Origin of the sequence: Corallococcus sp. AB032C (assembly GCF_003668935.1) — a bacterium.
Classification (GTDB): Bacteria; Myxococcota; Myxococcia; order Myxococcales; family Myxococcaceae; genus Corallococcus; species Corallococcus exiguus.
Genome location: NZ_RAWP01000015.1, coordinates 1 through 57,167 on the forward strand (window position 1 = coordinate 1; position 57,167 = coordinate 57,167).

General features: G+C 68.8%; 49 protein-coding genes and 2 tRNA genes (1 of these 51 running past the window's edge). 16 read left to right on the forward strand and 35 right to left on the reverse strand.

The window, feature by feature from the left end; translation table 11 throughout:
• The first annotated feature begins 56 nt into the window (after positions 1-56).
• Positions 57-1,628 (forward strand): von Willebrand factor type A domain-containing protein, encoded by a 1,572-nt coding sequence (locus tag D7X99_RS09020; RefSeq protein ID WP_233613238.1) that lies wholly within the window; start codon positions 57-59, stop codon positions 1,626-1,628.
• Between the two features lie 101 nt (positions 1,629-1,729).
• Here D7X99_RS09020 and D7X99_RS09025 read toward each other — a convergent pair whose 3' ends face one another.
• Complete coding sequence (locus tag D7X99_RS09025; protein ID WP_121777420.1) at positions 1,730-2,332, reverse strand: hypothetical protein; 603 nt, start codon at positions 2,330-2,332, stop codon at positions 1,730-1,732.
• A gap of 215 nt (positions 2,333-2,547) precedes the next feature.
• Between D7X99_RS09025 and D7X99_RS09030 the strand changes: the two genes are divergently transcribed.
• On the forward strand, positions 2,548-3,150 hold the full coding sequence (locus tag D7X99_RS09030; protein ID WP_121777421.1) for an expansin EXLX1 family cellulose-binding protein: 603 nt from the start codon (positions 2,548-2,550) through the stop codon (positions 3,148-3,150).
• Positions 3,151-3,192: 42 nt separating this feature from the next.
• On the opposite strand, the gene D7X99_RS09035 is transcribed toward D7X99_RS09030, so the two are convergent.
• From D7X99_RS09035 to D7X99_RS09055, 5 genes are all read right to left on the reverse strand, one after another.
• Positions 3,193-3,792: a hypothetical protein gene (locus D7X99_RS09035; RefSeq protein WP_121777422.1), complete on the reverse strand. Its 600-nt coding sequence runs from the start codon at positions 3,790-3,792 to the stop codon at positions 3,193-3,195.
• Between the two features lie 121 nt (positions 3,793-3,913).
• A complete protein-coding gene (locus D7X99_RS09040) occupies positions 3,914-4,510 on the reverse strand; it encodes a hypothetical protein (protein WP_121777423.1) in 597 nt (198 codons plus the stop codon).
• 69 nt (positions 4,511-4,579) lie between these two features.
• Positions 4,580-10,123 carry a DNA repair ATPase gene (locus D7X99_RS09045; protein WP_121777424.1) on the reverse strand — a complete coding sequence of 1,848 codons (5,544 nt, stop codon included), beginning with the start codon at positions 10,121-10,123 and terminating at the stop codon, positions 4,580-4,582.
• Positions 10,124-10,162: 39 nt separating this feature from the next.
• Complete coding sequence (locus tag D7X99_RS09050) at positions 10,163-12,325, reverse strand: hypothetical protein (RefSeq protein ID WP_121755118.1); 2,163 nt, start codon at positions 12,323-12,325, stop codon at positions 10,163-10,165.
• 117 nt (positions 12,326-12,442) lie between these two features.
• Positions 12,443-13,255 carry a hypothetical protein gene (locus tag D7X99_RS09055; RefSeq protein ID WP_120579889.1) on the reverse strand — a complete coding sequence of 271 codons (813 nt, stop codon included), beginning with the start codon at positions 13,253-13,255 and terminating at the stop codon, positions 12,443-12,445.
• A gap of 221 nt (positions 13,256-13,476) precedes the next feature.
• Here D7X99_RS09055 and D7X99_RS09060 point away from each other — a divergent pair, with 221 nt between their 5' ends.
• The 4 genes from D7X99_RS09060 (at position 13,477) to D7X99_RS09075 (ending at position 16,753) form a co-directional block, all read left to right on the forward strand.
• Positions 13,477-14,535 carry a DNA topoisomerase IB gene (locus D7X99_RS09060; RefSeq protein WP_121777425.1) on the forward strand — a complete coding sequence of 353 codons (1,059 nt, stop codon included), beginning with the start codon at positions 13,477-13,479 and terminating at the stop codon, positions 14,533-14,535.
• Positions 14,536-14,614: 79 nt separating this feature from the next.
• A complete protein-coding gene (locus D7X99_RS09065) occupies positions 14,615-15,346 on the forward strand; it encodes a 2OG-Fe(II) oxygenase (RefSeq protein ID WP_121777426.1) in 732 nt (243 codons plus the stop codon).
• A 114-nt stretch (positions 15,347-15,460) separates the two neighbouring features.
• Positions 15,461-15,655, forward strand: a complete 195-nt coding sequence (locus D7X99_RS09070; RefSeq protein WP_120579886.1) for a hypothetical protein — start codon at positions 15,461-15,463, stop codon at positions 15,653-15,655.
• Between the two features lie 33 nt (positions 15,656-15,688).
• Complete coding sequence (locus D7X99_RS09075; protein WP_121777427.1) at positions 15,689-16,753, forward strand: patatin-like phospholipase family protein; 1,065 nt, start codon at positions 15,689-15,691, stop codon at positions 16,751-16,753.
• Between the two features lie 13 nt (positions 16,754-16,766).
• Here the strand turns inward: D7X99_RS09075 and D7X99_RS09080 are convergent, their stop codons facing one another.
• Together D7X99_RS09080 and D7X99_RS09085 are read right to left on the reverse strand one after the other, a co-directional pair.
• Positions 16,767-17,978 (reverse strand): alpha/beta hydrolase, encoded by a 1,212-nt coding sequence (locus D7X99_RS09080; RefSeq protein WP_121777428.1) that lies wholly within the window; start codon positions 17,976-17,978, stop codon positions 16,767-16,769.
• Positions 17,979-18,038: 60 nt separating this feature from the next.
• A complete protein-coding gene (locus D7X99_RS09085; protein ID WP_121777429.1) occupies positions 18,039-18,674 on the reverse strand; it encodes a pyridoxamine 5'-phosphate oxidase family protein in 636 nt (211 codons plus the stop codon).
• Between the two features lie 94 nt (positions 18,675-18,768).
• On the opposite strand from D7X99_RS09085, the gene D7X99_RS09090 reads away from it, so the two are divergent.
• The gene (locus D7X99_RS09090) at positions 18,769-19,710 is read left to right on the forward strand and encodes a LysR family transcriptional regulator (protein WP_121777430.1); all 942 of its coding nucleotides are present in this window, start codon (positions 18,769-18,771) and stop codon (positions 19,708-19,710) included.
• A gap of 44 nt (positions 19,711-19,754) precedes the next feature.
• Here D7X99_RS09090 and D7X99_RS09095 read toward each other — a convergent pair.
• The 4 genes from D7X99_RS09095 to murJ form a co-directional block, all read right to left on the reverse strand.
• Positions 19,755-19,828: transfer RNA gene (locus D7X99_RS09095), tRNA-Met, on the reverse strand.
• A 79-nt stretch (positions 19,829-19,907) separates the two neighbouring features.
• Positions 19,908-19,981 (reverse strand) — tRNA-Met (locus D7X99_RS09100).
• A 103-nt stretch (positions 19,982-20,084) separates the two neighbouring features.
• Positions 20,085-22,091 (reverse strand): S1 RNA-binding domain-containing protein, encoded by a 2,007-nt coding sequence (locus D7X99_RS09105; RefSeq protein WP_121755125.1) that lies wholly within the window; start codon positions 22,089-22,091, stop codon positions 20,085-20,087.
• Positions 22,092-22,318: 227 nt separating this feature from the next.
• Positions 22,319-24,088: a murein biosynthesis integral membrane protein MurJ gene (gene murJ / locus D7X99_RS09110; RefSeq protein WP_255429281.1), complete on the reverse strand. Its 1,770-nt coding sequence runs from the start codon at positions 24,086-24,088 to the stop codon at positions 22,319-22,321.
• 69 nt (positions 24,089-24,157) lie between these two features.
• On the opposite strand from murJ, the gene D7X99_RS09115 reads away from it, so the two are divergent.
• The 5 genes from D7X99_RS09115 to D7X99_RS09135 all read left to right on the forward strand — a co-directional run bounded on the left by D7X99_RS09115 (position 24,158) and on the right by D7X99_RS09135 (position 29,500).
• Complete coding sequence (locus D7X99_RS09115; RefSeq protein WP_121777432.1) at positions 24,158-24,646, forward strand: ferritin family protein; 489 nt, start codon at positions 24,158-24,160, stop codon at positions 24,644-24,646.
• Between the two features lie 63 nt (positions 24,647-24,709).
• Complete coding sequence (encA, locus tag D7X99_RS09120) at positions 24,710-25,582, forward strand: encapsulin nanocompartment shell protein EncA (RefSeq protein ID WP_120576723.1); 873 nt, start codon at positions 24,710-24,712, stop codon at positions 25,580-25,582.
• A gap of 24 nt (positions 25,583-25,606) precedes the next feature.
• On the forward strand, positions 25,607-27,031 hold the full coding sequence (locus tag D7X99_RS09125; protein ID WP_121777433.1) for a sigma-54 dependent transcriptional regulator: 1,425 nt from the start codon (positions 25,607-25,609) through the stop codon (positions 27,029-27,031).
• A gap of 75 nt (positions 27,032-27,106) precedes the next feature.
• Positions 27,107-28,138: a M23 family metallopeptidase gene (locus D7X99_RS09130; protein ID WP_121777434.1), complete on the forward strand. Its 1,032-nt coding sequence runs from the start codon at positions 27,107-27,109 to the stop codon at positions 28,136-28,138.
• A gap of 78 nt (positions 28,139-28,216) precedes the next feature.
• Complete coding sequence (locus tag D7X99_RS09135) at positions 28,217-29,500, forward strand: hypothetical protein (RefSeq protein WP_120599688.1); 1,284 nt, start codon at positions 28,217-28,219, stop codon at positions 29,498-29,500.
• A gap of 30 nt (positions 29,501-29,530) precedes the next feature.
• Here the strand turns inward: D7X99_RS09135 and rsmI are convergent, their stop codons facing one another.
• The 18 genes from rsmI to D7X99_RS09225 all read right to left on the reverse strand — a co-directional run bounded on the left by rsmI (position 29,531) and on the right by D7X99_RS09225 (position 46,284).
• Positions 29,531-30,364, reverse strand: a complete 834-nt coding sequence (rsmI, locus tag D7X99_RS09140; protein ID WP_120599689.1) for a 16S rRNA (cytidine(1402)-2'-O)-methyltransferase — start codon at positions 30,362-30,364, stop codon at positions 29,531-29,533.
• A 13-nt stretch (positions 30,365-30,377) separates the two neighbouring features.
• The gene (locus tag D7X99_RS09145; RefSeq protein WP_121751667.1) at positions 30,378-30,743 is read right to left on the reverse strand and encodes a YraN family protein; all 366 of its coding nucleotides are present in this window, start codon (positions 30,741-30,743) and stop codon (positions 30,378-30,380) included.
• Between the two features lie 36 nt (positions 30,744-30,779).
• A complete protein-coding gene (locus tag D7X99_RS43535) occupies positions 30,780-32,690 on the reverse strand; it encodes an ATP-binding protein (protein ID WP_233613222.1) in 1,911 nt (636 codons plus the stop codon).
• A gap of 101 nt (positions 32,691-32,791) precedes the next feature.
• On the reverse strand, positions 32,792-33,190 hold the full coding sequence (gene rplS, locus D7X99_RS09155; protein WP_120576717.1) for a 50S ribosomal protein L19: 399 nt from the start codon (positions 33,188-33,190) through the stop codon (positions 32,792-32,794).
• A gap of 119 nt (positions 33,191-33,309) precedes the next feature.
• A complete protein-coding gene (trmD, locus tag D7X99_RS09160; protein ID WP_120596347.1) occupies positions 33,310-34,047 on the reverse strand; it encodes a tRNA (guanosine(37)-N1)-methyltransferase TrmD in 738 nt (245 codons plus the stop codon).
• Positions 34,044-34,595: a ribosome maturation factor RimM gene (rimM, locus tag D7X99_RS09165; protein ID WP_120596348.1), complete on the reverse strand. Its 552-nt coding sequence runs from the start codon at positions 34,593-34,595 to the stop codon at positions 34,044-34,046. The genes trmD and rimM overlap by 4 nt, the downstream gene beginning before the upstream one ends.
• A complete protein-coding gene (locus D7X99_RS09170; RefSeq protein WP_121777435.1) occupies positions 34,592-34,876 on the reverse strand; it encodes a KH domain-containing protein in 285 nt (94 codons plus the stop codon). The genes rimM and D7X99_RS09170 overlap by 4 nt, the downstream gene beginning before the upstream one ends.
• Before the next feature lie 23 nt (positions 34,877-34,899).
• Positions 34,900-35,160 (reverse strand): 30S ribosomal protein S16, encoded by a 261-nt coding sequence (gene rpsP / locus D7X99_RS09175; RefSeq protein WP_014397299.1) that lies wholly within the window; start codon positions 35,158-35,160, stop codon positions 34,900-34,902.
• Positions 35,161-35,264: 104 nt separating this feature from the next.
• A complete protein-coding gene (rlmN, locus tag D7X99_RS09180; protein WP_120576713.1) occupies positions 35,265-36,395 on the reverse strand; it encodes a 23S rRNA (adenine(2503)-C(2))-methyltransferase RlmN in 1,131 nt (376 codons plus the stop codon).
• An 88-nt stretch (positions 36,396-36,483) separates the two neighbouring features.
• A complete protein-coding gene (locus tag D7X99_RS09185) occupies positions 36,484-37,299 on the reverse strand; it encodes a siderophore-interacting protein (RefSeq protein WP_121777436.1) in 816 nt (271 codons plus the stop codon).
• Between the two features lie 150 nt (positions 37,300-37,449).
• Complete coding sequence (ndk, locus tag D7X99_RS09190) at positions 37,450-37,875, reverse strand: nucleoside-diphosphate kinase (RefSeq protein ID WP_121777437.1); 426 nt, start codon at positions 37,873-37,875, stop codon at positions 37,450-37,452.
• Positions 37,876-37,917: 42 nt separating this feature from the next.
• Positions 37,918-38,814 (reverse strand): succinate--CoA ligase subunit alpha, encoded by an 897-nt coding sequence (gene sucD, locus D7X99_RS09195; RefSeq protein WP_121777438.1) that lies wholly within the window; start codon positions 38,812-38,814, stop codon positions 37,918-37,920.
• Between the two features lie 32 nt (positions 38,815-38,846).
• Complete coding sequence (gene sucC, locus D7X99_RS09200; protein WP_121777439.1) at positions 38,847-40,007, reverse strand: ADP-forming succinate--CoA ligase subunit beta; 1,161 nt, start codon at positions 40,005-40,007, stop codon at positions 38,847-38,849.
• Positions 40,008-40,274: 267 nt separating this feature from the next.
• On the reverse strand, positions 40,275-41,081 hold the full coding sequence (gene sdhB, locus D7X99_RS09205) for a succinate dehydrogenase iron-sulfur subunit (RefSeq protein WP_120576708.1): 807 nt from the start codon (positions 41,079-41,081) through the stop codon (positions 40,275-40,277).
• Between the two features lie 95 nt (positions 41,082-41,176).
• Positions 41,177-43,054 carry a succinate dehydrogenase flavoprotein subunit gene (gene sdhA, locus D7X99_RS09210; RefSeq protein ID WP_121777440.1) on the reverse strand — a complete coding sequence of 626 codons (1,878 nt, stop codon included), beginning with the start codon at positions 43,052-43,054 and terminating at the stop codon, positions 41,177-41,179.
• Positions 43,055-43,283: 229 nt separating this feature from the next.
• Complete coding sequence (gene mdh, locus D7X99_RS09215) at positions 43,284-44,225, reverse strand: malate dehydrogenase (RefSeq protein WP_121777441.1); 942 nt, start codon at positions 44,223-44,225, stop codon at positions 43,284-43,286.
• Between the two features lie 30 nt (positions 44,226-44,255).
• On the reverse strand, positions 44,256-45,551 hold the full coding sequence (gene icd / locus D7X99_RS09220; RefSeq protein WP_121777442.1) for an NADP-dependent isocitrate dehydrogenase: 1,296 nt from the start codon (positions 45,549-45,551) through the stop codon (positions 44,256-44,258).
• A gap of 181 nt (positions 45,552-45,732) precedes the next feature.
• Positions 45,733-46,284, reverse strand: coding sequence for an ATP-binding protein (locus tag D7X99_RS09225; RefSeq protein ID WP_121777443.1), 552 nt, complete (start codon positions 46,282-46,284; stop codon positions 45,733-45,735).
• Between the two features lie 402 nt (positions 46,285-46,686).
• On the opposite strand from D7X99_RS09225, the gene D7X99_RS09230 reads away from it, so the two are divergent.
• Together D7X99_RS09230 and D7X99_RS42730 are read left to right on the forward strand one after the other, a co-directional pair.
• Positions 46,687-48,834, forward strand: coding sequence for a hypothetical protein (locus D7X99_RS09230; RefSeq protein WP_169824608.1), 2,148 nt, complete (start codon positions 46,687-46,689; stop codon positions 48,832-48,834).
• An 11-nt stretch (positions 48,835-48,845) separates the two neighbouring features.
• Positions 48,846-49,589 (forward strand): hypothetical protein, encoded by a 744-nt coding sequence (locus D7X99_RS42730; RefSeq protein WP_158626964.1) that lies wholly within the window; start codon positions 48,846-48,848, stop codon positions 49,587-49,589.
• A 7-nt stretch (positions 49,590-49,596) separates the two neighbouring features.
• Here the strand turns inward: D7X99_RS42730 and D7X99_RS09240 are convergent, their stop codons facing one another.
• Positions 49,597-51,237, reverse strand: coding sequence for a bifunctional 3-(3-hydroxy-phenyl)propionate/3-hydroxycinnamic acid hydroxylase (locus tag D7X99_RS09240; RefSeq protein WP_121777445.1), 1,641 nt, complete (start codon positions 51,235-51,237; stop codon positions 49,597-49,599).
• A gap of 456 nt (positions 51,238-51,693) precedes the next feature.
• Here D7X99_RS09240 and D7X99_RS09245 point away from each other — a divergent pair, with 456 nt between their 5' ends.
• A complete protein-coding gene (locus tag D7X99_RS09245; protein WP_126932977.1) occupies positions 51,694-52,488 on the forward strand; it encodes a class I SAM-dependent methyltransferase in 795 nt (264 codons plus the stop codon).
• Positions 52,489-52,595: 107 nt separating this feature from the next.
• Entirely contained in the window at positions 52,596-52,796 is a 201-nt protein-coding gene (locus tag D7X99_RS09250; RefSeq protein WP_120576700.1) for a hypothetical protein, read from the forward strand.
• Positions 52,797-52,865: 69 nt separating this feature from the next.
• Here the strand turns inward: D7X99_RS09250 and D7X99_RS09255 are convergent, their stop codons facing one another.
• The 4 genes from D7X99_RS09255 to D7X99_RS09270 all read right to left on the reverse strand — a co-directional run.
• On the reverse strand, positions 52,866-54,191 hold the full coding sequence (locus D7X99_RS09255) for a cytochrome P450 (protein WP_121777446.1): 1,326 nt from the start codon (positions 54,189-54,191) through the stop codon (positions 52,866-52,868).
• Positions 54,192-54,296: 105 nt separating this feature from the next.
• Entirely contained in the window at positions 54,297-55,760 is a 1,464-nt protein-coding gene (gene menE / locus D7X99_RS09260; RefSeq protein WP_121777447.1) for an o-succinylbenzoate--CoA ligase, read from the reverse strand.
• Between the two features lie 63 nt (positions 55,761-55,823).
• Positions 55,824-56,978, reverse strand: a complete 1,155-nt coding sequence (gene menC / locus D7X99_RS09265; RefSeq protein WP_121777448.1) for an o-succinylbenzoate synthase — start codon at positions 56,976-56,978, stop codon at positions 55,824-55,826.
• A 9-nt stretch (positions 56,979-56,987) separates the two neighbouring features.
• Positions 56,988-57,167, reverse strand: the final stretch of a protein-coding gene (locus tag D7X99_RS09270) for a 1,4-dihydroxy-2-naphthoate polyprenyltransferase (protein WP_121777449.1). It continues 741 nt past the right edge of the window; the window shows 180 of its 921 coding nt (coding positions 742-921); the start codon falls outside the window, past its right edge; it ends in the stop codon at positions 56,988-56,990.

Genomic DNA, 57,167 nt, shown 5'->3' on the forward strand with positions numbered 1-57,167 from the left:
CTTCCACCCCCGCCCCGGCCGCCAAGAAGCGCGCTGACGCACCCTCGCCCGCGCCGATGATGGCCGAGGAGCGTGAGTCTTCCGATGCCCTGGCCGCGGCGGAGCCGGCCATGCGGCGCGCGGCGCCGGCGAAGGACGCCAAGGCCGCCACCGTGGCCATGGGCGCGCCGGCAGGCGTCCTGATGCCTGCCCCGCCGCCGATCCAGCAGCCCATGGAGAAGGGCAAGATGCAGCCGGTGGACGGCGACAAGGGCGTCGCCGAGGGCGGCAACGTCTTCGAGACCTACAAGGCCAACGCCTTCACCGAGACGGCGAAGGACAACCTGTCCACCTTCGCGGCGGACGTGGACACGGCCTCCTACTCCATGGCGCGGCGCTACCTGCAGCAGGGCCAGCTGCCCCCCACCCACGCGGTGCGCGTGGAGGAGTTCGTCAACTACTTCAAGTACCGCTACACGCCGCCGGAAGAAGGCGCCTTCACGGTGCACCTGGAGGGCGCGCCCTCGCCCTTCAACGCGCGCCGCCAGTTCCTGCGCGTGGGCGTGCAGGGCAAGGTCGTCTCCCGTTCGCAGCGCAAGCCCGCGCACCTGGTGTTCCTGGTGGACACCAGCGGCTCCATGGCGTCGTCGGACAAGCTGCCGCTGGCCATCGAGTCCATCAAGGTCGCGGTGAAGAACCTCAATGAGAACGACACCGTGGCGCTCGTCACCTACGCGGGCTCCACGCGGGACGTGCTGGCCCCCACGCCCGCCACGGACGTGAAGAAGATCCACGCGGCGCTGGACACGCTGGTCGCGGGCGGCGGCACGGCCATGGGCTCCGGCATGGAGACGGCCTACAAGCACGCGGTGAAGAAGGCCGCGGGTGGCGTGGTGTCCCGCGTGGTGGTGCTCACGGACGGCGACGCCAACATCGGCCCCAACCTCACCCCCAAGGCCATGCTGGCCAGCATCGAGAAGTACGTGGCCGAGGGCGTCACGCTCACCACGGTGGGCTTCGGCATGGGCAACTACCACGACAACCTGATGGAGCAGCTGGCCGACAAGGGCAACGGCAACAGCTTCTACGTGGACAGCATGAAGGAGGCGCGCAAGGTCTTCGAGACGCAGCTGACCGGCACGCTGGAGGTCATCGCGAAGGACGTGAAGTTCCAGGTGGAGTTCAACCCGAAGGCCGTCAGCCGCTACCGCCTGATGGGCTACGAGAACCGCGACATCGCGGACAAGGACTTCCGCGACGACAAGGTGGACGCGGGCGAGATTGGCGCGGGCCACACCGTGACGGCGCTCTACGAAGTGGAGCTCACGGGCGAGGCGCAGGACGTGGCCACCGTGCGCATCCGCGCCAAGGCGCCCAACGGCACGGAGGCCAAGGAGCAGGCCTTCCCGCTCACCCGCGCCAACCTGAAGCCGTCCATGGAGGCCGCGTCCAGTGACTTCCGCTTCGCCGTCGCCGTGGCCGCCACCGCGGACATCCTCCGCGCCGCGCCCGCCGCCGAGGGCTGGAGCCTGGCCACCACGCAGAAGCTGGCGGAGGGCGCCGTGGCGGGTGACGCCGACCGCACCGAGTTCGTCCGTCTCATCGGCCAGGCCCGCGCGCTGACGACCGCGTCGGCCAGCGGCCACTGAGGGCAGTACCCAGCACGACACACCGGGGAACGCGCAGCAAGGGGGGCTCTGCCCGCCACCGGGGATGCACCGGTGGCGGGCAGGGCTTTTTCAGAGGTGCTTCAGATGGTGCTGATGACTGGCGCCGTGGTGCTGGTGAAGAAGTCGGTGAAGGTCCCGTACCAGTAGGTCCCCGACCGGCCGTTGATCTTGCATGCCTTGGTGCCGGAGACGCTCAGGTTGGTCCCGGTGCTGTTCAGGCCGGCGCTGCCGGTCAGGATGCTGCCCGTCATGTAGTCGCAGTAGATGTCCCCATTGCGCGTGGTGGAGAGCGTCGTGGGGTCCACGGCGCGCACGGCCATGATGGTGGCCGCCGAGCCGCTCCAGCCGTTCTTCATCGTGAAGCCCACCGCGAGCCCCAGGCTGGAGCCGGAGAGGGACACGGTGCCCGGCGCGTTCAGCGGGACGGTCTCGAGCACCACCGACGCGCCCGTCGTCAGGGTGCAGCTGGCGCCACCCGTGCGGGTGAGCACGATGTTGTACTGCGGCGGCGAGGTGGTGATCTGCACCGTGGTCGCTTCGTAGTCACAGCCCTGCGAGGTCGCCGTCGTCAACCGCGCGCTCTGCTGCGCGAGCTCCGCGCCGTCCTCCTGCTCCGGACCGCCACAGGCGGAGAGCACGAGAGCGGACCCAAGGCACACCACGGACGTCAACTTGTTCATCATGGGAATTCCTTTCCTTTTTTGGGGAGGGGGAAGGCCCGGAGGCTAACAAGCCCGTCTGACAGAACCAATACTCGGAGTCTCGTCTGCCGTTGACGCGGAGCGCCGCGTGTATAATGCGCGGTATGAACAGACCCGCTTCGTTGCAAAATGCGTTGGTGTTGGCCCTGACCTCGCTTGCCTGTGGGGCATGCGGCGACTCCGCCTCGGGCGGGGGCGTGTCCCTGGGCGCCGAGCAGAAAGGGATTGCGACCTTCTACGACGCCAACGGGGGCGGCAACTGCAGCTACGACCCGGGCGGCGACCTGATGGTGGCCGCGATGAACCAGGCGCAGTACGACAACAGCGCCGCCTGCGGCCAGTGCGTGGACATCGTGGGGCCCAAGGGCAACGTGCGCGTGCGCATCGTGGACCAGTGCCCGGATTGCGATAAGGGCCACCTGGACCTGTCCCGCAAGGCCTTCGACAAGATCGCGGAGGCGAAGGACGGCCGGGTGGACATCACCTGGACGCCGGTGTCCTGCGACGTGTCCGGGCCGGTGGAGTACCACTTCAAGGACGGCAGCAACCCCTGGTGGACGGCCATCCAGGTGCGCAACCACCGGCTGCCCATCCAGAAGCTGGAGTGGAAGCGCGACGGCGATTGGAAGGCGCTGAAGCGCGAGAGCTACAACTACTTCGTCACCGACTCGGGCGTGGGCGAGGGCCGCTTCCAGCTGCGCGTCACCGCCCAGGACGGCCAGCAGCTCGTCGACTCCGTGGAGAAGGTGCTGGACGACGGCAGCGTGGACGGGGCGGAGCAGTTCGCGCCCCAGAAGTAGGCGCACGCGCCCCGCCGCCCCGTCCGTCACTGCGTCAGCGCATCAGAACGTGAAGATGGACGGGGACGTGGTGCTGGTGAAGAAGTCCGCGTAGCTGGCCACGTAGTTGTTCCCCGAGCCCGTCTGGCCGGAGATGGTGCCGTTCTTCGTCCCGGACACGGTGAGCGTCGTCCCGTTGGAGGCGATGGACAGGCTGCCCGAGTAGATGGAGCCCGAGCCCAGGAAGATGGACAGCCCCGTGGAGCGGACGATGGACAGCGTGTCCGGCGCCACGTGCTTGAGGCCCAGGGACTGGGGTGAGCTGCCGCTGACGCTGGTCTTGTACGTGTAGCTCACGGCCACGCCCAGGTCGTTGGCCGCCAGCGACAGCGTGGGCGAGGTGCCGGTGGAGGAGCCCACCACCACGCTGCCCGCGCCGAAGGCACAGGTGGCATCCGCCGCGCGCGTGACGGTGACGTCATAGATGGGAGGAACGGTTCCCGTCCGCGCCGCGGACGACACCGTGAACGTGCAGCCCTGGGACGTCCCCGTCACCAGCGCGGACTCCTGGGTGGCGAGGCCGTCCTCCCCCTCCACGCCAGCGCCACACGCGGTGAGGCCCGCGACGGCGCAAAGTGAAACAACAGACTTGATGTTCAGCATGGGAGTGCACTCCAGGGTTGGGGTGGTTGCAGCGCCATCCCCTATAAAATCAAACGTCAGACATTTAAAACATTTCACTCACAATGCCTGCCATCCAAACCCTGGGGTGCGAAGTCACCCATCAGAACGCGACGATGGACGGTGCCGTCTCGCTGGTGAAGAAGTCCGGGAAGGTGGCCACGTAGTTATCACCGGAGCCCGTCTCTCCGACGATCGGGGCGTTCTTGGTGCCGCTGACGGTCAGCGTCATGCCGTCCGGTTCAATGGACAGGTCTCCGGCGTAGATGAACTTCCCCAGCGCGTTGAAGTACAGGCCCGTGGACCGGGTGATGGCCAGCGTTTCCGGTGCCACGTGCTTGATGCCCAGCTGCTGGGGTGAGGGCCCACCCGTCCGGTACGTGTAGCTCACGGCCACGCCCAGGTCGTTGGCCGCCAGGGACACCGTGGACGGCGTGCCGTTGGAGAACCCCACCACCACGCTGCCCGCGCTCCAGGGGCAGGTGGAACTCGCTTCACGTGTGAGCGTGATGTCGAAGATGTAGGGGAACGGACCGGGCTGCCGCGGCGCGGACGACACCGTGAAGGTGCAGCCCTGGGAGGTCCCCGTCACCAGGGCGGACTCCCGGGTGGAGAACTCGCCCTGCCCTTCCGCTCCTCCGCCACACGCCGTGACCGCGACGACCGCACACAGGGAAACGACAGACTTGAGGTGATGCATGGCACTGCCCTCCAGGGGTTGGAACCGCGCCAACCCCTTTAAAGGCAAATGCCAGACATGCAAACCGGATTAACGCCGCAGCATGCCGCGCAGCAACTCCAGGGCCTCGGTGACCCCTTGCCAGACCTGGAGCGCCTTGATGCCCTCGCCTTCGCCCTGCACGTTGCGGCGGGCCGCGCGCTCCAGGGGCAGCAGCGCCCCCTCCACCAGCTCGATCTGCCGGCTCAGCTCCGCCGGAGACGGACCGTTCGCGGCGCGCTGGAGTGACTCCGCCTGTGAAGGCAGGGCCACCGACACCGGCCGGTCCGCCAGGGCGGTGATCGCCTTGGAGAGCTGCGCCATGTACGGGCCGAAGTCCGGCGCGGCCGCCTGGGGCATGGGCGCGTTGCGCAGCGTGGGCGCTTCCGCTTGGGTGGCCACGCGCTCCGTGAGGGCCTTGAGCAGCTGCGCCAGGTGCTTGAGGTACGGGGCCAGGTCCGTGGCCGGAGCCTGGGCCACGGGAGCGGCCTGGGGCATGGCCGGGAGGGACACCTGCACCGGGGCGGGTGGCTTCGCGGCGGCCTCGCGGCTGACGCGGGCTACCTCCAGCACGGCCTCGCGCAGGGCCTCCAGGTGCGGGGCCACGGGCGTGTCCTCGCTGGGGGCGTTCGCCTGCGCGGCGGCCTGCACCACCGCGTCGCGAACGGAGCCCAGTTGTTCCTCGATGGCGCCCAGCTGTCCGGTGACGCGCGCCACGGGGTCGTCTTCCTTGCCCCCCATGCGCTTCACGCGGGCGAAGCCCTGCTTGATCTCCTCCCAGCGCTTCGCCTTCTCCGGCGTCAGACGCCCACGCATCTCCTGGAGCTTGAGCAGGTTCTGCTCCGCCGCGGTGGTGAGTGTCTGGGATTCGCCCTGGTAGTGGTCGTCGATGCGGCGCTCCAGCTCGTCGTCCGTCATCGCGGAGACGACCTTCTCCGCCATCTTGCCCATGTTGCGGTAGCTGCCCTGCAGCTTGAACGGCGGCTCCGTGCGGAAGCGCTCGTCCTGGGCGGCGGACGCGATGTACTGGAGGTTCACCTTGAGCAGCACCTGCTGCACGCGGAACAGCCGCTGGAAGACGGCGACAATCTCCTGCAGCTCCGCCGCCGCGTAGCCGTGCTTCAGCTCGCCGGAGGGGACGTCCTCGCCCTTGGCCATCCGGATGAGGCGGTGCACGTCCTGCGGGTCGCGCGTGGCCAGCGGCGCGAGCACCGGGTTGGAGGTGAGCGCGTTCTCCAGGTAGCTGAGCGCGAACAGGTCCTCCTTGCCGTCCAGGATGTCACCCAGGTTGTAGGTGTCCGCGCGGTTCGCGAGCATGTCCGGGATGCGGAAGCGCTCGCCCGTCTCCGTGTACGGGTTGCCCGCCATCACCACGCAGAACTTCTTGCCGCGCAGATCATACGTGCGCGTCTGGCCATTCCAGACACCCTCCACGCGGCGCTGGCCGTCGCACAGGGAGATGAACTTCTGGAGCAGCTCCGGGTCCGTGTGCTGGATATCGTCGAGGTAGAGCATCACGTTGTTGCCCATCTCGAAGGACAGGTTGATGCGCTCCACCTCCTGCCGCGCGGTGGCGTTGGGCGCCTCCGACGGATCCAACGACTTCACGGAGTGGCCCAGCGCCGGCCCGTTCACCTTCACGAAGGTGAGGCCCAGGCGGCTGGCCACGTACTCCATCAGCGTCGTCTTGCCGTAGCCCGGCGGCGACATGAGCAGCAGCATGCCCATGCGGTCCGTGCGCTTGCCCTCGCCCGCCGCGCCCAGCTGCTTGGCCAGGTTCGCGCCGATGAGCGGCAGGTACACCTCGTCGATGAGCCGGTTGCGCACGAAGCTCGTGAGCACCTTGGGCGTCAGCTCCTCCAGCCGCAGCTTGCGCCGCTCGCGGTCCAGCAGGTCGCGCAGGTACGCGCGGTAGGCCACGTACGCGGGCACGCGCACCTGGCGGAACTCGCCCAGCCGAGACAGGAACTCGTCCAGGCGCAGGGACAGCTTGCGGTCCTGGACGCGCGAGTGGCTGCCCAACAGGCCCGTGGCCTCCGTGGCGGTGATGGCGCCCGCCGTCTCGCGGTCCAGCTTGCGCTCGGTGAGGAGCACCACCGCCGTCTCCAGAGCGACGTGGGCCGCGTCGCCCGGACCACCCTCACGACGGGCCAGGAACGCATCCACCCAGGCGCGAGCGATGCGCAGGCGCTCCGGCAGGTTCTTCTCCAGGCCGCGCAGGTCGTCGTCGAACGCGGTGCGCGAACCGTGGCGGTCCAGGTGCGCGAGGAAGGCATCCTTCAGCGCCAGGGCCTCGCGGCTGGTGGTGAAGCGGGGGCGGTCCACCGCCAGCTCCTCCACGAGGTAGCGACCCGCCTGCCGGCCCGCCGCGGGCGACGCCGCGAGGCCGTGGCCCTGGAGGAACGCGAGCACGCGCTCGCCCAGCTCGTCACCCAGCGCCACCAGGTCCGAGCCGATGTCGAACGCCTGCCGCAGCCGCGCGAGGCTGCGCGCGCGCCGGTGGAAGACGCCCCGGAGCGTGTCGTCCGGGTCGAACGCCCAGTACAGCGCGGCCCAGGCGCGAGGCACCGGGGCGAAGCGCAGGAGGCCCGCGCCCTGGTGCAGCGCGAGCAGCTTCTCCAGGAGCGCCGTCGCGTCCGAGTCGTGCACGCCGCGCTCGTAGCCCTCGTCGAAGCGGTCCGCCGCGTACGCGCGCACGCGCTCCATCAGCTGCCCCTGCGCGCCGGCCTCGTACAGCGCCGTGAGCGTGAGGCCGCCCTTCCCCTCCTCCGCGTCCATCAGCAGGCCCGCGGCCAGGTACTCCGCGCGGTACACGTCGCGCGTCTCGGAGACCAGGTGCTGATCCCAGAGCTCGCGGTACTTCAGCAGCTCCGGGTCCTCCAGCTTCTGGGTGTAGTCGGAGCCAGTGAGCTGGAGGTACAGCGCGCCGTCGCGAGGGACGAGCGTCAGCTCCAGCGGCTGGGTGTTGACGTGGAAGCGGTAGGGCCCCAGCTTGATGAGGCCTTCGCCGCCCTCGAACAGGTCCTGCTTGTCGCGCAGGGCGCGCAGGGCGTCCTGCTTCGCGGACTTCACCCGCGACAGCACTTCGTCCGCGCGCACGCTGTCCTGGAGCGCCAGCAGCTGTTCAGCCAGCTGCCGCAGCTTGAGGATCATCGCGTCGGACGCGAAGTAGGCGTTGAGCTCGTCGTCCGCCTTGAACGACTTCGCCCGGCGCTGCACGCCCTGGAGGATGCGCTCCGCCGCGCCGAAGAGGCCCGAGGCCCGGCGCTGACGCTCGTCCACCAGCGACTGCTTGCGCGCGCCGAAGGCCTCCAGCAGCTCCTCGCGCTTCTGGGTGATCTGCCCCAGGAACTCGTCGAACTCGCCGAAGCGGCCCTCCAGCTCCTCCAGCAGCACGGTGAGCTTGGAGAGCGCCTCGTCGCACTTCTCAGGCGAGTCCGCCTGCGACAGCGCGTTCTCGATGCTCTGCCCCAGCAGCTTGAACTGAGCGCCGAACTCCGCGCGCTTCTCCTTGCCGGACAGCTCCTTGCGCTTCGCCTGGAGCCCCGCGCGAACGCGGTTCAAGCGGCTGAACAGCTCGGAGATGCCCTCGAGGATCTTGGCCCGGGCCAGCGGGTCGCCCACCTGGAGCCCGCCCACCACCTCACCCAGCACCTCCAGGCCCTGGGCGGTGCGATCCACGTCCTCGGCCAGCGGGGCCAGCTCGGCCGTCGTCGTCAGAGGCTCCAGCCGCTCCAGCAGCCCGTCCAGCCGCGAGGCCAGGGGCTGGAGCGCTTCACCCTTCTGGAGGAAGTCCACGCACGCGGTGCTCACCGCGTCGGACGCGGCCACCACCGCCTGCTCCAGGGCGTCCACGCGCCCCAGGTCCATGTAGCGGACGTCCTTCAAGGTGATGAGGTGCCCGCGGTGCCGGCGCAGGTCCGCCAGCGCGCGCATGAAGCCCTCGGCATCCGTGAGCCCCTCCGGCTGCGCGTTGAGCAGCAGCGTCTCCTGCGTCTGCAGCGCCTGCGCGAGCGACTCCTCCGCGCGCTTGCGCATCGCGAGGACCTTCTCGAACTCATCAATGATGAGCTCGGAGGTGCGGCGCAGCAGCTCGATGGGCGCCTGGAGCCCCACTTCCGCGTGGGAGAGCCAGTAGTAGGCGTCCAGGGCGCGCGTGGCCGCGGAGACCAGGTCCTCGTAGGTGCGGCGCGTGGGCTTGTCCGTCTTCGCCACGCGCGGCAGCGTCAGGGCGTCACTGATGCCGCGCACCAGCTCCGCGTTGCCCACCTTGCCCAGGTAGCCCGGCGCGGGGGGCACCTTCGCCGCGTGCTCGTCGGAGACGAACGGCGTCTGCCACACCTGCATGGGGTGCACGCGCGTGGGCTCCTGCGACGTGGCGCGGAACACCACCAGCCCACCGTCCGCGAAGAGGCTCATTCCGTTCGCCTGCAGCGGCGTCTGCACCTCCTTGCGCACCAGGTTGTACGGGAAGAGCACATACGCGCCCTCGTCCCGGCGGTGGAAGACGTAGAGCACGTCCTCACCGTTGGGCGAGCGCACCGCCTGGTGGAACTCCATCCCCTCCGACGCGCCGTCGAAGACCTTGTAGTCGCCCGTCTGGAGGTAGTAGCCGCCCGGGAAGACGATGCCCTGGTCCTCCGGCAGCCGCACACAGGACTGGCCAATGGCGTCGATGCGCACCACGTGCTGGGTGCGCGAGTTGAAGACGAGGTAGCGGTACGCCTTCTCCCGGAACGGCAGGATGCGCAGGAGGATGAGCCCGCCCACCTGCGTCCAGGCGAACTCCGCGTCGTCCAGCGACTGGTCCGGGTCGTCCACCGGCTCGCTGTAGATGCCCAGGCCGGTGGCGGTGTTGTCCTCCACCTTCACGGTGAGGTCGCCCTTCACCGTCTCCACGAAGACCTGATCCAACACGTTGACGTGCGGGTGCTGGCCCAGCACGTACTGCTCGCGCGTGGCCACCGTCCACTCGAAGTCGTGTGACGGCGGGTAGACGTGGTCGCGCTCACCCTGGTTGTCCACGTAGGTGGCGTGACCCTCCACGTCCACGTTGAAGCGGAAGACCTTGAGGTCGCGCGCGGACAGGCCCGTCTGGAACACCGCGAGCAGGCGCGAGTCCCGCCGCCGCAGCTGCAGCAGCTTCGCGTCCTTGTAGTACTTGTACAGCTCGCCGAAGTCCTTCACGAACCGGGGGTCCGCGAGGAAGCCGCCGGCCTCCGTGGGAGGCACGGCGGACAAGTCGAAGCCCTCGGCCGTCTTCTCGAAGCGGTGCAGCGAGAAGACGTCCGAGATGTTCGTCTCCTTCTTCAGGCCGATGAAGACGTTGTAGCCGAAGAGGAGGTACTTCCCGACGCTGACGATGTCGCGGGGGACGCAGTTGTTCTCCGTGCGTACCCGCTCGTTGCCAATGACGGTGAGCTCCGTGCCACCGAACAGCGCCTTGCGCCGCCCGTTGAGGTCGTTCGCCTGGGTCGCCAGCGCGTCCGCCTGGGAGACGAGGCGCGCACGGATGACCTCGTAGCTGCCGCCCTCCAGCGTCGCCTCGCCCCCGGGCACCTGGGTGCCCGGGGTCTTGGTGCTGTCAGTTGCCATGGATGTTCACCGGAAAGGGATTGCGATTGGCGGGAGGCTTCAGCCCTGCTGCTTCTGCGCGAGGGCCGCGGCTTCCGACTGCACCAGCGCCTTGATGCCAGCGGCGGTGGACTCCGTGGGGCTCACCGACATGCGGTTGAGCAGCGCCGCGACGGCCAGGTTCTGCGCGTCGTTGCTGAGGCCCGGCTTGGAGAGGATCTCCTTCAGGTCCGCCGGCAGGTCCTTCTCACCGTTGAGGTAGCCACCGAGCGTCTTCTTCAGGGCCTCGCCGTGGTCCAGCGCGCCGTCCACCGAGCTGCCGAAGGACACGGCCTTGATGAAGTTCTCGAAGAACTTCCCGTCGCCACCGACGATCTGGAACTTCGCGTTGCTGAACGCCTGGCCGAGCACGCTGGCCTGGGCCTGCGCGATGTCCTTGCGCACGTTGATGGCGGCCAGCTCCACGTCGCGCTCCTTGTTGAGGCGCAGGCGGTACTCCTCGTGCTCGCGGCCCACGCCGTCCAGGGCCTTCATCGCGGTGGCCTTCTCCGACAGGCCCCGGGCCTCGGCCATCAGCTTCTCCTGGATGGCGGCGGCCTCGGCGAGCAGCTTCTCGCGCGTGGCGAACGCCTCGGCCTCGCCGCGCTTGTGGATGGCGCCCGCTTCCGCCTCCTGCACGCGGGCGTTCGCCAGGCCCTTCTGCTCCGCGCCAGCGGCCTCGGCGAGCAGCTTCTCGCGCACCGCGGACGCCTGCGCCTGGCCCTGCTTCTCGATGACGGAGGCCTCGGCCTCCTTCACGCGCACCTGCGCCATGCCCAGCTTCTCCGTGGCGACCGCGTCCGCCTCACGCACGCGCACGCTGGCCAGGCCCGCCGCGGCGGACTCGGCCTGGATGCCCTCGGCCATCCGCATCTTCGCCTTGGCCTGCTTGTCCGCGGCCTCCAGGTCGGCCTCGGCCAGGGTCAGCTTCTCCTTGGCGAGGAACACGGAGATCTTCGCGCTCGCCTCCGCGGCGGTGACGTCCTTCACGGACGCCTCTTCGGCGTGCGCCTGGGCGGTGATGATGATGGCGTCCTTGGTGCGCCTGGCATCCGACGTCACGCGCAGGTCCTTGATGTTCTCCTCTTCCTGGGCGACGGTCTTCTCCACCGCGATGCGGGCGCGGACGACGTCGGCGATGGCCTTCTTCTCCGTCTCCAGCGCCTTCTCCTTCGCGATGCGCTGCAGCTCCGTCTCACGCTCGCGGTTGATGGCCTCCAGGGCGCGGTCCTTCTCCACGCGCTCGGTCTCCACGCCCACCACGCGCTCGCGGTTCTTCTGGGCCACCTGCACCTGGCGCTGCTTGTTCTCCTCGTTGATGGCGATCTCTTCTTCCGCCTTGATGCGCGCCAGCTGCGCCTTGGCGAACTCCTCGCTCTTCACGCGGTCGGCCTCGGCCGTCTCACGCGCCTGGATGATGTCGATCTCGCGGCGCTGCTTGGCGGCCGCCTCCTCGCGCTGACGCTCGAGGGCGAAGATGGCCTCGTCGGCTTCCACGTTGCGCTTGGTCACGGCCATGCGCTCGGACTGGCGCAGCTCGTTGGTGAAGACGTTCTGCTCGGTGGTGAGCTGGGTGATCTTCCGGATGCCCTGGGCGTCCAGGATGTTGTCCTTGTCGAGCATCTCCACCGGGGTCTGCTCGAGGAAGTCGATGGCGCAGTCCTCCAGCATGTAGCCGTTCAAGTCGCGGCCGATGGTCTCGACGACCTTGTCCTTGATCTCGTCGCGCTTGGTGTAGAGCTGCTCGAAGTTGAAGGACTTGCCCACCGTCTTGAGGGCCTCGGAGAACTTGGCCTCGAAGAGGTTCTCCAGCGTCTCCTGGTCGGAGGCGCGAGCGCAGCCGATGGACTGGGCCACCTTGAGCACGTCCTCACGCGTCTTGTTCACGCGCACGAAGAAGGTGACCTTGATGTCCGCGCGGATGTTGTCCTGGCAGATGAGGCCTTCCTTGCCGCGGCGGTCGATTTCAACCGTCTTCAGCGAGATGTCCATCACCTCCGCGCGGTGCACGATGGGCAGCACCACGGAGCCGGTGAAGGTGACCGTGGGCTCGGTCTTCAACGTGTTGACGATGAGCACCTTGCCCTGATCCACCTGGCGGTAGAACTTGGCCACGCTGGCGAAGATGCCGAAGCAGATGACGATTGCGACGCCGCTGATTGCCGCGATGCTGATGAGGTCCATGGCCTATCCTGAGAAGTCCGTTGGGCGGGCCTTGTTCCAAGCACTCGGGGTCCCCCGCGAAAGCCACCCGGTACCGATTGTCGCGCCCGTCCGGAGGAGCCCGGAGGACGCCAATATTCATCGCTGGGCGCGGGCTCGCGCGATGGCCGCTGCCTTCAGCGGATCCCGCAGCTGCTCCATTTCCTGGGGGAGGAGCCAGTCCACCGGCTCCACCTCGTACACGCCCCGCTCCGCGTCGTAGCCGAGGATCAACGCCGGCTGGCCGCGCTTGAGCTCGTTGGGCTTGTCACAGAAGACGTTGAGGATGAGGCCCGCGGCCCCGTCGTCAAAGGTCGCGTGGCCATCCTTCGCGGTCACGCTGCCGCTGGAGATGGTGCACACGCGGCCCATCAGCGCATCGCGGCCCGGAGCGCGCCTGGCGATGAAGATGGGGCGCAGCGGCCGCACCGCGATCCCGCTCGCCACCGTGGCCACCACCGTGCAGACGAGGCCCAGGCCCGTGCTCACGAGCCACGAGGGCAGCATGGAGAGCGCCGAGTGCGTGGCCTGGACGCCGAGCAGCGACAACGACCAGGAGAGGAACACCACCAGGCTCACCGACACGGTGACGGGGATGCCCCCGAAGCCCAGCGCCGCGAGCAGGCCCGTGGCGGCCTCCGCGTCGTGCAGGTGCGAGTGCCCCGCGTGGCCGACGTCATGGCCCCCGAGGGCCTTCGCGCCCCCTTCGAGGATCCCCGAGGTGGCCTTGGCGCCGCCCTCGAACGCGCCGCTCACCGCCTTGGCGCCGCCCTCCAGGGCCGAGTCGCCATCCAGCATGTCGATGCCGGCCGCGCCGATGATCACGCACAGCCAGTACGCCAGCACCACTCCGAGGAGGATGGTGAAGATCGCGGTCGGGAACGCCAGGAGGGCGTCGAGGAAGGTTGTCATGCCCCGGGAATAAATTGAGAGGTGGGAGTCGCAACGAACTCTAAACGACTGCATCCCCATCCGAAAATGCCGCCCGGGGCTTTTCTGCCCGCCTGCTCTCCCTCCCGCCGGGGGGCAACCGGATTGCCGCCCCGGCGTAGGCTGCGCACTACAGGGAGGCGATGCCCTCCCACGCCACCGTCTCAGAATCCGAGCGCGTCCCACGAACGAGCCGCCAGGGAATGACCCAGCTGGAGCGGCTGCGGCAGGACGGCCACCGTCGGCTGGGGTCCATGAAGCGAGGCTTCCGCTACGTGGACGCGCGGGGCCGGGCTGTCTCACACGCGGAGCGTGAGCGCATTGACACACTGAGGCTGCCGCCCGCCTGGACGGACGTGGCCATCTCGCCCAAGGCCTCCGCGCGGCTTCAAGCGGTGGGCAGGGACGGAGCGGGCCGCTGGCAGTACCGCTACAGCGAGGCGCACACGCAGAAGCAGCGGGATGCGAAGTACCAGCGCATCGTCGGCTTCGCGCAGGCGCTGCCGAAGATGCGGCGGCAGGTGAGCAAGGATTTGCGCAAGCGGGGCCTGGGCCGGGATCGGGTGCTCGCGGGGATGCTGCGCATCCTGGGCACCTGCTTCATCCGTCCGGGCAGCGAACGCTACGCGGAGGAGCACGGCAGCTTCGGCCTGGCCACGCTGCGAGCGCGGCACGTGAAGGTGCATGGCGACACGGTGGTGTTCGACTACCCGGGCAAGTCCGGAGTGCGGCAGCACCGCGAGTTGAAGGACCGGCGCGTGGCGACGCTCGTGCGGCAGTTGTTGAAGGTGCCCGGGCGAGACGTCTTCAAGTTCGTGCTCGACGACGGCGCCGTGGTGGACGTGAGGCGCCGGCACATCAACGAATACATCCAGCAGGTGATGGGCCCGGGCTACAGCGCGAAGGACTTCCGCACCTGGGCGGGCACGCTCATCTGCGCCTGCGCGCTGGCGAGGGCTCGCGATCACGTGAAGGAGGAAGGCGACAGCGGTCCGGTGAAGAAGACCGTGCTCAAGAAGAGCATGGTGGCCGCGGTGCGCGAGGCCTCCGAGCAGCTGGGCAACACGCCCGCGGTGGCGAAGGCGTCGTACATCTACCCGTCCGTGCTCATCCTGTTCGAGCGGGGCCAGGTGGTGGACCGCTACTTCCGGTCCGTGGACGAGCTGGCGGCGAACTCGGGCGAAGGCATGCACTGCTCGGAGAAGGCGCTGTTGCACATGCTGGGCAAGACGAAGCTCAGCGCGAAGCAGGCCTCCCTGTAGCTCCGGACTCGGCCGGGAAGGAGGCGGGCGGTGGCGGTTCCCCTCTCGCGCGCACCGGGAAGGCGCTAGCGTCCGGTCCGTGCCCGAGTACGTCACCCACCGCGACGCCCTGCCCCGCGCCGAGCTGGAGTCCCTGGGGGATGCCCTGCTCGGCTCCCGCTTCGTCGCGCGCAGTCCGTTGATGGGCACGTTCCGCGCGAGCCGCGGCTTCGCGTTCATCTTCACGCGCGAAGGACGCGCGACGCTGGAGGCCCGCTTCCCGTTCCTGTCCGTCTACCTGCGCCGCATCCTCGACGACGACAGCGCGCGCGGGCTCCTGCCGTGGACGCAGCGCTGGTTCGGCGGCCACGACACGCGTCCGCGCCCCAATGCGTTCTATCTGAACCTGCTGCTGCTGGACTCGGGCACGCCGGTGGGACGGCACATCGACGCGACGTTGCAGGAACCGAGCGGCGTCCCGGACGCGACACCCGAACACGTGAGCGTCCTGTACCTGCGGGTTCCAAAAGGCGCGCAGGGAGGCGCGCTGCGGCTGCTGCGAGACAACCAGCTCCAGGGCGAGGTGCGGCCCCGGCCGGGTCTGCTGGTCCACTTCCGGGGCAACCTCCAGCACGAGGTCCAGCCCTTCACCGGAGGCCCGGAAGGCACCCTGCGCGCGAGCCTCGTCTGCGAGCAATACGCCTTCGCGGACGACGTGCTGCCCCGGCTCCCGGTGTTCCGCATCCAGTCCAAGGCGGGCTTCTCCGCCTACCTGGAGGCCCAGCGCGAGCGCGACGGCGCGGCCCCTTCCGTGGGAACGCTGGAGGAGTGAGCGCCCGCTGAAGCCCCGCTCCTGGAGCATGCAGCCGCCCGGGCAGACCACCGCTTGCGCCCACGGGGCAGCATCCCAAGCCTTGAGGTTCACCTTTCGCAGGAGTGGACGACCATGGCGGGCAAGAAGCTGGAGGGCTACGGCGAGACCAGTGAGCGGCGCCAGCGGCACCTGGAGAACGACGAGTTCTCCGAACGGGCGCCCCAGACACCCGAGGAGCTGGAGAAGGCGCGCACCGAGCCGGAGGATGGGCATCAGGTGGTGACCCTCCATCCGCTGGATTCAGAGCGTCCGGACGACGAGGACTGAGCACACGCCGGGCTGATAGGGTCCGCGCCCGCGATGAGCCAGAGTCTGACCTTGCTTGCGGGCCCCGACGCCCTGCGCATCCTCCGGGAGCGCGGACTGCGCGCGGAGGACGTGGACATCCTTCCGGGCGCTTCCGGTGGACCGAAGTGGCTGGGGCTGGAGGGAATCGACCGTGTCCTGTTCGGCGAACTCCTCCAGCAGCCGCGCACCCGGCCGTTGCATCTCATCGGCAGTTCCATCGGGAGCTGGCGGCTGGCGTGCCTGGCGCAGAAGGACCCGGTGGCCGCACTGAGGCGCTTCGCGGACGCGTACCTGGAGCAGCGCTACCCGCCCAAGCCCCCGCCCTCGCTGGTCAGCGAGAGGAGCGCGACGATCCTGGATTGCCTCCTGGGCCCGGACGGCATGGAGGAGATCCTCGCGCACCCGTGGGCGCGCCTGCATGTCGTGACGACCCGGTGCAAGGGACTGCTGGCGATGGAGCAATCCAGCATGCAGCTCGCGGGCTTCGTGCTGGGCGCGCTGGCGAACGCGGTGAGCCGCCGGACGCTCGGGCTTCACATGGAGCGCGTGGTGTTCCACACCGCCGGGGACTCCAGCCCCTTCGCCGGGCTCAAGGACCTGCCGTCGGTCCATCGTCCCCTCACCCGCGACAACCTGCGCCCGGCGCTCATCGCGTCGGGCTCCATTCCGATGGTGCTCGCGGGCGTCCACGACATCCCCGGCGCGCCGCCCGGCACGTACCGGGACGGCGGCGTCGTCGACTACCACCTGGACGTCGACTACGGCACGGGCGACGGGTTGGTGCTCTATCCGCACTTCTATCCGTACGTGGTGCCCGGCTGGTTCGACAAGTCGCTCAAGTGGCGGCGCGCGGGTCCGCTCAACTTCCGCCGCGCGTTGATCATCACGCCGTCGCCCGCGCATCTGGCGCGGCTGCCCGGTGGACGCATCCCGGACCGTTCGGACTTCACGGAGATGAAGGCAGACGACCGGATCCGCGCGTGGAGACAGGTGCTGACCGAAGGCGACCGCGTGGCCGACGAGCTGCGTGAGCTACTGGCCTCGGGTCGCATCGCGGATCACGTCCAGCCGCTGTAGCGCGCGGATCCATTCAGGAAGCGAGCCACGTGCGAAGCGTGGCGTAGACCTCCGGGTGGTCGAGCAGGTCCAGGTGGTTCGCGCCCGGGATGATCCGCTGGTTCGCTTCCGGGAATCGCAGTGTCAGCTCGGGCAGGGCATGCCGCCCGAGCGCGCTGTCCACCGGGACCAGCCCGTCACCGGGCAGCCGCTCCGCCAACGCCTTCGCGGTGGTCGCCGCGATCGCGTAGCAGGCCACGCCCTCCGGCAGCGTGACGCCGCGACGGGCATCCCCACCCCACCCGAAGCGCTCCCGCCCTTCCCAGTGCTCATCGAGCACGTTGCCGAAGCGCAGGTCGGTGACGCCAGCACCACGGATCCGTCCCAGGCGAGCGAACGGCGCGCTGTACGGACTGATCTCCAGCAGCACGTCCACCCAGCTCCCACCGCGCTCCAGCGGTGAGCCGTGATGGGGAGACCCAAGGCAGACGAGCCCGCGCAACAAGGGACGCCAGGCCTGGCCCTCGGCCTCCGCCGCGAGGCACGCGCTCCGCGCCACCAGTCCGCCCATGCTGTGGCCCATGAGCGTCAGCGATTCGAGAGGCACCGGCCAGCAGGCCACGAGCTGTTCCAGCAGCGCGGAGAGCGCACGCCCGTTCTGGGAGATGTGCAGGCCGCTGTTGTAGTGGAGGTAGACCGGCGTGTAGCCGAGGTCGCGCGCCAGCGCCGCGCCATGGTCATGCCCCCGCCGGCTCCACTGAAGGTCGTTCATCGAGGAGCCATGGACCAGCACGAGCAGCCGGCTGCCTGCCTCTGGGAGGGCGTCGCGCAAGGCCTCGGGCTCCAGGCACAACGGATGCCCGTGGACCCGGAACGCCATCGGAATCGCGAGCGGGTTGCCCTGCGCCTCCAGCGCATCCCCCAGCACACCGTTCAGCGCGGAGAGCACCGCCTCCCGCTGAAGCCCCGGAGCACTGTCACCCAGCCACGGCGAGAGCCGCGCGAGCACGGCGTCGAGCCCCGCCCCCACGTGCCGCGTGGCCTCCTGGAGTGTCGAGTAGATCCACCCCGTCACGGCCCGCGCCGGGCGCTCCAACGGCCTGCCCAGGACGGACGGCCCGCTGGCGATGGTGCAGTGCACCTCCTCGACGAGCCCCATCACGCCCCGGGTGGCCTGCACCGCGAGGCGGCTGGCACCCCGCAGGGCCTCCGCGTTCTTCCTGACGGCTGGCGACTGGCTGTTCATGGCTCACGCCTCCACGATCAAACCTACCGAACCGTAACCTACCCGACCGTAGGTCCAGGGTCAAACCGGGGACCGCTTCAAGCGAGCAAGCTCCTCGCGAAGGGAGCGGTTCTCCGTGCGGAGCGTCTGGAGCTCGGTCGACACCGGACGCAGCATTTCGTCCAGCTCCGCCTCGGTGAACCGGGGCGTGATGTGCTGGGGACAATTCCAGTCGAAGCCCTCCACCCGGAGCACGAAGCCGCGTTCCGCCTTCGCGCTTTGCCCGGGGACCTCCAGTCGCTCCATCATCGCAGGGTCCGTTTCGCGGGTGATGACGGACGCGTGCGCCAGGACCTTCAGGCGCGCACGGTTCGGGTAGTCCACGAAGATGAGCGCGACCCGGTCGTTCTCGCTGACGTTGCCCGCGGAGATGTACTGCTTGTTCCCCCGGTAGTCCGCGAAGCCCAGCGTGTGCGGGTCCAGCACCCGGATGAAGCCCGGCGGACCGCCCCGGTGCTGGATGTAGGGCCAACCGTTCGCGCCCATGCTGGCCATGTAGAAGCTGTCACGTTGGGCAAGGAACTCCGCCTCGTCGGGCGTGAGCACATCCGGTGCGTCCCCTGCCCTCTCGATACGTGCGTAGGCCGCACGGCTCCCGTTCTGCTCCTGGAACGCCCTCACCGCGGGCGTGAAGGCGAGTCTTGCGAAACGGCCCATGGCTTTTCTCCCTCGATGCACCACGTATATCCATGGGACGTGGTGAAATAATCAGCCCAACCCGCAAGACTTCATTGCCAACCCCGCAAGAATCATGGACCAGCTCTTCACGCTCCGGACGTTCGTCGCCGTCGCCAGGCAGGGTAGCTTCACGGGCGCATCCCGCCACCTCCGCATCTCTCCGTCGGTGGCGACCCGCGCTGTCGCCCAGCTCGAGGAGCGGCTCGGGCTCGCGCTCCTCACGCGCACGACGCGCTCCGTGCGCCTCACCGAACGTGGGCAGATCTATCTGGAGAGCTGCCACCGGCTGCTGGAGGACCTGGATGAGGCCGACCGGCGCGTCCGGGGTGAGAACGCCGAGCCGCGAGGCGAGCTCCACCTCTCCGCCCCCATCGTCTTCGGACGGCTTCACGTCCTACCGGTGGTCCAGAAGCTGCTCGCGGCGCATCCGGCCCTGTCCGTCCGCATGCACCTGTCGGACAGGAACCAGCACCTCGTGGACGAAGGCATCGACGCGGCCGTCCGCCTGGGGGAGCTCAAGGACAGCAGCCTCATTGCCCTCAAGGTCGGCACCGTCCGCCGCGTGCTGGTGGCCAGCCCCCACTACGTGAAGCAGCACGGGGTACCCCGCTCGCCCGCGGAGCTGAACCGCCATGAGCTCATCGCCTTCGAGGGCCTCGACGCGACGAACGAGTGGCGGTTCGGCGAAAGGGAGAAGCCGGTGCGCATCCAGCCCCGCCTCATCCTCAACAGCGCGGACGCGCTCATCGCGGCGGCGGAGCAAGGGGTTGGTATCGCGCGCACGCTCTCGTACCAGGTGGCGGACGCCGTGCTCGCGGGGCGGCTGGTGCTGCTCCTCGGAGCGTTCGCGCCACCACCGGTCCCGGTGAGCGTCATCTACCCCGGCCGCCGGAGCACCTCCGCGAACGTGGGCGCCTTCGTCCGCACGGCGCGCAGCCACTTCGAGGAGCACCCGCTGCTGCCCGTCGAAGCGTGGCGGACTTCCAAGCCCGCGAGCGGCAAAGTCAGACGCTGAAAAAGCGAAAGGGCCCCGGCGTTTCCACCGGGGCCCTCTCAGAGTTGCGGGGGCAGGATTTGAACCTGCGACCTTCGGGTTATGAGCCCGACGAGCTACCAGGCTGCTCCACCCCGCGTCACCGTGACGCGGCACTGCTGTTATCACCTTGAACACCCGGGGTCGAAACTTTCATTTCGACCCCGGGCTTTTTCAAGTTGCGGGGGCAGGATTTGAACCTGCGACCTTCGGGTTATGAGCCCGACGAGCTACCAGGCTGCTCCACCCCGCGGCGAGAACGAGAGGGTAAGTACCGAAGCCTCTCGCTACCGTCAACACCTATCTCGGCGCCCCATCGCATTGTTTCGCGCGAGCGCCGAGATGGCGTGACGTCACTACTTGCCCAGCTTGCTGAGCAGATCCGCGAAGGTGCCGAAGCCCTTCTTGCCAGCGCCCTGCGGCTGCTGCGTCTTCTGCCAGGCCTCCACCTCGGCGCGCTCCTCCGCGCGGATGGCGCCGGGGATGGACAGGCGGATCTTCCCGGAGGCGTCGATGTCGATGATCGCCACCTTCAGCTCCTGGCCGATGGAGAAGTGCTTGCGCATGTCCGTGCCGCGATCCGTGCCGGTCTCGCTGGCCGGGATGAGGCCCTTGCCGCCCGGGAACGCGAGGAACACACCGTACGGCTCCAGCCGATCCACCTTGCCGACGACGACCGCGCCCACCTTGGGACGGGCCGCCGCGGGCTCCTTGGGAGCCGACGCCTGGGCCTCCTTCGCGGGACGCTCCTCGGGAGGACGCTGGGCCTCCTCCTCGGAGATGCGGCGCAGGCCGATGCGCTTGTCATTCGGGTCGATCTTCTCGACGGAGACCCAGATGACCTCGCCTTCCTTCACCGCGTCGCGCGGGTGCGCGATGCGCCGGTCGCTCAGCGCGGAGATGTGCACCAGGCCGTCCACGCCCGGGCGCAGCTCCACGAACGCGCCGAAGGGCTGCAGCCGGACGACCTTGCCCTGCATGCGGTCGCCCTCCTTGATCTCCTCCAGCGCCTTCTTGAACGGATCCTCCTGACGCGAACGCAGCGACAGGGTGATGCGCTCCTTCTGCTTGGACTTGTCGGGGGAGTTGGGCTGGCCCTCCTCCATGCGGAGGATCTCCACCTCCACGTCGTCGCCCTGCTTCACCACGTCGCTGGGGTGCGCGACGCGCGTATAGGAGAGCTCGGAGACGGGGACCATGCCCTCCACGCCGCCCAGGTCCACGAACACGCCGAAGTCGCGCACGCCGGAGACCTTGCCCTTGACCGTCTTGCCCACGGCCAGGGTCTTGCGCGTCTCCGTCGCCAGCCGGCGCTGCTCGTCCTCCAGCAGCGAGCGGCGCGACAGCACCACGTTGCGGTCGCGCACTTCCGTCACGCGGAACTGGAGCTTCTCGCCGATGAACTGATCCGGCTTCTCCACGAAGCGGATGTCCAGCTGGCTGATGGGGCAGAAGGCGCGTGTCTCACCGATGGCGACTTCCACGCCGCCCTTGTTCACGCTGAGGACCAGGCCTTCCACCGGCATGCCGGAGGCGCGGGCCTCCGCGAGCATCGCGAAGGACGCGTTGCCCTTGGCCAGCGCGCGGCTGAGCTGGATGCCCCGGGCACCCATCTCCACGACGTGCGCCTCCAGACGGTCACCCACGCCGAAGCGCAGGATGCCCTCGTCGTCCTTGAGCTCGCGCAGCTCGATCATCGCCTCGGACTTCGCCGAGCCGTCCAGCGACACGAACGCGGTGTCCGCGCCCAGCTGGAAGATGGTGCCACCGACCTTCTCGCCAATGCGCACGCCACGGCGGCCAGGAGCGCCACCGTCCTTGACCTGCGCCTCGAACATGTCCGCGAAGGACTCGGTCTCAGCGACCTCTTCGTACAGCGGGCTGGACGGCGCGGGGGCCGGCGTCACCGGACGCGGGGCCGGAGCCGGCGTCGAGGCCGCGGAGGCCTGCGCGTCAGCGCCCGTCTGCTCCGCGGTCGCGGTCGCCTCGGCGGGCTTCTCACCCTCCAGCGCGCGCGTCTCGATGGAGCCCGAGGCCCGCTTCACGACCACCATGGGGCCGGACGGACGGCGCTCGCCGCCTCCACCGCCACCCCGGCGCTCGCCGCCACGGCCACCGCCGCGCTCACCGCCGCCGCGGGGCGCGTCGCCCTGGGGACGGGGCTGCGACTGGGCGTCGCGAGGACCGCGATCACCGCGGCCCGGCCCGCCCTTCTCATCGCGGCCACCACGGCCACCGCCGCGCTCGTTGCCCTGGCCCCCCGAAGGGATGCCCAGCATCACGTCGCCAAACGTGGCCTTCGGCTTCTTGGGACCGAAACCGCCAGGACCGCCCGAATTTCCGCCGCTCTTCTCGTCGCTCACTGCCGAGACCTTCCGTTGACGATTCCAGCCCGGGACTTCCTTGAAGTCGGGGCCTTTGGAAAAAGGCGGCGCACTCTACACGTGCGCCATGCCCGGAGGAAGCCGCATGCGGCCATCCCCTTCACAATCGGCCTCCTATCCCAACGGAAAGGGGCCTGTCCTGCATTCCGTTTGAGCCCCCAGACACTGCCTGGAGGGCAGCCGTCCCACCGGGCGCCGCACCGCGTCTACCGGGCGAGACCCAGCTTCCGACCCACCTTGCGGAAGACGGCGCCCGCCTCCGGGACGCCCAGCGCGGCGGACACCGCGAAGTAGACGACGCCGAAGGGCACAGCCGTCGCCATCAGGCCCAGCACCGGGTGCAGTCGGGGCGGCACCAGGAGGGTCCCGCCCCACTCCGCCCCCACCCCGGGCATGGGGCCCAGGAGGCTGGTGAGGCCCTGCTTGACGGCCAGGGCCACGAGCCCGCCCACCACCGCCGCGCCGTACAACCGGGGCAGCAGCCCCGAAGGCAGGCCCACGGGCCCTACGATGGAGCGCAGCTTGCGGCGCAGGAGCGTGGTCTCCACCCAGGCGACGATGCCGCTGGACAGGGTGAGGAACGCCGCACCCAGCTCCCGGGGCAGACCCAGCCGCTCCGGCAGCCACAGCGCCAGGAACCAGGCCTTCACGGTCCCCAGGGTCACGCGCACGATGGCGTAGCGCAGCGGCGTCTTCGGATCCTTCAGCGCGTAGAAGGCGGAGGCGTAGAGCCGGCCCACGGTGGACGCCACCAGGCCCACCGCCGCGCCCATCAGCAGGTACCAGAGGTAGCGCGAGTCCGAGGCGCCGAAGCGGCCCGTCTGAAGGAGCGCACCGCTCACCAGGTCCCCGAGGAAGAAGAGCGCGACGGCGGAGGGCACCACCCAGAAGGCGATGCGCCGCGAGCCCGCGTCGACGCGGCTTCGCAGCTTCGAGTGCGCCTGGGCATCTCCTTCCGCCGTGGCGCGCGCCATCTCCGGCAGCTCCGCGGCGGACACCGCCATGCCGAAGAGGCTCACCGGGATGAGGTAGATGGTCTGCGCGTAGAGGAGCGAGGACAGCGCGCGGTTGGAGATGAGCGACGCGAAGGCGGTGTCCACCCACGCGCTGAACTGCACCACGCCGCGCCCCAGCACCACCGGGCCGAAGTTCTTCAGCACCTGGCGCACGGAGGCGCTCGCCAGCGACACCACCGGGCGGAAGTGGCCCAGCAGGCGCATCACCGTGGGCACCTGCACCGCGAACTGGAGGAAGCTGCCCAGCACCACGCCGTAGGCCAGCCACTCCGTCACGGCTTCTTCCGCGGCGCGCCCCCCGGACGTGCCGTGCAGGCTGCCCACCGCCAGCAGTGTGGCGATGATGACGACGTTCCACACCACGGGCGCCAGATAGGACAGGAGGAAGCGCCGGTGGCTGTTGAGGATGCCCAGGCACCACGCGCTCAGCACCAGGAAGCCCGTGCCCGGGAAGAGGATGCGCACCAGCCGCACGGCCAGGTCGCGCTCGCCACCGTCGAACCCCGGCGCGATGAGATCCACGAACAGCGGCGTGGCCAGCATGCCCAGCGCCACCATCACAGCGGTGGCCATGGCCAGCAGGCCGAACACCGCGCCCGCGACCCGGTCCGCCTCGTCCGCGTCCTTCTTGCCCAGCAGCTGGGCGTAGACGGGGATGAAGGAGCCCGACAGCACACCTTCGCCGAAGAGGTTCTGGAGGAAGTTGGGGATGCGCAGCGCGGCCTTGAAGACGGCGGCGGCCTCCGCGTTGCCCAGGTAGTGCGCGAAGACCCGCTCGCGCACCAGGCCCATCAACCGCGACGCCAGGATGCCAATGGCCACCAACGTCGCGCCCCGGCCTCCCACGCTGCGTTCAGGGCTGGACGGAAGAGGGGCGGCCGGAGAGGCGGCCTGGGACTGCGGGACAGGTGCGGGGGCGGTCACGAAGAGGCGAACTCTACGTCCGGCGTTCTTCGGCATGCAGCAGGAAACCCTTCGACCGCTGTTTCACTTGACGCTCACCTCACAGGTTGCGAGGGTCCGCCCCCAATGGCCGGAAAGTCCGACACCGAGCGGTCCGACGTCGCGCGCATCCGCGCCGTCCTGGCACGCGAACTCGAGACCATCAACGAGTACGAGGCGTTCGCCGAGGACTCCTCCCTCCCAGAGGTCAAGGCCTTCTTCCTCCACCTGGCGGCGGAGGAGAAGGAGCACGTGTCCGAGGCGACCCACATGCTCCGCATGCTCGACAAGGGTCAGGACGCGCACTTCGCCAAGCCCTTCGTCCCCGGCCACTTCCAGGCCGCCGTGGGGGGCGTCCCCTCGGAGCCCGCCGTGCCCGCCGCCGCGCCCGTGCATGCGGCGCCACCCGCCCCGCCCGCGGTGGGCCGCCTGGCGAACGAGCCCCTGACGTCCCTGCCGCCCCAGCGCCTCATCTACGGCGTCCCCGCGCCGCCGCCTTCGGCCAACGGCCATCCGCTCACCATCGGCAGCCTGCGCCGCGGCGGTGGAAGCGGTGGCTCCAGTGGCGGTCGCTAGAACCCTTTTGTTTCCTGCCTTCTCCTCTCCCCTCCTCTGCCGCCGCTCGTGACGGAGACACCGATGCCTGACTTCCTTGGACATGCCGAGAACCCGCTGCGCGAAGAGGAGTGGGCGCGCCTCAACGAGACGGTGATCCAGGTGGCTCGCCGTTCGCTGGTGGGCCGCCGCATCCTGGACATCTACGGGCCGCTGGGCGCGGGCGTGCAGACCGTGGCCTACGACGAGTTCCAGGGCGTGTCCCCGGGCGCGGTGGACATCGTCGGGGAGCAGGAGACCGCGATGGTCTTCACCGACGTCCGCAAGTTCAAGACCATCCCCATCATCTACAAGGACTTCCTGCTGCACTGGCGGGACATCGAGGCGGCGCGCACGCACAACATGCCGCTGGATGTGTCCGCCGCCGCTGGCGCCGCCGCGCTGTGCGCGCAGCAGGAAGACGAGCTCATCTTCTACGGCGACCAGCGCCTGGGCTACGAGGGCCTGATGACGGCCAACGGCCGCCTCACCGCCACGCTGGGGGACTGGACGGCGCCGGGCGGCGGGTTCCAGACCATCGTGGAGGCCACGCGCAAGCTCAACGAGGCAGGCCACTTCGGGCCCTACGCCGTGGTGCTGTCGCCGCGCCTGTACTCGCAGCTGCACCGCATCTACGAGAAGACGGGCGTGCTGGAGATTGAAACCATCCGCCAGCTCGCGTCAGACGGCGTCTACCAGTCCAACCGCCTGCGCGGTGAGTCCGGCGTGGTGGTGTCCACGGGCCGGGAGAACATGGACCTGGCGGTGGCCATGGACATGGTCGCGGCCTACCTGGGCGCCAGCAAGATGAACCACCCGTTCCGCGTGCTGGAGTCGCTGCTCCTGCGCATCAAGCACCCGGACGCCATCTGCACGCTGGAAGGCGCCATCCCGGCCGCTCCCCCAGCGCGCCGTTAAGTCGCGGTCCCCGCGCGGAGACTCATGGCCAAGGTCCTGGTCATCGATGACGAGACGAACCTGCGCAAGGTGCTGGCCGCCCTGCTGCGCCGCGACGGGTTCGACGTCACCGTGGCGGAGAACGGCGAGCAGGGCCTGGCCGAGTTCCACAAGAACGGCGCGGACATCGTCGTCACCGACCTGGTGATGCCCAAGCTGGGCGGCATGGAGGTCCTCGCCGCCGTTCGCACCGCCAACCCGGACGTGCCGGTGATCATCATCACCGCGCACGGAACCGTGGACTCCGCGGTGGAGGCCATCAAGGCGGGCGCGTTCGACTACATCACCAAGCCCTTTGATCAGGCGGAGCTGTCCTCCGTCGTGTCCAAGGCCGCCAAGACGAACGAGAGCGCCAAGCGCTCCGTGCGCGCGGACCACAAGGCCCGGTCCGCCATCATCGGCGAGTCGCCGCAGATCCAAGACGTCTACAAGGTCATCGACAAGGTCGCGGACACGCCCTCCACGGTGCTGATCACCGGAGAGAGCGGCACGGGCAAGGAGCTCATCGCCACCGCGCTGCACGGTGCGTCCAGCCGCCGCGACAAGCCGTTCATCAAGATCAACTGCGCCGCCATCCCCGCCACGCTGCTGGAGAGCGAGCTGTTCGGCTACGAGAAGGGCGCCTTCACCGGCGCCGTCACGTCCAAGCCCGGCCGCTTCGAGCTGGCCGACGAGGGCACCCTCTTCCTGGACGAGATTGGCGAAATTCCCGTCGAGATGCAGGTGAAGCTGCTGCGCGCGCTCCAGGAGGGCGAGTTCGAGCGCGTGGGCGGCATCAAGACGACGCGCGTGAACGTGCGCCTGGTGGCCGCCACCAACCGCGACCTCCAGGCGGAGATCGAAGCGGGCCGCTTCCGCAAGGACCTGTACTACCGGCTGGCCGTGGTGCCCATCGGCCTGCCCGCGCTGCGCGAGCGCCGGGGCGACATCCCGATGCTCGCCGCGCACTTCGTGGACAAGTACAACCGGCGCCTCCACAAGAAGATCGAAGGCATCGCTGACGACGCGCTCGCGCTGCTCCAGGCGTATGCGTGGCCGGGCAACATCCGCGAGCTGGAGAACCTCATCGAGCGCGTGCTGCTCTTCGCGGACGGTCCCCACATCACCGCGAAGGACCTGCCGGAGCCGGTGCGCGGGGGAGCGGGCGTGCAGGCAGGGGCACAGGTCGCCGCCTCGCTGGGCACGCTGGACGTCCCCGTGGGCGAAGTGGGCCTCAAGGACATCGTGCGCATGAAGGCCGCGGAGCTGGAGCGGGACCTCATCGTCAAGAAGCTGGACGAGACGGGCGGCAACGTCACGCGCGCCGCGCGCCTCCTGCAGATCAGCCGCAAGTCGCTCCAGACGAAGATGAAGGAGTTCGGCCTGCGCGACACCACCCCGGACGGTCAGGAAGACGGCCCGGACGAGTAGCCAGGGGGGCCGAAATATCGCCTTCTCGCCAGCGGTTTCGGCCCCCGCGTACCTTCTTACCCTCAGGGAGCCTGAATGCGGCCGAATCTTCCCACCCTCGGTGGACCACCGAAGCGCAATCCCTTCGGACCGGTGGTTGCCGTCTCCGTCATCCTCGGCGCGGCCGCGGGTGGCGTGTGGTGGTGGAAACAGCGCATGGCGGATGTCCCCATGGACGTCGCCTCGCAGACCGCGTCCGCGCTGGACGCCGGCACCGTGGCCGCGGCCCCCGTGGCCCCGCCCGCGCCCACCGACCCCGTGAAGGCCGCGGGCCTGGAGCGCGTGTCCATCCGCATCGAGGGCCCGCTGGAGACGGCGCTCGTCCAGGCCTCCGACTCCACCGTGGGCCCCGCCCTGGCGCAGGTGGTGACCCGCACGCTGGTCTGGTGGGTGCGAGTCCCCGGCGAAATCCTCCGGGGGGACACGCTGGACGTGCTCTTCCAGCGCCGCCCCAACGAGGAGCCGCTGGTGTACGCGGTGCGCTTCGTGAGCGGCAAGACGGGCCAGACGCACCGCGCCTACCGCTTCACGCCCGCGGGTGAGCCGAACTCCCGCTACTACCTGCCGGGCGGCGACGAGCTGGAGCTGCGGATGGAGAAGTCGCCCATCGACAGCTACGAGCAGATCACCTCACTCCTGCGCGACGGCCGTGGCCACAAGGGCGTGGACTTCCGCGCGCCGGTGGGCACGACGGTCCGGGCCCCGTTCGCGGGCGTCATCAAGCGCAAGAACTGGAACTTCGGCAGCAACGGCAACTGCATCGAGCTGGTGGAATCCGGGGGCAAGGGCCGCCGCGCCCTCTTCCTGCACCTGGCGGAGCTGCCCCGCACGGTCCAGGCCGGGATGCGCGTGTCCGCGGGCCAGGTGCTGGCGCAGAGCGGCAACACGGGCCACTCCTTCGCCCCCCACCTGCACTACCAACTCATGCTGGGCGAAAACCGCGTCCTGGACCCCTTCGACCAGCACAAGACCTTCCGCGCGTCCCTGGCGGCCGCACAGAAGGGCGCCTTCGACACCGAGGTCCAGCGGCTGGATGGACTGCTGGGAACGTCGGTCGCGGGGAAGTAAAGCCCCACCCATTTCTTGACACTCCTCCGACGGCACGGCTAGCTGGCAGGCCTGGGCCGTGGTCGTCGGAGGTAGTGGATGCACAGGTTTCGTGCCGTCATCGCCGCGCTGACGCTGGGCGTGCCTTTCGCCGCCAGCGCGGCGGAGATCACCCGGATTGCTTCCTCGTTCGAGGATGATGATCCGTTCGACCTCTTCCTCGACGTGGGCTTCGAGCGCACGCAGACGCGCGCGAAGATCGTCCGCGAGCAGCTTCGCGACGGCGACGCCACCAACGTCCCCGAGGTCAACGAGCTCTGGTACAAGGGCGTGGACGCGCGGCTGAATCTCGCCGTCGCCTTCGGTCTGTGGAAGGACCTGGAGTTCAGCTTCAAGCTGCCCATCGTCTTCCAGCAGAACGAGACGTGGAACTTCGTCTCGGGAACGACCCAGGGCAACTCCACCATCACGAACAGCTGCTTCAACGCGGACGGCTCGCCCTACTCCGACGAGGGCTGCGTGGGTCGGCTGTTCCAGGTGCCCCAGGAGAGCTACCGCGGCGGCCTGGGCAACGTGCACTTCGGGCTGGCGTACGCCTTCTTCAACCAGGAGAAGGACAACACCAAGCCCACGTGGATTGTCGGCATCGACTACGAGGCGCCCACCGCCAAGCAGCGCGACCCGAGCGTAGCCAACACCGATCCGGACGGCGATCGCGGCAACGTGGGCGACCGCGTCCACAAGTACCAGCTCTACACGACCTTCTCGCGGAAGATGGGCGTGGCCGAGCCGTACTTCAAGGCGTCCCACACCATCCCGGTGCGAGGCCCCGGCGCATACTCCAACTGCGACCAGTCCGGCGCCAACCCGCCCAACCTGGGTGCCCCGGGCAACTGCTACCAGGACATCTGGACCCGCCAGGAGACGGGCATCAAGGCCCCGTCGCAGACGGCGCTCGCCTTCGGCATGGAGCTGGTGCCCTTCGAGAACGCGGCGAAGTCCCAGAAGTTCACCCTGGACCTGAAGCTCCTGGGCAACTACGTGGGCCGCGGCCGGTACTACAACGAGCTGAGCTCCGCGCTGCGCAAGCTGCTCACGTCCGACGACTACTTCCAGGTGGGTGGCCAGGTGGGCGTCACCGCCCGCGCCGCGGAGGCCTTCACCATCCGGGCCTCCGGCAACTTCCTCTACAACACGGAGCACCTGCTCACGACCGAGGCCATTGGCCAGGACCTGAACGGCGACGGGACCGTGGACACCGCCTTGGGCTCGCCGGAGCTGAACCCCACGTTCGACTGGCGCTACGACCTGGTGTCCCGCCGCTTCCGGGCCATCCAGAGCACCACGTTCCGCTTCGACCTGGGCGCGACCTTCAGCTTCTGAAGTCCCGCCTGGAGCAGCGGTGGGCCACCCCTACCGCTGCTTCAGCCCCAGGCCCAGCCGGTACACCTCCTGGCCGGGCCACCCCGCGCGGCGGGCCAGCTCCGTGCTCAGCGGCTTGAGCTTCTCGCCGCGAGCCAGTCCCGCCTCCAGCGCCCGGCGCAGCTCGTCCTCGCTCCAGCGCTGCTCGCCGGTGCGGCCCTCCACCAGCACCACCACCTCGCCCCGGGTCTCCTCGCCCGCGTAGCGCGCCACCAGCGCGGACAGCGGCCCCCGGACGAACTCCTCGTGCAGCTTGGTCAGCTCCCGCGCCACACACGCGCGGCGGTCGCCCCAGGCCTCCTGCAGGTCCACCAGCGTCTCCGCCAGACGGCGCGGGGACTCGTAGAGGACGCAGGTGGCGGAAAGGGGGGCCACCTCGTCCAGCATTTCCCGGCGCTCCGGCCCTTTGCGCGGCAGGAAGCCCAGGAAGTGGAAGCGCCCGGTGGGCAGGCCCGAAGCGCTCAGGGCGGCCACCAGCGCCGTGGGACCGGGCACCGGCTCCACCTTCAGGCCTCGCTCCAGCGCCTCCGCCACCAGCTTCTCACCCGGGTCGCTGATGCCGGGGCTGCCCGCGTCGGTGACGAGCGCGCAGTCCTCCCCTGCCTCGATGCGGTCCAGGATGCGGCCGGCGCGCTGCCCCTCCGCGAAGGCGGGCAGGCTCACCAGGTCCTTCCCGGTGATGCCGAAGTGATCCAACAGGATGCGCGAGTGCCGGGTGTCCTCGCACGCGAGGAGGCCGACGGTGCGCAGCGTCTCCAGGGCCCGGGCGGTGACGTCCCCCAGGTTCCCGATGGGCGTGGCCACGAGGTAGAGCGTTCCAGCCAAGGGACGGATTCCTTTACATGCCAGCGTCGAAGGCGGCGGGCAGGTGTTCCACCCGGGCGTGCTCGCCCTGGCCCACGACGGAGATGACGTCGAAGCGCACCATGCGCCCGTCGATGCCGTTCTGGAAGAGGTAGTGCAACGCGGCCTTCACCACCCGGCGCTGCTTGGCGAAGGACACGGTGTGCGACGGGTCTCCCCACGCAGCGGAGGAGCGCATGCGCACCTCCACGAAGCACACGAGTTCCCCTTGCTCCGCCACGATGTCCAGCTCGCCGTAGCGGCACGTCCAGTTGCGCGCCACCACCCGGAAGCCCTGCGACTCCAGCAGGCGCACGCCCTCCGCCTCCGCCACGTCCCCCACGTCCCGCCGCGTCCCCATTTCCGTCCCCGCCGCCCCTCGTGATTCCGGCGGCGGCTAGACGTTAACGGTGCCGTCCGACATCTGGCCGAAGCCGGGGTGGGCGGTGACGTGCAGGACCTGCGTGAGCGTGCCCAGGTGCTTGAGCATGCGGGCGACGAGGGGCAGCTTCGCTTCGTCCACGCCCGTCAGCACGTCGTCCAGGAGGAAGGGGCGCTTCACCCGGGCGCACGTCTTCTCCACCACCGTCAGGCGCAGCGCCAGGTAGTAGAGGTCGATGTCCTTCGGGGACAGCTCGCCCACCGGGATGCGGCTGTTCTGAGTGAGCAGGAAGGCGTTGCCCTCGCGGTCCCACTCCACGCCCTGGTAGCGCCGGTCCGTGAGCGCGGTGAGGTACTGCACGCAGCGGTCCTTCAGGAGCGCCTGCACCGACAGGATGTCGGTCGTGAGCACGTCCGCGGCCTGCGACAGCACCAGGGGGGACGGATCCTCCAGCGGATCCACCGGCACCGGCGTCTGGCCAGGGGCCGCGGCCACCTGCACCGGGGGCGCCTTCGCCAGCGCGATGGACTCCTTCAGCCGCGACAGCTCCCGCTCCACCTCGCGCAGGTCGCGCACATAGGTACCCTTCGCGGTCAGCTCCGCGTTGAGCGTCTCCTGCTGCGCGCGCAGCTCCTGTCCGTCGCGGATGGCGCCCTGAAACTCGGGGGAGGACTCGTACTCCTCCAGCTGCGTCTGCAGCTCTCCCAGCCGGATGCCGAGCAGATCCTTCTGCTCCAGCGCGGCGGGGATCTCCGTGTGGGTCTCCAGGTTCAGGGCCTTGATGGCCATGCGCACCGGAGCATCCTCGAGCTCGAACTCGTCGAGGATCTTCTTCTGCCGTGCATCCTTGCGGTTGTCCTTGGAGCCCTTGCGCGTGGCGTGCTGCAGGTCGTCCACGTAGCGCAGCGCCATCCACGCGGCCGTGCCGAAGGCGGGGATGTTGATCAACGCCAGGTAGCGCCACATGGGCTGCGCCGCGACGATGCCCAGGCCCACGCTCAGGCCCATGAAGAGCACGCCCGCGCCCAGGCCTCCCCAGAAGAATCGGTTCTCCGTGAGCGGCGGAACCTTCAGCGACGCATCGTCCTGCTCCGGCTCGCGGTCCGTCTCCAGCCGCGCCAACGCCTCGTCCCGCCGCGCCACTGCCTTCGGGTAGCGCTTCACTCGCGAGAGGATGTCCAGCGGCAGCCCCATCGACTCCGGCGAGGGCGCCGCGCGCCAGGCGGCCTCCGCGCGCGAGATGGCCTCCTTGAGGCCCTCGCCGCCCTTGAGCTTCGAGTCCGCCTCGAAGATGAGCGATGCCAGCTCATCCACCTTGAACTGGAGCTGATCCACCTCCTTCGCGGTGACGAGCTCCTTCTGCAGCACCTTCACCTTCGCTTCGGCGGCCGGGACGTCCTCCGCCGGCGCCACCTGGGAGGCGGCCGCCAGCGACGGCGTGGCCCCGGAGGCCTTCGCGCCCGCAGCCGCGGCGGCCCTGGCCACGCTCTTGCGAGGCCGGCGCGACGGCAGCATCACCAGTTGGAGGCAGTACACCTGCTCGAAGGTGGTGCGCGGAGGCAGGCCCGCCTGGCCGCGCAGGTACTGGTTGATCTCCGACACGTCCGTGGACACGAGCTCCGGCTGGCTGGTGGCGGGATTGAGCCGGTGCAGCGATCCGGAACCTCCCAGCTCGCGCAATATCCGGTACGTCATCCCGTCCTGGCCCACGAACGTCAGCGCGGCCTTGCCCGAGCGTCCCGCCGAGCCCACCAGGCTTGAGTCCCCGCCGCGGCCATCCGCGAACAGCAGCGACAACGCCACGTTCGCCAGCGGCAACACGTCCGCCGTGGGCGGCTTGAGGATCAGATACCCGCTCTTCAGCGGGAAGCGCCCGGCGGGAGAGAACCCGCGGACGTTCTGGATGGCGACCTCGACGAAGTGCATGGCGCGCGCAGTCTAGCCCGAACGAAAAAAGGAGCGTCCAGTGAAGGACGCTCCTTCTCTCACGCGGCCGCGAAGGCCGCGAGAGGGTTTCTGCGGACCTACTAGCCCGGAGCGACGGCGGACTTGGCAGCCTTGGCTGCGAGCTTCTCCGGGTCCACCAGCACGTCCACGCGCGAGGCCTTGCCCTTCAGGTCGCGGAGGTAGAACAGGCGCTTGCGGTTCACGTCGCCGCGGGTGAGGACTTCGATCTTCTCGTAGCGCGGGCTGTGGATGGGGAAGATGCGCTCCACGCCGACGCCGAAGGACATCTTGCGCACGGTGAAGGTCGCGCGGTTCGTGCCCTTGGTCTTGCGGATGACCACGCCCTCGAAGGCCTGCACGCGCTCCTTCTCGCCTTCCTTGACCTTCCAGTGGACGCGAACGGAATCACCCGTGCGGAACGCGGTGATGTCCTTGCGCAGGAACTTGTTTTCGACGTGCTCGATGAGGCTGCGGCGCATAACGGACTCCAGAAAGCGGAACTTGACGCGTAGGACGCGTGGAAAAGAGCGGGCCGTCCTAGCAGAGACCGCCGGGACGAACAAGCCTGCAACGAAGGGTTCCGCGAGAACACGGAGGGTTACAACGCTTCTTCTTCCCTGGCGAGCAGTTTCTGATCCGCTTTGCTGAACACCAGCCGCGCGAACAGGTCAGGCCGCCGCTCCTGCGTGAGCTTGATGGCCTTCCACCGGCGCCAGCGGGCAATGCGGGCGTGATCGCCGGACTGGAGGGCGGCAGGCACCTCGGCTCCCCGGAAGACAGGCGGCCGGGTGTAGTGCGGGTGCTCCAGGAGGTTCTCCTCGAAGCTCTCCGCCACGGAGGACGCTTCGTTGCCCAGGACGCCCGGCACCAGCCGCGCCACCGCGTCCACCACCGCCATGGCCGCGACCTCTCCGCCCGTGAGGACGAAGTCGCCCAGGGACAGTTCGCCGTCCAGGAAGGGCATCACCCGCTCGTCCACGCCTTCGTAGCGGCCACAGACGAGGATCAGCCCGGCCTCGTGCCGCGCCAACTCCCGCGCCGTGGCCTGCGTGAACGTGGGCCCCCGGGGGCTCATCAGCAGCGCCTTCGCCCCGGGATGACGCGCACGGGCTGCTTCGATGGCGGCCACCAGCGGCTCGGGCTTCATCACCATGCCGGCGCCGCCGCCATAGGGCGCGTCGTCGGTGACGCGGTGCTTGCCCTCGGCGTAGTCGCGCACGTCGGTGAGCGTGACGGAGATCAGCCCCTTCTCCTGGGCCTTCCCGAGGATGCTCGCGCCCAGGTAGCCGGACACCATCCCGGGGAACAGCGTGAGCAGCTCCACGCGGTAGCTCACCCGCCGTCTCCAGACTCCTCCGGCGGCTCGTCCGCATCCAGGTACTCCGGAGGCCGGATCACGATGCGCCCCGCCGGCACGTCCACCGCCGGCACGAACTCATCCGCGAAAGGCACCACCAGCTCCGGCCGGCCCTTCGCGCGGATCACCAGGTTGGGGACTTCACCGGTGGCCCAGACCTCCTCCACCGTGCCCAGGGAGGCGCCCTGCTCGTCCACGGCGTTCAACCCCACGAGGTCGCCCTGGAAGAACTCGCCCTCCTCGGGCGGCTCCAGGTCCTCGCGATAGACGAACACCTTCGCGCCCACCAATGCCTCGGCGGCCGTGCGGGACGCCACGCCCTCGAAGAACACCAGGTCCTCCTTGTTGGCGGGACGGAAGGTCTCCAGGGCGTACTCGCGCTCCTCGCCGGAGCGCAGGCGCAACCAGACGCGCTCGACGGTACCGAGCGTCTCCGAGGCGGGGTCGAAGCTTCTGACCGCCACCTCGCCGCGCAGCCCGTGCGCACGGGCCACGTAGCCCAACTCCAGACAGTCCTGCGCGCTCACTGCGCGGCGTCCGGAGCGGGCGGCGCCGGGGGAGAACCCGGAGCGCGGCGATCGTCAAGTATCTCCAGGCGGACCTTCTGGCCCTGCTTCTGGGCGGCGGCGTTGATCAGCGTCCGGAGGGCGTTCACGGTGCGCCCATCACGACCGATGACCTTGCCGACGTCCTCGGGGGCGACCTTCAGCTCATAGAGCTGGCCGCCATCCGCCTCGGAGATGCGTAAGGTGACCTGGTCAGGTTGATCAACCAGGGCCTTCGCCAGATACGTGAGCAGCGGCTCCACGTCTTGTCCAGACGGGGGCGTGCTCAGGCGGTGGTCGCCGGAGCCTGCTTCTTCGCCGTCTTGATCAGGTCCGCGACCGTCTCGGAGGGCAGCGCGCCGCTCTTCAGCCAGTAGTTCAGCCGCTCCTCGTTGAACTGCACCTTCGCGGGGCTGTGGTTGGGGTCGTAGGAACCGACCTGCTCCAGGAACTTTCCGTCACGCGGGCTGCGCGAGTCGGTGGCAACCACGTGGTAGTACGGCATCTTCTTGGCGCCCGCGCGGGCAAGACGGAGGACAACGGCCATGGAATCGCTCCAGCGAAATCGTGTGACTTCTACGGTAACAGTGCGGAGGGGGGCGCTCTTAGCGCCCTGCCGACTGGATTGTCAAGGAAGCTCGGGTGCTTATGTCATGTCGGGGCTTCCGCGGCCGTCTCGTCGCGATTGGCGAGCTGGCCACAAGCCCCGGCGATGTCACGGCCCCGGTTCTTCCGGATGTATGCCGCGACGTGAGCCTCGGCAAGGATGGCCCGGAATTCCTCGGCCCGCTGCTCGCCCGTCGTCTGGAACCCCAGGCCGGGGTTCTCGTTGTACGGGATCAGGTTCACCTTCGCCGGGATGTCGCGCAGGAGCTCCTTCAGCCGGTGCGCGTCGTCGTCGGTGTCGTTGAATCCTTTGAGCAGCACGTACTCGAAGGTGATGCGGCGGCCCTGGCGCAGGGGGAACTTGCGGCAGGCATCCAGGAGCGCCTGGATGTTCCACTTGCGGTTCACCGGCATCGTCTGGCTGCGCTGCTCGTCCGTGCTGGCGTTGAGCGAGATGGCCAGCTTGACGTCCGTCTCCTGGCCGAAGCGCTCAATCATGGGCACCAGGCCCACGGTGGAGACGGTGATGTGCCGGTGGCTGAAGTTGGGCCCCTCCTCCGACTGGAGGATGGCGAGCGCCGTCTTGAGGTTCTCGAAGTTGTGGAGCGGCTCGCCCATGCCCATGAACACCAGGTTCGTGAGCGGACGGAGCGTCTCCAGTCCCTCGTTGCGGCGCACCTCGCGGTTCACCGCGTGCACCTGGGCGACAATCTCCCCCGCCGTGAGGTTGCGCTTGAGGCCCAGCGTGCCCGTCATGCAGAACGTGCAGGCCATGGCGCAGCCCACCTGCGTGGACACGCAGAGCGTCTTGCGGTCCTCCGCCGGCATGTAGACGGACTCGATGAAGCGCCCGTCGCGCGTCTTGAAGCGGTACTTGATGGTGCCGTCGACGCTGCGCTGCTCCAGGTCCTTCACCAGCGGGACGATCTCCGCCTTGACCTTGAGCTTCTCACGCAGGACCTTGGACAGGTCCGTCATCTCCTCGAACGAGGTGGCGCCGCGCTGATGCAGCCAGCGGTAGAGCTGCGCCGCGCGGAACGGGCGCTCGCCCAGCTGCTCGCTCAGGAACAGCGCGAGCTTCTCGCGCGACAGGCTGGCCACGTCGACCAGCTTCGCGGGGGCCGACACCGGCAGGGGCTCGGTGACAGGAAGGGCTGTAGCGGTAGGCTCGGACATCGTTCAGTCGGGGCTAACGGAGGACAATGGGGCGTGCTTCCCACAAGAAGGCACGGCAAGTCAAAGGAGTGCCCGCCCCCTCCCCTGCCTACCCCTTCGAGTCGTGGTGCTCGGCGACGCCGCGCTTCCAGTAGCCCGTCACCCGCATCCAGCTCTTGTTCAGACCGCGCTCGTTCACCAGGTGTTCCCGGATGGGCTTGAGCGACGTGGACTCGCCCGCCACGAACACGAACCCGTCCCCCGAGGGCTGCGTCCAGGCGCGCAGCGCGTCCTCCAGGTGCTTCGTGGTGCCGGCCTCCGCGTTGCCCCGGTGCAGCCAGGTGACCTTCACGTCCGCCTTGCTGGCGATGGGCTGCTCCTCCGCGGCGTCCGCGACCTCGATGAAGGCGAACGCGCGCTTGCCCGCAGGCAGCTCCTCCAGGCGCCGTGCGATGGCCGGCAGCGCGCTCTGGTCCCCCGCGAGCAGGTACCAGTCGAAGTCGTCCGCCACGTCGTGCGTGCTGCGCGGGCCGCCAATGCCCATGAAGTCGCCGGGCTTCGTCTGCTGCGCCCACAGCGACGCGGGGCCCTCGCCGTGCAGCACGAAGTCGATGTCCAGCTCCCCGGCCTTCGGATCGAAGCGGCGCGGCGTGTAGTCGCGCGACGCCGGCTTCTCCAGCCCCTCCTGCATGGACAGGCCGTGGGGGCCCACCACCGGCATGTTCGGCTTCTTCACGCCAGGCCTCGCGAAGAAGCACTTCACGTGGTCATCCGCGCCGGGGGACGTGAAGCCCTCCAGCTCCGGGCCGCCCAGCGTCACGCGCACCATGTGCGGCGACAGCCGCGTCACGCGAAGGACTTCCAGCAACCGCAACTTCACCGGGAACGGCCCACGACGGGCCACGCGCTCTGAATCGCCGCTCATGCGTGCTTCCTTGCCGATTGTGATTTTCATTATCGGTAGCAAGGACCGTCCTGCAGGGCAACCGGATACGGCGCCCGGAAAAGACGACGGCCCGGGTCCGCGCCTCGTGGGGCGTGGACACCGGGCCGCTGTCAGCAGGCTGGACGCTGCTCAGTACTTCTGGAGCTCGGTCTCGCGGAAGAAGTACGCGATCTCGTTCTTCGCGTTCTCCAGGCTGTCCGAACCGTGCACCGTGTTCGCGTCGATGCTCTGGGCGAAGTCCGCGCGGATGGTGCCCTTGTCGGCCTTCTTCGGATCCGTGGCGCCCATGAGGTCACGGTTCTTCAGGACGGCGTTCTCACCCTCGAGCGCCATCACGAGCACCGGTCCGGAGGTCATGAACGAGACCAGGTCCTTGAAGAAACCCCGGGCGCTGTGGACGGCGTAGAAGCCTTCCGCTTCCTTCTGCGACAGCTGCTGCAGACGGATGCCGACGGGCGTCAGGCCCGCCTTCTCGAACCGGGCGATGATCTCCCCGATGTGGTGGTTCTTCAGCCCGTCCGGCTTGATGATGGACAGCGTGCGCTCGATGGCCATGGTCGTTGGCTCCTCGTGTGTGTGTCGTGTGAAAGGTTCGACTTAGCGCTTCGGGGGGCCGCGCTTGACGGCCGCCTGCAGCGTGGTGCCCAGCTCCGCGGGGCTCGCGGCCATCAGGATGCCCGCGGCCTCCATCGCCTTGATCTTCTCCCCGGCCGTGCCCTTGCCGCCGGAGATGATGGCGCCCGCGTGGCCCATGCGCTTGCCCGGGGGCGCGGACTGACCGGCGATGAAGCCGGCGATGGGCTTGGTGAACTCGCGCGCGACGTACGCGGCGCCCTCTTCCTCCGCGCTGCCGCCGATCTCACCGATCATGATGACGGCGTCCGTCTCCGGGTCGGCCTGGAAGAGCTTCAGCACGTCCACGAAGTTGGTGCCGTTGACGGGGTCACCGCCGATGCCCACCGCGGTGGACTGGCCCAGGCCCAGCTGCGTGAGCTGGTGCACGGCTTCGTAGGTCAGCGTGCCGGAGCGGGACACCACGCCGATACGGCCCGGCTTGTGGATGTGGCCCGGCATGATGCCGATCTTGCACTTGGCGCCGGGGGTGATGACGCCCGGGCAGTTCGGACCGATGAGGCGCACGCCCGGCTTGCCCTGCAGGTAGCGCTTGGCGCGCACCATGTCGTTGACCGGGATGCCCTCGGTGATGGTGATGATGAGGGAGATGCCCGCGTCCGCGGCCTCCATGATGGAGTCAGCGGCGAAGGGCGGCGGCACGAAGATGACGGACGTGTTCGCGCCCGCCTGCTTCACCGCGTCGGCGACCGTGTTGAACACGGGAACCTTGCCCTCGAAGGAGGTGCCGCCCTTGCCCGGCGTGACACCGCCCACAATCTTCGTTCCGTACTCCAGCATCTGCTTGGCGTGGAACGAGCCCGCCGAGCCGGTGATGCCCTGGACGAGGACCTTCGTGTTCTCGTTGACGAGGATGCTCATGGCGTTCTTTCAGGAAAGAGGGGGCGAAGGCCCTACTTGATGGCCGCCACGGCCTTCTCGGCCGCCTGGCGAAGGTTGTCCGCGGGAGTGATGGCCAGCCCGGAGTTGCGCAGCAACTCCTTGCCCTGCTCCACGTTGGTGCCTTCCAGGCGCACCACGAGCGGGATCTTCAGCTGCACTTCCTTCGCCGCCGCGATGATGCCCTCCGCGATGACGTCACACTTCATGATGCCGCCGAAGATGTTGACGAGCACCGCCTTGACCTGCGGATCCGCGAGGATGAGCTTGAAGGCCGCCGTCACCTTCTCCTTGGTCGCGCCGCCGCCCACGTCCAGGAAGTTGGCCGGAGCGCCGCCCACCAGCTTGATGGTGTCCATGGTGGCCATGGCCAGGCCCGCGCCGTTCACCATGCAGCCGATGTTGCCGTCCAGCGCGATGTAGGCCAGGTCGTGCTCCTTGGCCTGCGTCTCGCGGGGCTCCTCCTCCGCCACGTCGCGGTACTCCAGCAGGTCCTTGTGCCGGTAGAGCGCGTTCTCGTCGAAGTCCACCTTCGCGTCGAGCGCCACCACGCCGCCACTCTTGCGAATGACCAGCGGGTTGATCTCCACCAGGGACGCGTCCGTCTCCACGTACATCTTGTAGAGCGCGGCGCAGAACTGGACGAACTTGTTCACCGTGGGGCCCGTCAGGCCCAGCCCGAAGGCCAGCTCCCGGCCCTGGAAGTCCGCGAAGCCCACCGTGGGGTCCACGATGGCGCGGAGGATCTTCTCCGGGTGCTTCTCCGCCACTTCTTCAATCTCCACGCCGCCCTCGGTGGACGCCATGAAGGTGATGCGGCTGGTGGCGCGGTCGAGCGTCACGCCCAGGTACAGCTCCTGGCCGATGTCCAGGCCCTCTTCGATGTAGACCTTGTTGACCTTCTGCCCTTCCGGGCCGGTCTGGATGGTCTTGAGCATCATGCCCAGGATCTGCTGGGCGAGCGCCTTGGCCTCCGCGGGGCTCTTGGCCAGCTTCACGCCGCCGCCCTTGCCGCGGCCGCCTGCGTGGATCTGCGCCTTCACGACGACGACGGGCGTGGCGAGTTCCTTCGCCGCGGCCTCCGCCTCATCGGGAGAGAGCGCGAGGATGCCGCGCGGCGTGGGCACGCCATACTTCCGGAAGAGTTCCTTGCCCTGGTACTCGTGGATCTTCATCGAATCTCCGGGTGGGACGAGGGGAGACGAGGACAACCCCTACACGGGGCGTCAACGCGGGCCCTCATTGCGCAGAAAACGACGGATGGCAAGGCCGTTTGGCCTCCAGCGTCGCGCGGGGACACAGGCTTCGCCTCCCGGGATAACACCCGGTGTCCGGGCGAATGAGGCGGCCTTCACCCAAATGGACACGGCCCCGCCCGGCGCCCCAGTGACAGGGGGCGCAGGCACGGGGCCGCGAGCAAGCCAGGTCAGCGTCCGGGAGGGTTAGCCCGGACCGGCGGAGGCCTTCTGCTCCTCTTCCTTGAAGAAGATGTCCTTGATGATCAGCTTGCTCACCTCGCGGTTCATCACCGCGATGGAGGTGGTGAGGGGGATCTCCTTCGGGCAGACCTTCACGCAGTTCTGCGCCTTGCCGCAGTCCTGGATGCCGCCGGGGCCCATGAGGGCGCGGGTGCGCTCCTCCGCGTTCAGCTTGCCCGTGGGGTGCATGTTGAACAGGCGGGCCTGGCTGATGGGCGCGGCGCCGATGAAGTCGTTGTCCAGCGTCACCTGGGGGCACGCCTCCAGGCAGCTGCCGCAGGTGATGCACGTGGACAGCACGTACATCACGGAGTGGTCCTTCTGCGACTGGCGCGGGCCGGGGCCCAGGTTGTACGTGCCGTCGACGGGGATCCACCCCTTCACGCGCTTGAGCGACTCGAACATGCGGTCGCGGTCCACGGTGAGGTCGCGCACCACCGGGAACTTCTTCATCGGCTCCAGGGTGATGGGCTGCTGGAGCTTGTCCACCAGGGCGGAGCACGCCATGCGCACCCGGCCGTTGATGTTCATGGCGCAGCTGCCGCACACCTCCTCGAGGCACGCGGAGTCCCACACCACGGGGGCCACCTTCTTGCCCTCCGCGGTGACGGGGTTGCGCTGGATCTCCATCAGGCAGGAGATGACGTTGGCGCCCTTCGCATAGGGAACCTTGAACTCTTCGAAGTGCCCGGGCTTGTTCGGGTCATCCTGCCGCCAGATGCGGAAGGCGATGGTCTTCGAGCTGACGGCGCTGGCCTGTGCGGTGTCCATGGTGCGGCTGCCCTTCCCTTCACTGCCAAATCAGGTGGCGGTGCCCGCGTGCGCCGGATGACGACGCGCGCGGGCCCGGAAAGAAAACGAACGCCTTACGCGTACCAGCGGGGCTCGGGGTCCAGCACGGGCGTGGGCAGGTCCTGGTAGGAGATCTGCGGGCCCTGGGTGGCGTAGGTGGCGATGGTCGTCTTCGCCCACTTCTCGTGGCGCTTGCGCCACAGGTCCATCCACTCCGGATCCTTGGTCGGGTCCTTCACCTTGGGCTCCGGCAGGGAGAAGTCCGGCTTGTAGTGGGCGCCGCGGCTCTCGTCGCGCAGGAGCGCGCTGGTGGCGATGACCTCGCCCAGCTCCAGCATGTTCCACACCTGGTTGGTGTACGACAGCGCGCGGTTGGCGACGACGCCCGTGTCCAGCACGTTGACGTTGTTCCAGCGCTGCTTGAGCTCGCGGACGCGCTCGATGGTCTTCTTCAAGCGGTCGTTGTAGCGGACGACGGTGCAGTTCTCCGTCATCACCTCGCCCAGCTCCTTGGCGATCTGGTACGGGTTCTCCTGCCCGTTCATCGCCTTGATGGTGGCGAAGCGGTCCTGCCAGTACTTCTTCGCGTCCGCGAAGTACTTCTCCGGCATCGCCGCGGCGCTGGTCTCCTGGTTCTTGGCGAAGGACACCATCGCCGGGCCGCCGATCATGCCGGAGTAGATGCAGGACAGGAGCGAGTTGGCGCCCAGGCGGTTCGCGCCGTGGAAGGCGGAGTCCGCCTCGCCGGCCGCGTACAGGCCCGGGATGCGCGTGCTCTGGTTCACCGGGCTGCCGTCCAGCGGCGTCTGCGTGCGCGAGTCGGCCTCGAAGGAGACGTGCAGGCCGCCCATCGAGTAGTGCATGCCCGGGAAGATGACCATGGGCGTGTGGCGCGGATCATCTCCGACGAACTTCTCGTAGATCTCCATCACGCCCTTGATCTTCGCGTCGAGCGTCTTGGCCGGGATGTGCGTCACGTCCAGGTACACGCCGTCGCGCCCGCCCAGGCCCAGGCCCAGGTCGCGGCAGACCATGAAGATCTCGCGCGTCGCCACGTCGCGCGGCACCAGGTTCTTGTACTTGGGGTACTTCTCCTCCAGGAAGTACCAGCGCTCGCTCTCCGGAATCTCCCGGGGGTTGCGCGTGTCGCCCTTCTTCCGGGGCACCCAGACGCGGCCGCCTTCGCCGCGCACGGATTCGCTCATCAGGCGCAGCTTGTCCTCGCCCGGGATGGAGGTGGGGTGCACCTGGATGAACTCGCCGTTGGCGTACAGCGCGCCTTCCATGTACGCGCGGCCCGCGGCGGTGCCGGTGTTGATGATGGAGTTGGTGGAGCGCCCGAAGACGATGCCCGGGCCACCCGTGGCCAGGCACACCGCCTCCGCCGGGAAGGTGCGGATCTCCATGGTGCGCAGGTCCATGGCCACGCTGCCGATGCAGCGGCCGGACTCGTCCTTCACCGTGCCCAGCCACTCCCAGTACTCGTACTTGGTGACCTTGCCCTCCGCCTCGTAGCGGCGGACCTGCTCGTCCAGCGCGTAGAGCAGCTGCTGGCCGGTGGTGGCGCCCGCGAACGCGGTGCGGTTGTGCAGTGTGCCGCCGAAGCGGCGGAAGTCCAGCAGGCCTTCCGGCGTGCGGTTGAACGTCACGCCCATGCGATCCAGCAGGTAGATGATGCCGGGCGCCGCGTAGCACATGCCCTTCACGGACACCTGCTCCGCGAGGAAGTCGCCGCCGCGCAGCGTGTCCTTCACATGGATGTCCGGGTGGTCGCCCTCACCCTTGGTGTTCACCGCGCCGTTGATGCCGCCCTGGGCGCAGACGGAGTGGGAACGCTTGACGGGGACGAGCGAGAGCACGTCCACCTGGTGACCCGCCTCCGCCAGCTTGATCGTCGTCATCAGCCCGGCGAGACCGCCGCCCACCACCGTGAATCGCGCTGCTGCCGCCATCATCGTCTCCTTGACCACCGGCAGCCGGGGGGGTGCCTTCACGGGGGGCCGCTGAAGTCCTGCTTCGCGACGCTGCCCCGCTCCCGTGCCAGGTGCGAGTCCAACACGCTAGTTAACTTGGAAAAATACCGCCGCAAGGACGGTGCGCCCGGGGATAAGCCCGGATCATTCACGGCATCAGGCGGGGCCCGCCAGCAGCATTCCAGCGGGCCCGGCCGAAGACCGGGGACTACAGCTTCACGAGGTCGACGGTGCCCTTGACGGAGGTGAAGGACTTGCTCAGCTCGGCCTTCTCCGCGTCGTTCAGCTCCACCTCGATGATCTTCTCCACGCCGCCCGCGCCGATCTGGGCGGGGACGCCGAAGAAGAAGTCGCTGATGCCGTACTGGCCCTTGAGCAGGGCGGCGGCCGGCAGCACGCGCTTGCGGTCGAAGAGGAAGCTCTCCGCCATGGCGATGGAGGAGGACGCCGGGGCGAAGTAGGCGCTGCCCGTCTTGTACAGGCCCACCAGCTCCGCGCCGCCCTTGCGGGTGCGGTCGATGATGGCGTCCAGCTTGTCCTTGGCGATGAGCTGGGTCAGGGGCACGCCGCCCACGGTGCTGTGGCGCACGAGCGGGACCATGTCGTCGCCGTGGCCGCCGAGCACCAGCGCCTCCACGTCACGGATGGAGGAGCCCAGGGCCTCGGCCACGAAGCACTTGAAGCGGCTGGTATCCAGCACGCCCGCCATGCCCACGACCATGTTGTCCTTCAGGCCGGCGATCTTGTGGAGCGCGAACACCATCGCGTCCAGCGGGTTGGCCACGTTGATGACGAAGGCGTCCGGGGCGTGCTGCTTGATGTTGCCCGCCACGTCCTTCATGATCTTCAGGTTGACCTCGAGCAGGTCCTCGCGGGACATGCCGGGCTTCCGGGGCACGCCGGCCGTGATGATGATCACGTCCGAGCCCGCGACGTCCTTCCAGTCGGTGGAGCCGGTGACGCGGCTGTCGTAGCCGTCCACCGCGGACAGCTGGTTGATGTCCAGCGCCTTGCCCTTGACCAGACCCTCGGCCGCCGGGATGTCGTAGAGCACCACGTCGCCAAGGTTCTTCTGGACCGCCAGCAGCGCCAGGTTGCCGCCGATCTGACCGCCACCGATGAGGCCGATCTTCTTCTTCTTGTGAGCCATGGTTTCGCCCTCCTGCTTTGGGGGTGGGGACTACATGTGCTTGATGATGGCCTGACCGAACTCCGAGCACTTCACCTCGGACACGGTCTCCTTCGTCTCCAGCTTCATCAGGCGCGCGAAGTCGTACGTCACGGTGCGCGCCGCGATGGCCTTGTCCATGCCCTTGATGATCAGGTCCGCGGCCTCGTTCCAGCCCATGTGGCGGAGCATCATCTCGCCGGAGAGGATGACGGAGCCCGGGTTCACCTTGTCCAGGTCCGCGTACTTCGGCGCGGTGCCGTGGGTGGCCTCGAAGACGGCGTGGCCGGAGACGTAGTTGATGTTGCCGCCCGGCGCGATGCCGATGCCGCCCACCTGCGCCGCGAGCGCGTCCGACAGGTAGTCGCCGTTGAGGTTCAGCGTGGCGATGACGTCGAACTCGTCCGGACGGGTCAGCACCTGCTGCAGGGTGATGTCCGCGATGGAGTCCTTGATGAGGATCTTCCCGGCGGACACCGCGGCCTTCTGCTCGGCGTTGGCGGCCTCCTCGCCCTTGGCGGCCTTGGTGGCCTCCCACTGGTCCCAGGTGTAGACCTTGTCACCGAACTCACGCGCCGCGAGGTCGTAGCCCCACTTGCGGAACGCGCCTTCGGTGAACTTCATGATGTTGCCCTTGTGGACCAGCGTGACGCTCTTGCGCTTGAGGTCCACCGCGTACTGGATGGCCGCGCGCACCAGGCGCTCCGTGCCTTCCTGGGACACGGGCTTGATGCCGATGCCCACGTTCGCCGAGAAGCGGATCTTGCCCGCGTCCTTGGGGAACTCCTGCTTCAGCCAGGCCAGGAACTTCTCCGCCTGCGCGGTGCCGGCCTCGAACTCGATGCCCGCGTAGATGTCTTCCGTATTCTCACGGAAGATGACCATGTCCACCTTGTCCGGCTGCTTCACCGGGCTGGGCACGCCCTTGAAGTAGCGCACGGGGCGCAGGCAGACGTACAGGTCCAGCATCTGGCGCAGCGCCACGTTCAGGGAGCGGATGCCACCGCCCACCGGCGTCGTCAGCGGGCCCTTGATGCCCACCAGGTACTCGCGGAACGCGGCGACCGTCTCGTCCGGCAGCCAGTTGTTCACCTGCTTGAAGGACTTCTCACCGGCCAGCACCTCGTACCAGGAGATCTTCTTCTTGCCGCCGTACGCCTTCTCCACCGCCGCGTCGAACACGGCCTGCGAGGCCTTCCAGATGTCGCGGCCGGTGCCGTCGCCCTCGATGAAGGGGATGATCGGGTTGTTCGGAACGGTCAGCTTGCCGTTCTGCAGGGTGATCTTCTCGCCAGAGGGAGGCGCCATGAACGCAAACTCCTGATTGAGACCGGGGTATTGAGAGGCGGCGGATAGTCGGGAACCCGCCCCCGGTCGTCAAGGAGTTTGGCCGCACGTCCCCCTGGGTTGGACGCACCCGGGGCGTGCCGCGCTTATCGCAGCCAATGGTCCGGAAAGCAGGATCGTTATTCCGGAATTCGGGCGCGCCCTAGAAGCTCGCGAGCCCAGGAGCCGGCAGGACGACGCTCACGGCCGTCCCCTCCTCCAGGCGCTCCACCGCGAACTCGCCGCCCATGGCATCCACCAGCTCCCGCGCGCGGGCGAGCCGCCGCTGGGTGCTGCCCACGCGCAGCGGCGACAGCACCACCGAGCGCGTCTCCCGCTCAGAGAGACTCACGCCGGGCATCACCACCTGGAAGCGCGGCCCCACGTCCCCGAAATCGTCCGGCGGATCCACCACCACCCGCACGGAGGGCGCCGCCTGCGGGGCCACGTCCGCCGCGTGGGCGACGAGCAACAGGAGCACCTGCTCCAGGCGGCGCCGGCTGACCCGGGCGATCACCGGGTCCTCGGGGAGCTCCAGCGCCACCTCCATGTCGCGCAGCCGCCGCGTCGCGCCGAGCAGCCCCAGCGCGTCACGCACGCACACCGCCACGTCCACCTGGAAGACGTCTGGAAGGTCCACGGACTCGAGCCCCTGGCCACCGAAGGAGGCTCCCGCGTCCCCCGGCGATCCCTTCACATCCAGCGCTGCGCTCATTCGCGGCTCCCATCCCCGGCCAGTCCCAGAAGTACCGACCATAACGGCCCCCCCTGACAGGGTCCATTGCCCGTCAGCCCCGGACCGCCACCGCTTATTCACGTGAAGGAGGGTTACAGCCCTGCGCCATCTTGCTGATATGGATGCGCACGCTGGGTCCTGATTACTCCTCGGAAAACCCGTACATAGCCGGTCAACTGCGACCCAGGGTGAGTCAGGGGAGGGGCCGAAAAAACAGCCCAGGCATATAAATTCGATTTGACTGTTACGGCCGAGACCTTCAATATGTCTTCCCAGAATCCAGAGCCGTCAGCGTCTCCAGTGAATCAGGGAGGAAGTGTTGTGCTCGCAACATCGCCGACCACGAACGGTAGCGCTGCCCGCAAGAGGGGAGTCCTGACGATGGATGGAGGGATCCCGGCGTCCTCGAAGTTCCGGCATGCGATCGAATTCGGCAGTGGCGACGCGCTGCGCAACGTGATTCCCCTGCCCCCTGCGGAAGCCGCCCTGGATGACTCGGGCTACTCGCTGCACGGCAGCGGCCCCACGGCCATCACCTGCGCGGTGGGCCGGCCGGACGCGGTGCTGGGTGAGGTGACGCGGCTGTCTCCGACGGTGGTGTGGGTGGCCCCGCGGCAGCCGCTGGCGGACCCGGCCGAGTCGCGCACCTTCCCGGTGTACCTGACGTGCAACGGCGCCACGATTGGCCCGCTCAATGGCGCGTTCATCCGGACGGACATGGACGCCCCGAACGCGCCGGTGGGGCTGCAGCTGGTGGGCGTGACGCTGGAGCAGGGGCGTCAGATCCTGGGCTTCCTGTCGGACGCGCTTCGCCAGGGCGTGGCGGTGCCGGCGGCCTCCGCGCTGCCCGTGCAGGACATCATTACGGACGCGGAGCGGATCCGCTCCATCTTCACCGCCATCTGCGCGTCCGGGAACAAGGGCGTGCTGCGCCGCCAGGGCCGGGTGGTGCGCATGGTGCTTGAGCGCTTCCACTCTTCTTCCGGTCAGCTGGAGTGGCGTACGGAGGAGTCCACCCCGGACTTCGGCGAGCCGGCGTACGACATCGACGTCATCGGCTACAACTCCGCGTACCGCCTGCGCGTGGAGACGGGCCGCACCGAGGGTGACCGCCTCTTCACCCCCCTGCCCGAGCAGCTGTTCCGCATCCGCCACCGCTGGCACCGCCGCGTCGCCGCCCCCGAGGGCGTGCACGCCCGGTTCCACCACCCGCTCTGGCGGGAGCAGGGGCTGATGCGCCGCGAGGTGCTGGACCTGTCCTTCTCCGGCCTGTGCATGCGCTGCCAGCCGCAGGACCTGCTCTTCCCGGGCCTGCTGCCGCCCCTCATCGAGCTGGAGCTGGGCGACGGCCAGCGGGTGAGCGTGCGCGGGGAGATCCGCTACGTCAGCGGCATGCGCGCGGACGGCACCGTGCTGTGCGGCCTGAGCGTGCTGCCCTACTCTTCCGACGAGGCGCGCTGGGTGCGCTTCGTGTCCCAGACGATGTCTCCGGCCACGCGCACCAGCGAGGGCCTGGTGGATGAGCTGTGGGACCTGTTCAACCGCTCCGGCTTCTTCAGCCTGGGCGGCAGCACCCCCGCGGAGTTCGAGGAGCTGAAGCAGAACTTCGCGTCGCTGGCGAAGCGCGCCGCGGAAGTGCCGCAGCTGTTCTGCAACGCGGTGTGGCCGTCCGAGCGCGGCATTGAAGCGACGCTGTCCTTCACCAAGCCGTACCGCAACGCGTGGCTGGGCCACCAGGTGGCGAAGCGGCCCGGCAAGCCGCCGGAGGGGTTGAAGGAGGCGGGCGCCATCATGCGCGACCTCTACCTACGCACCTTCGAGCACCCGCAGAGCGACCCGGACTTCCACTGGGTGGTGGCCTACGTGGAGGCCCTCAACCCGTGGATCAACAAGGCGCACGTGAAGTACGCGCAGCGCCAGATGGAGGCCGGTTCGCCCCTGGCCTTCACGCGGAAGATCCAGAAGATGAAGGCCTTCAGCAACGAGCTGACCGGCCGCGTGCACCCGTACACGGTGGGCCCCGCCACCGCGAGCGAGCTGAGCCTGCTGGCGGCGACCATCGCCCAGCAGTTCCCCGAGTGCTACGTGCAGTCGTTGGACCTCACCCGCGACCGGATGGACATGGGGCCCGTCACGGCGAAGTGGAAGAGCTTCGGCATGGAGCGCGAGCGCACCGTCCTGGTCGCCCGCCGCGACGGTGTCCCCCACGCCGCCGCCGTGGTGGAGCTGGGCCAGCTGGGCGCGAACCTCTTCCGCCTGCTGGACAACACGCGCCTGTTCTCCCTGCTGGGGGATGGAACGCGCGCGTACTCGGCGCTCCTGGACGCGGCGCGCCGCTGGTACGCCGCGCGCAACCGCCCCTCCTTCCTCTATCTGCGCGAGGACGAGGGCGGCGACTACGTGCAGGAGTGCGGCCTGCACGACGGGCCGGATCCGTACCTCTGGATCATCTCCGCCAAGCTCGTCCCGGATTTCTTGGAGCACATCAGCGAACTCACCATCGGGCGCCGTGGTGCCCACTCCCGTTGAGGATTCCCCCCATGACCAAGCCCCTCGTCGAAGAGCAGTACCTCCCCCACGTCACCGACGTCCGTCACCTGCTGGCGACCGGTCCCCACGTGACGACGCTGCTGGACCCCAACGTGGAGCCCGCCCTGCTGGAGGCCTTCCTCATCCAGCTGTGTGCCCTGGGCGTCTACATGACGGAGCCCGTGGACGGGTGGATCCGCCGCGCCGGTGAGGCGTGTGTGAAGGCGGGGATGGTGGACGTGGGCGAGAAGCTCATCACCCACGCCAAGCACGAGGCCGGTCACCACCTGATGATGGTGGAGGACACGAAGAACCTGGTGGCCAGCTGGAACGCCCGCCGCTTTCCCAAGCTGGACGCGGAGGCCCTGATGGCGCAGGCCCCCACCCCGGCCATGCAGGAGTACCGGCAGATCCACGAGGAGACCATCGCGGGCCCCATGCCGGGCGGCCAGGTCGCCATCGAGTACGAGATCGAAAACCTGTCGGTGGTGTTCGCGCCCCGCCTCATCGAGCAGTGCAAGGCCGTGCTGGGCCCGGACGTGATGAACTCGCTGTCGTTCATCAAGGAGCACGTGGAGCTGGACGTGGGCCACACGGCGCTCAACGAGGTCATGCTCAACAAGCTGCTGGGCCAGAAGCCCGAGCACGCGGCGACCATCGCGAAGACGGGCGCCCGTGCCCTGGACATCTACCTGCGCTTCTACGGCGACTGCATGGCGAAGGCCCGGCAGATCCTCCAGTCCGCCACCGCCTGAAGAAGCCTCAGGCCCCGAGCTGCGCCGCCCGCCGGGAACCCCGGTTGCCCCAGCGGGTGAGCGCGCGGACGGCCTGCTTCAGCGAAGCGTGGACCTGCGCGACACCCGCGCTGTTCGTGGCCGCGTAGACGTAGCGGTCCGGGCGCAGGACGACCAGGTCCGAGCCGTGCTGGGCGAACCACTCACCCAGCTTGCCCTCCAGGTCCACCACCTCGCCGGAGCGGCCCGCGCCGGAGCGCGCCGCCGGCGCCACGGACAGCCACACGCCGCCGATGTCCTCCGCCAGCGCCTTGGCCGCCTGCTGGACGTCCGCGGGCGCACCCGGCCGCGTCAGCACCGCGAAGCGCTGGCCGATGACGTCATCCAGCGGGCGCTCCCCTTCCTCGCCGTGCTCCACGCGCGGCTGCGGGAAGTAGGCGCCTTCCGCCGCCTGCTTGGACTTGCCGCGCTTGCCGCCGAAGACGAACCCCTCCGCGTGGAAGAGGTTCGGCTTCATCTTGTACTCGCGGATGAACGGGCCGGTGACGGGCATGTGGTACAGCAGCTTGATGAAGGCGTTGCGCGCGCGGGCCATGAACGGGCCGCCCGACGCCAGCATCGAGCCCAGCGCGTCCGACATCCGCATCATCTCCGCGGCGTGCGGCCGACGCTCCACCTCGTAGGTGTCCAGGAGCGACGCGTCCGCGGCGCCGCCCAGCACGTGCGCCAGCTTCCAGGTGAGGTTCGCCGCGTCGCGCAGGCCGGAGCACAGGCCCTGCCCCAGGAACGGCGGCATGAGGTGCGCGGCGTCCCCGAGCAGGAACACGCGGCCCACGCGCCACTTCTCCGCCATGCGGCTGTGGTAGGCGTAGAGGTTGACGCTCTTCACCTTCACGGTGTCCGGGTCGATGAAGGGCGCGATGATGCCGCGCACGTACTCGGGCGTCTTCACGTACTCCAGGTCCTGCCCCGGCTTCACCAGCGTGTCGAAGCGGATCTCGTCGTGCGCGGTGCGCGTCACGATGCCCACGCGCTCCGGGCCGCAGGGGTAGTAGGTGAAGTCCGGCGCGGACGACTGCGTCTCCACGGAGACTGCCAGCGCGTGCTCCAGCGCCGTGGTGCCCTCCAGCTTCAGGCCCAGCCGGCGGCGGATGCCGCTCTTCGCGCCGTCGCAAGCGAGCAGGTAGCGCGCGCGCACCGTCATGGTGCGGCCGGCGACGTTGTCCTTCACGCGCACGGACACGCCTTCGTCGTCCTGCATGAAGGATTCGACTTCATGGCCGCGCCACATGCTGACGTGCGCGAAGCGCTCCATGCCCCGGTGCAGCGAGGCCTCCAGGCGAGGCTGGTTGAAGAGCGAGCCGATGGGGTGGCCGTTGGGGCGCTCCACCTTGGTGAAGTCCACCTCGGCGAGCATCCGCATCTCGTCGTCCACGTAGGTCATCTTCAGGCACGGGTGGAAACCCGGCCCCAGTTCCCCCGTGAGACCGGCGGACTGGAAGATGCGCTGCGCTTCGTCGTCCGCGTTGATGGCGCGGGACTGGGTGTGCGCGGTGGTCTCCTTCTCGATGACCACGGTGCGCAAGCCGTACTGGCCGAGCAGGTTCGCCGCCATGGCCCCCACCGGGCCGCTTCCGACGACGATCACATCAACAGATTCCGGAGCCATTACTCCCTCCCGTTGTGTGCGAGCTGATCCGTTTTGAACCGAGCGACCGGACGACCGAAGCCCCCCTCGGTCGCCAGTGTCGTAAGTAATAATACCTATAAACTTCGGCAACCCCACTCTGGATACGCTGTTTCGACGCGATCCTGGCTGCCTGCCCCCCCGAGTCAGAAACACCCGGTCTGCGTCATTCCGACCGCCTGTTAATCAAACGCACCCCTCCAGAAACCTTGCAGGGCTGAACAGCACGCGCGGTCCGCTGTCTGCCTTTCGCGCAGTGGTTTCCTGCAAGGCTTCAAAGTTTCGCGGAGGCCGCAGGAATTCTGGGTCTTGTCCGTGTTTCACGGCACCCAGATGTGTGCGGATGCCCCTGGAAGGCGCCCCTTGTACGTCGCTCGGGACTGCGGGACAGTACGGGAGTCGTCTCCCCCACTGAGCCCCTTGGAGCGCCCAGCGATTATGCCCAGACTGCAACTTTTTGAATTAGAGGATCAGCCCTGGTTCCCGAAGGTGCTGCGCCGGGGCGTGACGGACTTCCTCGCGTACGTGTGGAGCCTGTCGGATGACCGCTATTCGGAGTTCGTGAAGCGGCTCAAGGGCGCGATGGCGGAGATGGGCGAGACGCAGCTGTTGGACATGGCGTCCGGCAGCGCGGGGCCGGTGCCGAAGCTGCTGGAGATGCTGGAGTCGCAGGAGGGCTACCAGGCGACGGCGCTCCTGACGGACCTGTACCCGGAGATCTCCGCGTTCGAGAAGGCGAAGGCGGCGAACCCGGGCCGCATCGACTACGTGACGACGCCGGTGGACGCGACGGCGGTGCCCGCGACGTACAAGGGCTTCCGCATCATGTGCAATTCGTTCCACCACCTGCCGCCGGACATGGCGCGCAAGGTGCTGGCGGACGCCGTGGCCCAGCGCCGGGGCATCGCCATCATGGAGCTGGTGGAGCGGCGCGGGCCGGCCATCGCGATGACGGCGGCGGCGCTGATCAACGTGCCGCTGACGACGCCGTTCATCCGCCCCATTCGCGCGGACAGGCTCGCCCTCACCTACCTCATGCCGCTCATCCCCATCGCGGCGGCGTTCGACGGCGTGGTGTCCTGTCTGCGCACGTACTCCGTGGAGGAGATGCGCGAGCTCACCCACGGCCTGAGCGACGACTACATCTGGGAAATCGACCGGCTCACCAACCCGGGGAACCCCTTCGGCTTGATGATGCTCATTGGCCGACCCGCCACCCCCTCGAAGGCTTGAGTGGCCTGTCAGCAGGAGGTCACTGACGCCCCGGGCCGACGCGGGGCGTCGTGATTTCCAGGTTTGAAGGGGGTTCAATGGCCGCTCCTTCAACGAGGAGCAGGCTCATGGAATGGCTCGAATTCAAGCGTTGGTCACCCGAAGTCCAGCACGCGCTGGCACTGCAGGCGGCCCGGTTGGGCCAGACGGCGATGCACGCCGAGCCGCCGCGGCCGTCCGCGACGATGCTCGCCGCGCACCGCCTGTGCACGCTGCTGCGCCAGTACCCGCGCAGCAACCCCTGGGGTCACCCCGCGTCGGAGTGCTGAGACGCGGATGAAGCACCCGGCCCGTCCGTGGGGGCACCACGGGCGGGACGGGAGCCTCAAGGGGAGCGTTCAGGCCCCGGTGGGGGTCCAGTTGACGCGCAGGTGCTGGATGGTGCGGATGGTCAGCGACTGCGTGTGGCCGAAGTCCGGGTTCTCCTCCAGCTTCAGGTCCGGGAGCTGATCCAGCAGCAGGTTGGTGGCGATGAGCGCCTCCAGCCGCGCGAGCGGCGCCCCGATGCAGAAGTGGATGCCCCGGCCGAAGCCCAGGTGCGTCGGGTGGTGCCGGGAGATGTCGAAGTGCTCCCCGTCCGCGAGCAGCGCGGAGTCACGGCTTCCGGACGCGTAGAGCAGGAGCAGCCGCGAGCCCTTGGGCAGCGCGACGCCCGCGAGCTCCACATCCTCCGTGGTGGTGCGGATCATCCCGTGCGCCACGGAGTCGAAGCGCAGCGTCTCCTCGATGAGGTGCGGCACCAGCGAGCGGTCCTCGCGCAGCCGCTGCCAGAGGCCGGGCTGGAGCAGGGCCTGCTTCCAGCACTGGGCGAGCAGCGCGGTGGTGGTTTCGTGGCCCGCCGCCAGCATGCTTCCGGCGATGGCGATGATCAGCTCCGGCAGCGTGAGCGCTTCCCCGTCCGCGTCGGTGGTGACCAGGTAGCTGATCAGGTCGTCGCGGGGGTCGTCCGTGCGGTCGCGGATGAGGCGGGCCACGTAGTGCTGGTAGGTGACCCAGCTGCGCGCGAGCGGCGGCTGCTCTTCAGGCGGAACGCGGGTGAAGATCATCCGGAAGAAGTCGTCACACCAGCGCTTGATGTCCGCCATGTCCTCCTGGGGCACACCCGCCATGCCCAGGATGACTCGCACGGGCAGCGGGTACGCGAACTCGGTCACCAGGTCCGCGTGTCCCTTGCGCGCGAAGGCCTGGATGAGTTCTTCGGAGACGGCGCGGATGGGGGCTTCCTGCGCGGCGATGCGCTGGGCGGAGAAGCCGCGGCCCAGCAGCTTGCGCAGCCGGGTGTGCGCGGGCGGATCCGAGTTGATCAGGCTGTCCGCCAGGGGATAGCCCTCGGCGAGCACCGCGAGCGTCGCCGGGGACAGCACCGAACCCATGTTGCCCAGGTCCGCCGACGAGTAGCGCGTCGGATCCTTGAGCACGTGGCAGATGTCCTCGTAACGGCTCACCAGCCACATCCCCAGCATGGGGTTGTAGCTGACGTGCGCGTCCCGTCTCAGCTCCGCGTAGAACGGATGTGGATCCTCGACGTGCGGTCCCGCGAACGGATTGTACTGGGCGCCCAGATGGGGGCACTTCATCGCGCCAGCGGCTTTGCTGGCGTGCGCATCGATGTGGATCGCCTCGGACTGCCCTTCCACCTTCACTGCTTCCACTGCGGTACTCACCTTGAGCTTCCTCTCAGGATCCCCCCACAGCGGAATATTATAACCCAACCTGACAGGTCTTCTCAGCGAGTCCTGCGAACCTCATCCATCCGGAATTCAGGGTTGCTAGGACCCAGGCTGATACGGGGGATGAGACCGAGCCTGTTTTCTCAGGACGGAGCGCTCCACCTTGCTCATGGCGTTCCGAGGCAATGTTTCAACTGCAACAAAGCGTGTAGGCACCTTGAAGCGCGCCAGGGACTGGCGACACCAGGCGTCCAGGTCCTCGGGGAGGGCGTGGCCGGGTCGAAGGACGACGAAGGCCACGGGGACCTCGCCCCAATGCGGCTCCGGCACGCCGACCACGGCGGACTCCAGGATGGCCGGGTGGTTGGCGAGGACGGCTTCGACTTCGGCCGGATAGAGGTTCTCCCCTCCTCGCACGATGAGGTCCGTGCGGCGCGACAGGAGGGTGAGGCGCCCCTTCGAGTCCAGCACACCCACGTCGCGGGTGCGCAGCCAGCCGTCATGGAAGGCGTCGCGCGTGGCATCGCGCTGGCGCCAGTAGCGGGCCATGAGCGTGGGGCCGCGGACCTCCACGTCCCCCTCCTGACCTTCACCGAGCGTCTCACCTTCCGTCCCGACGATGCGGACCTCCAGTCCCGGAAGGGGCGGACCCGCGGTGCGGCCGTCCGCTTCACCGGGGCGTTCGGTGGTGACCTGGGAGCAGGCCTCGGTGAGTCCGTAGGTCTGGAGGGCCAGGAGTCCCGCGGCGCGTGCCCTCGTGAGTAGGGCCGTGGGGACGGGGCCTCCGCCGATGAGGGCGCATCGGAAGGTCGCGGGCAGCGTGCGGTCCTGTCTCGCGTCCAGCACCCGCTCCAGCGTGGTGGCGACGAAGCTGGCGTGGGATGCGCCCTCCGTGTCGATGGCGCGGTTGACGGCGTCCGCGTCGAAGCGCTCGTGCAGGAGGAGGCAGCCGCCTTCGTAGGCGGTGCGCGTGAGCATGGCCAGGCCGCCGACGTGGAACAGGGGCAGCGTGCCCAGCCAGCGCGGCGCGGGGTGTGCGCCCAGGTTCGCGGCGGAGGAGCGGCATGAGGCACGGAAGGCACCTTCCGTGAGCACGGCGCCCTTGGGCCTTCCCGTCGTTCCGCTGGTGAAGAGGATGACCCGGGACGTGTCCGCGTCCCAGGTGCGGGCGGGCACGGCGTGGGTCGTCACGCCGTCAGGGAAGGACTCCAGGACCTCTGCATCCGGGAGCCGGTCCCGCAGGGCTCCGAGCACCAGCGTGAGCCGGGGCTCGACGTCCTCCATCAGGGGTTGCAGCTCCGCGGGCGTGAGCCTGGCATTGAGCGGGGCGAAGATCGCGCCCAGACGCCCCAGCGCCCAGAAGAGGAAGGTCACCGACGGGCGGCTCGTGGAAAGCAACGCCACGCGGTCCCCCTGGTCCAAGCCTCGCGCGGCCAGGGCTTGCGTCCAGCGCGTCACCTCTTCGTCCAGGGCGCGGAAGGTCCAGATCTGTCCGGCGAAGCGCAGCGCTTCCGCATCGGGATGCAGCTGCGCGCCTTCGCGGATGGGGCAGTCGTAGATCATGGCCTCGCACCTCCGAGGAGTTGAATCCGGCGGGCCTTCGCGGCGAAGGCCCGAGCGCATGGCTCAGTGTTCCCGGCTGAAGTCCGGGCTCAATCCCAGACCGGGCATGTCGCGCAGCCGCACGAGTCCCCCCCGGGGTTGATACGGATGATCCCGTGGCTCGTCCGCGAAGAGCCGCCCCACGGCAAGGCCGGATGCCATTTCTCCCGAGGGCAGCGCGGAGGCCAGATGCGCGGCACCGGCTCGGGCCACCACGCCGTCGATGGAGCTGGTGACGTACGCGTGCATGCCCAGGTGGGCCGCTCGCAGCGCCACCACCATGGAGGGCAGCAGCCCCCCGAGCACCATCGGCTTGATCACCACCGCGCCCACCGCCGGCCCACCGCCCAGGTCCATCGTGAGGAGCGTGCGCACCGCGGCGGGCGTGGCGAGCGTCTCGTCCGCGGCGATGATGCACGGGGCTCGGCGCTGCACGCGCCACAGCGCCTGCAGATCCTCCGGCGGCGTGGGCTGCTCCACCAGCTCCAGGTCGTACCAGCCCAGCCGATCCAGGGCGCGGTTGGCTTCGGGCTCCGTCCAGCCGCCGTTCGCGTCCAGACGCAGGCGCACGCGGGCCCCCACGGCTTCGCGCACGGCCCGGACCCGCGCTTCATCCGCGTCCAGCGAGCGGCCCGAGACCTTCACCTTCAGCGTCTGATAGCCCTCCTCCACCGCCTCTAGCGCTTCCTGGGCAAGGGCCTCCGGTTCCTCCGCGCTCAGCAGCGCGTTCACCAGGACCTCCTGCCGCGCCTCCTCCGCGAGCAGCCAGCACAGGGGGATGCCCTTGCGCTGGGCCACCAGATCCAGCAGCGCCAGCTCCAGGCCGTGCTGCGCGGCGGGGACGGGCTCCTCCGGGTCGATGCCTCGGATCCGCGCGCCGCGCTGGCGCACCTCCTCACTGGCGGTCGGGACGAGCGTGGCTTCGATGCCCTCGATGCTGTCCTCCAGCGTCTGCCCCTTGAGGGAGCTCAGCCACCCGCGCAGCATCCTGTGCGTGGTGGCCAGGGACTCCGTGCCGAACTCGGGCAGCGGCATGGCTTCACCCTGCCCTACGCGACCTTCCTCGTCGCGCAGCCGCACGATGAATCCGTCGCGTGTGGCGTAGGTGCCCCTCGCCGTATTCAGGGGGTGGGCGAGCGTGAGGTGCAGCGGGGTGAGCGTCGCTTCGGTGATGCGCATGACGCTCCTTCAGCGCAGGTACAGGCCGACCGCGAACAGCAACCCGAACAGCATCTGCAGCTTCGCCGTCCCGCCCAGCGCGGGGTTGAGCGCCGCGCCCTCCGCCTTCAGCATCAGCTTCAGCGGCGGCACCACCAGCGGCAGACTCAGGAGCGGCAAGAAGACCCAGGCGCTCGCGTAGCCCTTGGC

Coding starts and splice junctions, on each gene's coding strand:
- D7X99_RS09225 (WP_121777443.1), bottom strand. CDS start 46,284: ATGAGCGCAGCGCTGGATGTGAAGGGATCGCCGGGGGACGCGGGAGCC.
- D7X99_RS09250 (WP_120576700.1), top strand. CDS start 52,596: ATGGAATGGCTCGAATTCAAGCGTTGGTCACCCGAAGTCCAGCACGCG.
- D7X99_RS09055 (WP_120579889.1), bottom strand. CDS start 13,255: ATGACAACCTTCCTCGACGCCCTCCTGGCGTTCCCGACCGCGATCTTC.
- sdhA (WP_121777440.1), bottom strand. CDS start 43,054: ATGGCGGCAGCAGCGCGATTCACGGTGGTGGGCGGCGGTCTCGCCGGG.
- D7X99_RS09035 (WP_121777422.1), bottom strand. CDS start 3,792: ATGCTGAACATCAAGTCTGTTGTTTCACTTTGCGCCGTCGCGGGCCTC.
- D7X99_RS09240 (WP_121777445.1), bottom strand. CDS start 51,237: ATGGCTCCGGAATCTGTTGATGTGATCGTCGTCGGAAGCGGCCCGGTG.
- D7X99_RS09115 (WP_121777432.1), top strand. CDS start 24,158: ATGGCCGGAAAGTCCGACACCGAGCGGTCCGACGTCGCGCGCATCCGC.
- D7X99_RS09135 (WP_120599688.1), top strand. CDS start 28,217: ATGCACAGGTTTCGTGCCGTCATCGCCGCGCTGACGCTGGGCGTGCCT.
- D7X99_RS42730 (WP_158626964.1), top strand. CDS start 48,846: ATGACCAAGCCCCTCGTCGAAGAGCAGTACCTCCCCCACGTCACCGAC.
- menC (WP_121777448.1), bottom strand. CDS start 56,978: ATGCGCATCACCGAAGCGACGCTCACCCCGCTGCACCTCACGCTCGCC.
- D7X99_RS09185 (WP_121777436.1), bottom strand. CDS start 37,299: ATGAGCGGCGATTCAGAGCGCGTGGCCCGTCGTGGGCCGTTCCCGGTG.
- sdhB (WP_120576708.1), bottom strand. CDS start 41,081: ATGGACACCGCACAGGCCAGCGCCGTCAGCTCGAAGACCATCGCCTTC.
- D7X99_RS09060 (WP_121777425.1), top strand. CDS start 13,477: ATGACCCAGCTGGAGCGGCTGCGGCAGGACGGCCACCGTCGGCTGGGG.
- icd (WP_121777442.1), bottom strand. CDS start 45,551: ATGGCGCCTCCCTCTGGCGAGAAGATCACCCTGCAGAACGGCAAGCTG.
- D7X99_RS09125 (WP_121777433.1), top strand. CDS start 25,607: ATGGCCAAGGTCCTGGTCATCGATGACGAGACGAACCTGCGCAAGGTG.
- rplS (WP_120576717.1), bottom strand. CDS start 33,190: ATGCGCCGCAGCCTCATCGAGCACGTCGAAAACAAGTTCCTGCGCAAG.
- D7X99_RS09130 (WP_121777434.1), top strand. CDS start 27,107: ATGCGGCCGAATCTTCCCACCCTCGGTGGACCACCGAAGCGCAATCCC.
- D7X99_RS09245 (WP_126932977.1), top strand. CDS start 51,694: ATGCCCAGACTGCAACTTTTTGAATTAGAGGATCAGCCCTGGTTCCCG.
- D7X99_RS09050 (WP_121755118.1), bottom strand. CDS start 12,325: ATGGACCTCATCAGCATCGCGGCAATCAGCGGCGTCGCAATCGTCATC.
- D7X99_RS09090 (WP_121777430.1), top strand. CDS start 18,769: ATGGACCAGCTCTTCACGCTCCGGACGTTCGTCGCCGTCGCCAGGCAG.
- mdh (WP_121777441.1), bottom strand. CDS start 44,225: ATGGCTCACAAGAAGAAGAAGATCGGCCTCATCGGTGGCGGTCAGATC.
- sucD (WP_121777438.1), bottom strand. CDS start 38,814: ATGAGCATCCTCGTCAACGAGAACACGAAGGTCCTCGTCCAGGGCATC.
- D7X99_RS43535 (WP_233613222.1), bottom strand. CDS start 32,690: ATGCACTTCGTCGAGGTCGCCATCCAGAACGTCCGCGGGTTCTCTCCC.
- D7X99_RS09040 (WP_121777423.1), bottom strand. CDS start 4,510: ATGCATCACCTCAAGTCTGTCGTTTCCCTGTGTGCGGTCGTCGCGGTC.
- D7X99_RS09075 (WP_121777427.1), top strand. CDS start 15,689: ATGAGCCAGAGTCTGACCTTGCTTGCGGGCCCCGACGCCCTGCGCATC.
- D7X99_RS09145 (WP_121751667.1), bottom strand. CDS start 30,743: ATGGGGACGCGGCGGGACGTGGGGGACGTGGCGGAGGCGGAGGGCGTG.
- D7X99_RS09070 (WP_120579886.1), top strand. CDS start 15,461: ATGGCGGGCAAGAAGCTGGAGGGCTACGGCGAGACCAGTGAGCGGCGC.
- D7X99_RS09020 (WP_233613238.1), top strand. CDS start 57: ATGATGGCCGAGGAGCGTGAGTCTTCCGATGCCCTGGCCGCGGCGGAG.
- D7X99_RS09230 (WP_169824608.1), top strand. CDS start 46,687: ATGGATGGAGGGATCCCGGCGTCCTCGAAGTTCCGGCATGCGATCGAA.
- D7X99_RS09085 (WP_121777429.1), bottom strand. CDS start 18,674: ATGGGCCGTTTCGCAAGACTCGCCTTCACGCCCGCGGTGAGGGCGTTC.
- rpsP (WP_014397299.1), bottom strand. CDS start 35,160: ATGGCCGTTGTCCTCCGTCTTGCCCGCGCGGGCGCCAAGAAGATGCCG.
- sucC (WP_121777439.1), bottom strand. CDS start 40,007: ATGAAGATCCACGAGTACCAGGGCAAGGAACTCTTCCGGAAGTATGGC.
- menE (WP_121777447.1), bottom strand. CDS start 55,760: ATGATCTACGACTGCCCCATCCGCGAAGGCGCGCAGCTGCATCCCGAT.
- D7X99_RS09080 (WP_121777428.1), bottom strand. CDS start 17,978: ATGAACAGCCAGTCGCCAGCCGTCAGGAAGAACGCGGAGGCCCTGCGG.
- rlmN (WP_120576713.1), bottom strand. CDS start 36,395: ATGTCCGAGCCTACCGCTACAGCCCTTCCTGTCACCGAGCCCCTGCCG.
- D7X99_RS09045 (WP_121777424.1), bottom strand. CDS start 10,123: ATGGCAACTGACAGCACCAAGACCCCGGGCACCCAGGTGCCCGGGGGC.
- ndk (WP_121777437.1), bottom strand. CDS start 37,875: ATGGCCATCGAGCGCACGCTGTCCATCATCAAGCCGGACGGGCTGAAG.
- murJ (WP_255429281.1), bottom strand. CDS start 24,088: ATGCCGAAGAACGCCGGACGTAGAGTTCGCCTCTTCGTGACCGCCCCC.
- D7X99_RS09025 (WP_121777420.1), bottom strand. CDS start 2,332: ATGATGAACAAGTTGACGTCCGTGGTGTGCCTTGGGTCCGCTCTCGTG.
- encA (WP_120576723.1), top strand. CDS start 24,710: ATGCCTGACTTCCTTGGACATGCCGAGAACCCGCTGCGCGAAGAGGAG.